The organism is Corynebacterium sp. HMSC077G07 (genome assembly GCF_001809225.1).
GTDB classification, from domain to species: domain Bacteria; phylum Actinomycetota; class Actinomycetes; order Mycobacteriales; family Mycobacteriaceae; genus Corynebacterium; species Corynebacterium jeikeium_D.
In genome coordinates, this window is the sequence record NZ_KV796517.1 from 1 (window position 1) to 41,873 (window position 41,873).

At 59.7% G+C, this 41,873-nt stretch carries 35 protein-coding genes; 9 read left to right on the forward strand and 26 right to left on the reverse strand.

Features of this window, described 5'->3' with window-relative positions:
* The coding region (locus HMPREF2562_RS10995; RefSeq protein ID WP_210384445.1) for a hypothetical protein at positions 1-456 on the forward strand (456 nt) is incomplete at its 5' end.
* A 289-nt stretch (positions 457-745) separates the two neighbouring features.
* Here the strand turns inward: HMPREF2562_RS10995 and tyrS are convergent.
* The 21 genes from tyrS to infC form a co-directional block, all read right to left on the reverse strand.
* Positions 746-2,050: a tyrosine--tRNA ligase gene (gene tyrS / locus HMPREF2562_RS00340; protein ID WP_070549327.1), complete on the reverse strand. Its 1,305-nt coding sequence runs from the start codon at positions 2,048-2,050 to the stop codon at positions 746-748.
* Positions 2,051-2,062: 12 nt separating this feature from the next.
* Positions 2,063-2,713: a DNA-3-methyladenine glycosylase gene (locus tag HMPREF2562_RS00345; protein WP_049193935.1), complete on the reverse strand. Its 651-nt coding sequence runs from the start codon at positions 2,711-2,713 to the stop codon at positions 2,063-2,065.
* Complete coding sequence (locus HMPREF2562_RS00350; protein ID WP_005511714.1) at positions 2,714-2,887, reverse strand: Trm112 family protein; 174 nt, start codon at positions 2,885-2,887, stop codon at positions 2,714-2,716.
* A complete protein-coding gene (locus HMPREF2562_RS00355) occupies positions 2,877-3,524 on the reverse strand; it encodes a hypothetical protein (RefSeq protein ID WP_049193936.1) in 648 nt (215 codons plus the stop codon). The genes HMPREF2562_RS00350 and HMPREF2562_RS00355 overlap by 11 nt, the downstream gene beginning before the upstream one ends.
* Positions 3,511-5,142 carry a VWA domain-containing protein gene (locus HMPREF2562_RS00360; RefSeq protein WP_083295676.1) on the reverse strand — a complete coding sequence of 544 codons (1,632 nt, stop codon included), beginning with the start codon at positions 5,140-5,142 and terminating at the stop codon, positions 3,511-3,513. The genes HMPREF2562_RS00355 and HMPREF2562_RS00360 overlap by 14 nt, the downstream gene beginning before the upstream one ends.
* 6 nt (positions 5,143-5,148) lie before the next feature.
* Positions 5,149-6,300, reverse strand: coding sequence for a hypothetical protein (locus tag HMPREF2562_RS00365; protein ID WP_070549329.1), 1,152 nt, complete (start codon positions 6,298-6,300; stop codon positions 5,149-5,151).
* Positions 6,301-6,824: 524 nt separating this feature from the next.
* Positions 6,825-8,264 carry an argininosuccinate lyase gene (gene argH / locus HMPREF2562_RS00370; protein ID WP_049170381.1) on the reverse strand — a complete coding sequence of 480 codons (1,440 nt, stop codon included), beginning with the start codon at positions 8,262-8,264 and terminating at the stop codon, positions 6,825-6,827.
* A 45-nt stretch (positions 8,265-8,309) separates the two neighbouring features.
* On the reverse strand, positions 8,310-9,509 hold the full coding sequence (locus HMPREF2562_RS00375) for an argininosuccinate synthase (RefSeq protein WP_016422894.1): 1,200 nt from the start codon (positions 9,507-9,509) through the stop codon (positions 8,310-8,312).
* Positions 9,510-9,558: 49 nt separating this feature from the next.
* Positions 9,559-10,041, reverse strand: coding sequence for an arginine repressor (locus tag HMPREF2562_RS00380; protein ID WP_005511719.1), 483 nt, complete (start codon positions 10,039-10,041; stop codon positions 9,559-9,561).
* Positions 10,042-10,045: 4 nt separating this feature from the next.
* Positions 10,046-10,987, reverse strand: a complete 942-nt coding sequence (argF, locus tag HMPREF2562_RS10850) for an ornithine carbamoyltransferase (RefSeq protein WP_049189988.1) — start codon at positions 10,985-10,987, stop codon at positions 10,046-10,048.
* A gap of 6 nt (positions 10,988-10,993) precedes the next feature.
* Complete coding sequence (locus tag HMPREF2562_RS10855; RefSeq protein WP_049170375.1) at positions 10,994-12,199, reverse strand: acetylornithine transaminase; 1,206 nt, start codon at positions 12,197-12,199, stop codon at positions 10,994-10,996.
* Between the two features lie 58 nt (positions 12,200-12,257).
* Positions 12,258-13,151, reverse strand: coding sequence for an acetylglutamate kinase (gene argB / locus HMPREF2562_RS00395; protein ID WP_016422897.1), 894 nt, complete (start codon positions 13,149-13,151; stop codon positions 12,258-12,260).
* Positions 13,152-13,172: 21 nt separating this feature from the next.
* Positions 13,173-14,381, reverse strand: a complete 1,209-nt coding sequence (argJ, locus tag HMPREF2562_RS00400) for a bifunctional glutamate N-acetyltransferase/amino-acid acetyltransferase ArgJ (RefSeq protein ID WP_016422898.1) — start codon at positions 14,379-14,381, stop codon at positions 13,173-13,175.
* Positions 14,378-15,418, reverse strand: a complete 1,041-nt coding sequence (argC, locus tag HMPREF2562_RS00405) for an N-acetyl-gamma-glutamyl-phosphate reductase (RefSeq protein WP_172620236.1) — start codon at positions 15,416-15,418, stop codon at positions 14,378-14,380. Before argC ends, argJ begins: the two co-directional genes overlap by 4 nt.
* A 180-nt stretch (positions 15,419-15,598) precedes the next feature.
* Positions 15,599-16,435 carry a trypsin-like serine protease gene (locus HMPREF2562_RS00410; RefSeq protein WP_070549331.1) on the reverse strand — a complete coding sequence of 279 codons (837 nt, stop codon included), beginning with the start codon at positions 16,433-16,435 and terminating at the stop codon, positions 15,599-15,601.
* A 27-nt stretch (positions 16,436-16,462) separates the two neighbouring features.
* Positions 16,463-18,955 carry a phenylalanine--tRNA ligase subunit beta gene (pheT, locus tag HMPREF2562_RS00415; protein WP_070549333.1) on the reverse strand — a complete coding sequence of 831 codons (2,493 nt, stop codon included), beginning with the start codon at positions 18,953-18,955 and terminating at the stop codon, positions 16,463-16,465.
* A gap of 32 nt (positions 18,956-18,987) precedes the next feature.
* A complete protein-coding gene (gene pheS / locus HMPREF2562_RS00420) occupies positions 18,988-20,037 on the reverse strand; it encodes a phenylalanine--tRNA ligase subunit alpha (protein ID WP_070429629.1) in 1,050 nt (349 codons plus the stop codon).
* Positions 20,038-20,135: 98 nt separating this feature from the next.
* Positions 20,136-20,966, reverse strand: a complete 831-nt coding sequence (locus HMPREF2562_RS00425) for a TrmH family RNA methyltransferase (RefSeq protein WP_070549335.1) — start codon at positions 20,964-20,966, stop codon at positions 20,136-20,138.
* Positions 20,967-21,141: 175 nt separating this feature from the next.
* Positions 21,142-21,525, reverse strand: coding sequence for a 50S ribosomal protein L20 (gene rplT, locus HMPREF2562_RS00430; protein WP_016422904.1), 384 nt, complete (start codon positions 21,523-21,525; stop codon positions 21,142-21,144).
* Between the two features lie 77 nt (positions 21,526-21,602).
* Entirely contained in the window at positions 21,603-21,797 is a 195-nt protein-coding gene (gene rpmI, locus HMPREF2562_RS00435; RefSeq protein ID WP_005511726.1) for a 50S ribosomal protein L35, read from the reverse strand.
* Between the two features lie 76 nt (positions 21,798-21,873).
* A complete protein-coding gene (infC, locus tag HMPREF2562_RS00440) occupies positions 21,874-22,425 on the reverse strand; it encodes a translation initiation factor IF-3 (protein ID WP_005511730.1) in 552 nt (183 codons plus the stop codon).
* 411 nt (positions 22,426-22,836) lie between these two features.
* Between infC and HMPREF2562_RS00445 the strand changes: the two genes are divergently transcribed.
* On the forward strand, positions 22,837-25,260 hold the full coding sequence (locus tag HMPREF2562_RS00445; RefSeq protein WP_070549337.1) for a DUF2339 domain-containing protein: 2,424 nt from the start codon (positions 22,837-22,839) through the stop codon (positions 25,258-25,260).
* A 1-nt stretch (position 25,261) separates the two neighbouring features.
* Here HMPREF2562_RS00445 and uvrA read toward each other — a convergent pair whose 3' ends face one another.
* Positions 25,262-28,114 carry an excinuclease ABC subunit UvrA gene (gene uvrA / locus HMPREF2562_RS00450; protein ID WP_049170364.1) on the reverse strand — a complete coding sequence of 951 codons (2,853 nt, stop codon included), beginning with the start codon at positions 28,112-28,114 and terminating at the stop codon, positions 25,262-25,264.
* A gap of 139 nt (positions 28,115-28,253) precedes the next feature.
* On the opposite strand from uvrA, the gene HMPREF2562_RS00455 reads away from it, so the two are divergent.
* From HMPREF2562_RS00455 to HMPREF2562_RS00470, 4 genes are all read left to right on the forward strand, one after another.
* Positions 28,254-28,961 carry an MBL fold metallo-hydrolase gene (locus tag HMPREF2562_RS00455; protein ID WP_083295677.1) on the forward strand — a complete coding sequence of 236 codons (708 nt, stop codon included), beginning with the start codon at positions 28,254-28,256 and terminating at the stop codon, positions 28,959-28,961.
* 189 nt (positions 28,962-29,150) lie between these two features.
* Complete coding sequence (locus HMPREF2562_RS00460; RefSeq protein WP_070549339.1) at positions 29,151-30,020, forward strand: DoxX family protein; 870 nt, start codon at positions 29,151-29,153, stop codon at positions 30,018-30,020.
* Between the two features lie 133 nt (positions 30,021-30,153).
* Entirely contained in the window at positions 30,154-32,655 is a 2,502-nt protein-coding gene (locus HMPREF2562_RS00465; protein ID WP_053087280.1) for a HelD family protein, read from the forward strand.
* Between the two features lie 34 nt (positions 32,656-32,689).
* Complete coding sequence (locus HMPREF2562_RS00470; RefSeq protein WP_069359779.1) at positions 32,690-33,784, forward strand: DNA glycosylase AlkZ-like family protein; 1,095 nt, start codon at positions 32,690-32,692, stop codon at positions 33,782-33,784.
* A gap of 68 nt (positions 33,785-33,852) precedes the next feature.
* Here HMPREF2562_RS00470 and HMPREF2562_RS00475 read toward each other — a convergent pair whose 3' ends face one another.
* Both HMPREF2562_RS00475 and uvrB read right to left on the reverse strand, forming a co-directional pair.
* Positions 33,853-34,293 carry a universal stress protein gene (locus HMPREF2562_RS00475; RefSeq protein ID WP_005511992.1) on the reverse strand — a complete coding sequence of 147 codons (441 nt, stop codon included), beginning with the start codon at positions 34,291-34,293 and terminating at the stop codon, positions 33,853-33,855.
* Between the two features lie 132 nt (positions 34,294-34,425).
* Positions 34,426-36,558, reverse strand: coding sequence for an excinuclease ABC subunit UvrB (gene uvrB / locus HMPREF2562_RS00480; RefSeq protein ID WP_016422912.1), 2,133 nt, complete (start codon positions 36,556-36,558; stop codon positions 34,426-34,428).
* A gap of 398 nt (positions 36,559-36,956) precedes the next feature.
* On the opposite strand from uvrB, the gene HMPREF2562_RS00485 reads away from it, so the two are divergent.
* The 3 genes from HMPREF2562_RS00485 to HMPREF2562_RS00495 all read left to right on the forward strand — a co-directional run bounded on the left by HMPREF2562_RS00485 (position 36,957) and on the right by HMPREF2562_RS00495 (position 39,944).
* Positions 36,957-37,841, forward strand: a complete 885-nt coding sequence (locus HMPREF2562_RS00485; RefSeq protein WP_049193954.1) for a DUF559 domain-containing protein — start codon at positions 36,957-36,959, stop codon at positions 37,839-37,841.
* 94 nt (positions 37,842-37,935) lie between these two features.
* Positions 37,936-38,625, forward strand: coding sequence for a hypothetical protein (locus tag HMPREF2562_RS00490; protein WP_241482415.1), 690 nt, complete (start codon positions 37,936-37,938; stop codon positions 38,623-38,625).
* Between the two features lie 104 nt (positions 38,626-38,729).
* Positions 38,730-39,944, forward strand: a complete 1,215-nt coding sequence (locus tag HMPREF2562_RS00495; protein ID WP_049190002.1) for an aminotransferase class I/II-fold pyridoxal phosphate-dependent enzyme — start codon at positions 38,730-38,732, stop codon at positions 39,942-39,944.
* Here HMPREF2562_RS00495 and coaE read toward each other — a convergent pair.
* A complete protein-coding gene (gene coaE / locus HMPREF2562_RS00500) occupies positions 39,877-40,518 on the reverse strand; it encodes a dephospho-CoA kinase (protein WP_049190004.1) in 642 nt (213 codons plus the stop codon). The two genes, HMPREF2562_RS00495 and coaE, sit on opposite strands and share 68 nt — an antisense overlap.
* 33 nt (positions 40,519-40,551) lie before the next feature.
* A complete protein-coding gene (locus HMPREF2562_RS00505) occupies positions 40,552-41,661 on the reverse strand; it encodes a glutathione S-transferase family protein (RefSeq protein ID WP_371259423.1) in 1,110 nt (369 codons plus the stop codon).
* Positions 41,662-41,873: the final 212 nt, after the last annotated feature.

Here is a 41,873-nt window from a genome sequence, read left to right on the forward strand (position 1 = left end):
CACACCCCACCCAAAGACACAAAACCCCAGGTCGACAGACGTGAATCAACGTCCCATCTGTTCAAAAGAGTTGTTAACCAGAAGCTGCCAGTCCTCTCCTTTGATGAAACCCAAGAAGAGCTACAGCTACTGTCCACGAAGTCTTCGGTGATAATCCTCGAAGGCTTCTCTGGAAGAATGTATTCGCTCCTTTCGCTGACTGTCCGTGGTTTTCCTGACAATGACTTCACGGTCGTAAAAATTCCGCTGGAATTCATCCTCCAGTCCGACCATGTCGGAAAGGCCACCGATGAAGGCATCATATTCACGGATAACGATTTCATTTTGCCTATCTTCAACGGTGTAGAACACATTTGGGTTTTCAACCGTCAATCGGCCTGGCGTGCTCTGCGGGCTCACCCGCCGAGAAGCAACCTCACCCTGAAAATCGTGGGCTTGTTCGGAGCCCGTTTCTGACGCACGCTGAGACTTCTTCGAGAAACGCGCGATAATCCGACCCATCAACGAGCCTCCCCGTCCAGCACGGTTTTCATGTCTTGGACTCATCGCTACCACCTTTGCTTCGGCTTCTACGCTCCCTTTAAAACAACTAAGGCTCCAAGCTGACCAGGAGCAGATGATTCTGAAATCATCGAACCCTTCGCCTGCCCGGAGCCTTAGCCCAGCTACCTAAAAAGAATCAAGCTGCATAAACACCAATTGATTGAGAGATCAGCAGCGCGCCTACACAAAGACCAACCAGCACCTACACGAACTTCACACCAGCGAAGTTCTTCTTACCGCGGCGCAGCACGATCCACTTGCCGTGCAGCAGGTCCTCGGCAGCTGGCTCCCACGCTTCGTCCTCGATGCGCTGGTTATTAGCGTACGCGCCACCTTCCTTAATGGTGCGGCGTGCCTCGCCCTTCGACTTGGCAAGACCCGCAGCGACGAGAAGGTCGACAACAGTACGCGGCTCGCCCTCAGCGATCTCCGCAACCTCAGTCTCAGAGACGGCACCTGCCAGGGTGGCCTCGTCCAGCTCGGTCAGCTCAGCACGCCCAAACAGGGCCTGCGCTGCCAGCTCAACTGCCTTGGTGGCCTCTTCGCCGTGGACCAGGTTGGTCATCTCCTGCGCCAGACGACGCTGCGCCTCACGCTTGAATGGACGCTCCGCAACAGCGACCTCGTACTCCGCAATCTCCTCCTGAGACAGGAAGGTGAACCAACGCAGGTAGTCAATAACAACCGAATCACCGGCATTGAGGAAGTACTGGTACCAGGAGTACGGCGAGGTCTTCTCAGCGTCCAGCCACAACTTGCCGCCACCGGTGGACTTACCGAACTTTTGACCCTGCGCATCGGTCACCAGCGGCACCGTCAGGCCGTGCACCTTGGCACCGTCGATACGCCTGTTCAAATCGACGCCAGAGACGATGTTGCCCCACTGATCGCCGCCGCCAATCTGCAGCACGCAATCGTAGTTGCGGCGCAGCTGCACGTAGTCGTTGGACTGCAGCAGCATGTAGGAAAACTCGGTGTAGGAGATACCGTCAGACTCGAGGCGACGCTTCACGGTGTCGCGGTCGAGCATGGTGTTGAGGGAGAAGTTCTTGCCGACATCGCGAAGGAAGTCAATGACGGACATGTTCATAGTCCAGTCCGCATTATTGACCATTGTCGCCGGGGCATCGCCCTCAAAGTCAATAAAACGACGCAGCTGGCCCTTGATGGCCTCCAGGTTGTGCTCAATGGCGTCCTGGCTGAGCATCGAACGCTCACCGACATCACGCGGATCGCCGATGAAGCCCGTAGCACCGCCTGCCAGTGCAATTGGGTGGTGACCGGCCAGCTGGAAACGACGCAACATAATCATCGGAACCAGGTGGCCCGCGTGCAGCGAATCGCCCGTTGGGTCAAAACCGCAATACAGAGTAATGGGGCTTTCGCACGCCTCGCGCAGCGCGTCAACATCGGTGGACTGATTAATCAGGCCACGCCACTGTAGTTCGTCGATAATGTTCTGTTCAGTCACGTCCCCTATCGTAACGTCTCGCTTGCCGACGTTCACCGCGAGGGTGACCTAGAACTCCTCAACGGCCTTCTTGTGGCGACGATAGGCTGAGACGGAATCGTCCGGAAGCCACAGCCGCCACGGCCGATTCGCCGCTCGCCGAACGCCCACACGCGGGCCTGCGTGGACATCTTTATCCGGGTTGATGCTCTCTGGCTGCGCCACGAACACGCGTGACGACGGATCCAGCGCATCTGCCCCATAGTCATTTAAGTCAAGGCCAAGCGCCTGACCAACATTGCCCGGACCACGTCCGAGACCCGCAACTGCTGGCTTTTCACCGCGGCGACGGCGCACCGCATCCAGGCCCTGCTCAATGCGTACGGAACGGACCAATACTCCCCCGCCCGTGCCGTCCGTAGCGCTGGTGATATTGGCACAAAAGTGGATGCCGTAGGAGCGGTAGATATACCAATGTCCCGCCGGGCCAAACATGGCGCGATTGCGTGCGGTTGGCCCCATGAAGCAGTGCGCGGCCGGGTCGGGATAGCGCTGGTCAACTGGGCCACCATAGGCCTCGACCTCCGTGATGGTGGCGATAACATGCTCAGCGGGGATGACAATTACGCGGCCGAGCAGTGTCTTCGCAGCCTCAATGGGAGCTCCCGACAGCACAGTGCGGTCGAGGGCGCTGTAGCCGTCGGGAAGCGGGAAAGGCAATTACTTGTCCCAGGCGATAGCTTCGTCGGAAAGCATGACCGGAATGCCTTCGTCGATGCGGTAGGCGATCTTCAGGCGAGGATTGACCAGCACCTGCTCATCTTCGAGGTATTCAAGCGGCCCCTTGTCACGCGGGCAAGCGAGGATATCAAGGAGTTTCGGATCAAGGCTCATAGTCCACTACCTTACCGAACTGAATTGCCAGGGTGTCACGCTGACCTTCCAAAGCAATCAGGTTGTCCTGACCGATTGCATCCTGGATCTTCTGAACCGCGGAATGCAGCAGGTCGATGGATTCCCGAGCCGGATTCTCGGCTTTGTGACGCAGACGCTCCGGGACCGCGAGGTAGGAGTTGACTGTCTGCGGCAAGTACTCCTGGATAATGCCGCCGATGACCACCTTCTGCTCGGGATAATCTTTGAGATACTTCCACTCGCTCAGGACGGATTCCAGCGTCGCACCCAGGTCATTTGCGGCGTTGCCAAGAGCTTCGCCAGGCTGGGCATCGAAAAGCCTGCCCAATGTCCGGTGAAGATTCCTACGCAGCTCAGATGGATTGAGCGGGCGACGCTGTGGGATCTCAGGCTTCGGCGCCGAACTAACGGACTTCTGAGCCCCTTTGCTCTGCCTCGGCAACAAAGCAACCGACGCGCCCCAGGCGGCAATCGCAACAACCGGCCACAGGAAACCAAGCCCCACGGTCAGGTGCAGCAGCACGACGGCGATGGCAAGGATGAGCCCGACAATGTTGGCGGGACTGTTGAGGAAGCCACCGCCAGAGGAAGTGCCGGAGGATTTACTGGTAGCCACGAATCTCCTTGAACACATCAGCAAGCTCGGTCTCACGGGATTCAAAAACCTTACCACCGGTCAGATTCGCAAGTTCCTGCATTTCTCCCGGATCTGCCTCGCCATAACGGATGACGAATACCGGCGGCAGATTCCCGCCCTTGGACTGGTAGAAATCACGGAATTCCGCAAAGCTCTTGCCCGACGTCACCTGACCATCGGTCAACACCACGATAGACGGGATGGAGTTCTTATCCGAGCTGCCGAGAAGGTCGAAGGCTTGAATCAGTGCGTCGTAAAGCGCCGTCTCGCCCTCTGCGTACAGACCATCGACGGCGGCGGTGAGCTGCGCGCGCGATTCCGGGCCGTCAATTGTCGTGGTCGTGGGCTCGCCGACGCTCGTACTGAACGGCAGGATCGTCGCGATCTCACGGTTTCGCAATCCCACGCTTCCCGTTTCGGTGCGTGCACTGCCGTCGACGATTGCGCGCATTGTCGCCTGTAGATCAGCGATGCGCTCACCGAACATTGAACCGGAGGTGTCGAGAACAAAGACCGACTCTCCGGGCACGCGCAGGTCATTGTCGTAAGCCTCAATGAGGCGGTCCGTGACGGCGCGATCGCCCGGGAACGGCAGCTCGATAATGACGCTGTTGGTCATGCTTTCCGGCAGGTTGGCGTCATCGGAGACCGGGCGCAGGAAGTGATCGGCGAGAACCTGTGAGTTCGCTTCCAGCCACTGCCCGAGAGCCTCCGTCTGCCGCGCGGCGAGATCATTAGCGGGCTGTGCTAGCGGCGTCAGCGGGTAGTCCGCACTGATGACGCCGTCGCTCGGAACAACAACTTCCAGGTCAGCGCCCTCTTTATTCATCTGCTGCAACACAGCTTCATAGTTGATGAGCGCATCGACGGAGTCCGACTCATCCAGGAACTTGTCACGCAGCCACCCCGACGAACCCGAGGTCATCTTCTGCCCCTCGAAGAACTTCTGCAGTTCAGGCGTGGTGCGGTTGATATCTCCCGTAGTCAGCGCCGATCCGGTGTCGGCGAACGCGGTCGCAACCGACACCACACCGGAAAAGCCCGAGTTCGATTCCGCGGGGTTGGTCATGCCGTAGGTCAATTTGCCTGACGACGCAGCCTCCGCGATCTCAGCCCACGTCGGCTGCTTGGTATCCCAACCGAGCTCCCGAGCCTTCGCCGAATGGATACCAAAGGCTACCGGTGAGGTGGCGACTTTCTTGGCTTCGCCCAGCTTGTCAGCCCCACCGAGCAGATCAACGTACCGGTTGGTAGCAAACCAAGTGGCGTCAAATTGGTTGTCGAATTCGTCTGCGACAAGGGCGTGGCTGTTCTTCACGGTGCCGTCGACAAGCTCGAGGTTAATCGTAAAACCGAGGTCGTCGGAGGCCTTTTGCATCAGTGGCTGGAGCTCTGCAAGCTCCGTGGCCCCGGCGATACGCATGGTCGAGCCCTTGAGGTCAGAATCGACGTTAATCTTATTCGTCTTGTCATCGTCGGAGCCTAGCGGCAGATTCAGGCCACCGTCGGAACAGGCCACGACAGCGAAGATGCCGAGCACGCCGACGAGGGCAAGAAGCATTTTGCGGAGGGCAGTTAGTGCCTTATCCATGTTCATTCGGCTTTACCCCTCTTCCGTTTCCGGCCTCGGAGGGCTCTGGTATCCACGGGAAACACCCTCAATAAGCTGCTCGAGGATGTCGAAACTCGGCGGATCAATGGAGTCCACAAAATCGGTGGAGACCTCCTGACCCGTCTTCAACTGCGTCTGGAATTCCTCCATCGCCTCAGGATGGCTGGATCGGTAACCGTGCTTGGCCGCCAGCTTCTGAAGCTCAGGGTCTTCGGCGAGGAGCCGTGCGGCCGCAGCTCCATTGTCGTTAAAGCCCAGCGCCACGTGAGTACTCAGAATCGTCGGCGATGGATACGCCAGGCGCATTTCCGGCTTCAATCGGCTGTTCGGGGCGCTGTTCTCCCCCAGGAACTGCGACTCGTAAACCATCACCATAGGCTTCGAACCGACACCCTGCGAGAGGTAGTCCGAAAATGGACCAGCCGACGAGGATTCCGTGTACCCCTGGCCGGTGAACAGAGGGGTGAGCTCCGGCAAGACCGCATTGACCTGCCCACTGTCAGACACAATCCGGCCTTCATTGGTAATCCAAGACATGAGCGACAAGTACATTGCGGCCGAGTTCGACGAACGAATGTCCGTCGTGGACATCTGCACCGTGCGCGGCGACGGATAATCGTTCTCCGCGAAGTCACGCCAGCGGACATTGTCGTGCTGCATCGTGGCCAGCGCTGCCATATCTACCTGCCACGTAGTGCCCTGTTGGCGAGCAACATTTTCCCGCGCCAATGCCTGCAAGATGTTGTCGAAAGTAGCGATCGCCATCGGTGTGTAGAAGACGTCGTACCGCTCAGCGCCGCTCATTTTCTCGGCAATTTTCTCCGCTGCCGGTGCTGACGACGGAAACGCCAAGTCGAAGGAATCCAGATCCACATCCGTGGCCATCCGACGCGAACCCGCCGTCTTTACTTCCACCACATAGCCGTGAGAGGCAAGAGCTTTCTGGACCTCTTTGTCTTCGAAGAAGGGCTTCTTCTCAGAGCCAACAATCGCCTTGACGACGGTCTTTTCACCACCGAAGAAATCACGGTTTCCTCCGGAGCTGCCACCAGAAAAACCTGGAATACTACCGCCACGACCGACATAGACTGCAACAGCCGCGATGACAATCAAAATGACTGCAAGAATTGCCCCCGGGCCCATGCACCCTTTCTTGCTACCACTCTGATTTTTATTTTTATCTCGTGAGCTGCGATTTCCACCGCTCGACCGCGTACTTTCCACCATGAAATTATGGTAAGAGACCCGGACAAACCTGGCAACAGATATAGAAATAATCAGTAATCTGCGTCACTTCAGGGGCACCCTGGCATTACTGGGTTACTGACGGCGGCGGGTCGATCCGAGTTACTGACTACGTTTATGACTGGCGGCGGCGGGTCAATCCGAGTTACTGACTACGTTTATGACAAAAATGGCCCGAAAAATGGCTTGAAAGTGTCATAAACTTACACAGTTTCACATTTGCAGCCCGTATTCGCACGTGGAGCCCGTAATTTTTCGGGTTGCCAGTTACCGAGGTTGCCAGTTGTCGGGTCATCAGTTGTCGGGTTGCTGGTTTTTCTACTTTCTCCCCGGGCTGTAAAAAATCGGCGTGCGGTCGATTGACCGCACACCGATTAATTAGCCGCGTTAGCTGAGCTAGCAGGTTGCCAGCTTTGCCAGTTTTAGCCGCGAACCGGCTTTTCAGCCCACTGCTTCAGCTCGGTATTCTTCTCGTCAACGCGAGCGAGCTGCTCTGCAACACGGACACCCGCGGTGCCGCCGCGAGTATCGCGGGAAGCGACAGCACCGTCAATAGTCAGCACTTCACGGACCTTCGGAGTCAGTGCCGGGTGGATACCGGCGAGGTCCTCGTCGGAAAGCTCGTCCAGACCGATACCGCCCTTGGACTCTGCGATGCGGACACACTGGCCGGATGCCTCGTGAGCGTCGCGGAACGGTACGCCCTCGCGGACCAGCCACTCAGCCAAGTCCGTGGCCAGGGTGTAGCCCGCCGGAGCGAGCTCGCGCAGACGGTCTTCGTGGAAGGTCAGCGTTGCCACCAGGCCGGTCAGGGCCGGCAGCAGCAAGGTTAGCTGCTCAACCGAGTCCACCAAAGGCTCCTTGTCCTCCTGGAGGTCACGGTTGTAGGCCAGCGGCTGCGCTTTCAGCGTGGCCATAAGACCAGCGAGGTTACCGATCAGGCGACCGGTCTTACCGCGGGTCAGCTCTGCCACGTCCGGGTTCTTCTTCTGCGGCATGATGGAGGATCCAGTCGACCAGGCATCAGCCAGAGTGACGTAGCCGTACTCCGGGGTGGCCCAGTAGATAATTTCCTCTGCCAGGCGAGACATGTCCACAGCAATCTGGGCGAAGACAAAAGCCGCCTCAGAGGCGAAGTCACGCGAAGAAGTGCCGTCAATGGAGTTGTCCGTGGCAGAGTCGAAGCCGAGCTCCTCCGCGATGGCCTCCGGATCCAGGTGCAGCGAAGATCCCGCGAGCGCACCGGAACCGTACGGGGACACAGCCAGTCGACGGTCGAGATCGCGGATGCGGTCCAGATCGCGCAGCAGCGGATGCGCGTGAGCCAGCAACTGGTGGGCCAGCAATACCGGCTGCGCTGCCTGGGAGTGGGTCTTGCCCGGCATGATGGCATCCGGATGTGCCTTGGACTGAGCCACCAGGGCGGCAACCAGGTCAGTGACATCCAGTGCAACGCCGCGCACGGCATCGCGCAGCCACATGCGGAACAGAGTTGCCACCTGGTCATTACGGGAACGACCAGCGCGCAGGCGACCGCCGACCTCCGGGCCGACGCGATCAATCAGACCGCGCTCCATAGCACCGTGGACGTCCTCATCTGTCGGCTCTGGACCAAATTCGCCGGAGGCAACGTCGCGACCGAGCTGATCAAGGCCTTCGATCATGGTGTCAAAGTCGGCATCGCTGAGCAGCCCACGGGCATGCAGCACTCGGGCGTGGGCCTTGGACGCAAGAACGTCGTAAGGCGCGAGCACCCAGTCAAAATGGGTGGACTTGCTCAATGCGGCCATCGCCTCGGACGGGCCACCGGCAAAGCGGCCGCCCCACAGGGAGCCTTCGTTGGTACCGTGCTTTTCGACCATTGTCTTTTCCAATAGGCCTTTCGCTCTAGTCGCTCTGGAGAATCTTTACAGTTTGAAGTCGCGCTTTGCGGCCATCTTCGAGGACAGGCCGTGCAGCTCGACAAAACCGCGAGCCAGGGTCTGGTCGAAGGTGTCGCCCTCGTCGTAGGTAGCCAGGTTGAAGTCGTACAGCGAGGTGTTCGAACGACGACCGTTGACGTTGCAGTGACCTGCGTGCATGACCATGCGGATGTCACCGGAAACGCCCTTCTGGGACTCCTCGATGAAGGCATCCAGCGCGCGCTTCAGCGGCGAGAACCACAGGCCGTCGTAGACCAGGTTGGCCCACTCGCCCTCGACCTGGCGCTTGTAACGAGCCAGCTCACGCTCAACGGTGACGTCCTCGAGCGCTGCGTGTGCGGTCATGATGGCAATTGCGCCCGGAGCCTCGTAGATCTCGCGGGACTTAATGCCGACCAGGCGGTCTTCAACCATGTCCAGACGACCGATGCCCTGAGCACCAGCGCGGCGGTTCATCTCTTCGATGGCCTCAAGCACGGAAACCTTCTTGCCGTCGATGGCAGTCGGCTTACCGTCCTCGAAGGAGATGATGACCTCGTCCGGGGAGCTGAAGTTCAGGGTCGGATCCTCGGTGTACGCGTAGACATCCTTGGTCGGTGCGTTCCACAGGTCCTCCAGGTAGCCGGTCTCAATGGCGCGACCGAAGAGGTTCTGGTCAATGGAGAACGGAGAGGACTTGGACTGCTCAATTGGCAGACCCTTCTCCTCAGCGAAGGCAATAGCCTTGTCGCGGGTCCAAGCGAAGTCACGAGCCGGTGCAATAATCTTCAGATCCGGGGCGGTGTTAGCGAAACCAACCTCGAAACGGACCTGGTCATTGCCCTTACCGGTGCAGCCGTGTGCGACGTGAGTGCCACCAAACTCCTCTGCGGCCTTCGCCATGTGCTTAACAATCAGCGGGCGAGACAGTGCAGAAACCAGCGGGTACTGCTTCATGTAGAGACCATTGGCCTTGATGGTCGGCAGGCAGTACTCCTCGGCGAACTCGTCCTTAGCGTCGACAACGACAGCTTCGACAGCGCCGGCGTCCAGAGCGCGCTGACGCACGGACTCCATGTCCTCGCCGCCCTGTCCGACATCGATGGAAACTGCGACGACCTCGCCGTCGGTCATTTCCTTGAGGTACGGAATAGCAACGGTGGTGTCGAGGCCACCAGAGTAAGCAAGAATAACCCGGTTGGTCATAGGGTAAGCGCTCCTTTAATCGGTGCTTTAAAGCATTTCGTGGAATAGTTTACTGGTTCGTTCCGGCGGCTAGACGCTGGGCTAGGTCAGCGCCGGAAAGTGGTTCTCTAGCCAGGCACATTACGGTGTCATCTCCCGCAATTGTGCCAACGATTTCTTTGAGTCCCGCACGGTCAATCACACTGGCTAGATACTGTGCGGCTCCCGGTGGTGTACGCACAACCGCGATGGTGCCCGAATGATCAATGGAGACCAGCAGCTCGTCTAAAACGCGCCGCATCCTGGCCACTGCCCCGCTGGAGACAGCGAGTGCATCTTCGACGATGGAATACCGCGAACCGTTGGCTCCATCGCGAATCTTTCGGGCTCCCAGCTCATCGAGGTCTCTGGACAACGTCGCCTGCGCAATCTCAATGCCTTCGTCGGCAAGCAGCTCGACGAGCTGAACCTGACTGGACACGTGATGCTGCGCCAGCAGGTCAGCGATGCGCGTCTGCCTAGCTGTGCGAGAACCTGGTTGTGCTGCGGTCATGACCTTACTGCCTCTCCACCAGCCAGGTCAGCAACGCCTTCTGAGCGTGCATGCGGTTTTCCGCCTCGTCGAAGACTACCGACTGCGGGCCATCGATGACCTCGGCGGTAACTTCGTTGCCGCGGTATGCCGGCAGGCAGTGCAGGAAGATGGCATCCTCATTTGCCTTGGCCATCAGCTCAGCGTTGACCTGGTACGGCAGGAACGGAGTACGACGATCCAGGCCGTCGTTCTCCTGCCCCATGCTGACCCAGGTATCGGTGATGACAACGTCGGCACCGGCAATGGCCTCATCGACGTCCGCGGTCACGGACACGGCCGCACCGGTCTGTTCCGCGACCTTCTTGGCACGGTCGACGTAGACCTGCTCCGGCTGGAAGTCCTCCGGTGCACAGATGGTGACGTCCAGACCTGCGGTGGCGAAGCCCACGAGGTAGGAGTTGGCCATGTTGTTGGCACCATCGCCGAAGTACACAGCCTTCTTGCCACGCAGTCCCGTCTGGCCTTCCTCCGGGCACTTGTGCTCGATGATGGTCTGCAGGTCAGCGAGAATCTGGCACGGGTGGAACTCGTCGGAAAGCGCATTGACAATCGGCACCGTCGCGGTCTCAGACATGGCCTCCAGCCCTGACTGCGCGTAGGTGCGCCAGACAATTGCCGAGACAAAGCGGCTGAGCACAGCAGCGGTGTCCTGGTAGGTTTCGCCCTTGCCCATCTGGGAGTTTCCGGTTTCGACCACAATCGCGTTGCCGCCCAGAGCTGCGATACCAGCGTCGAAGGAGAAACGGGTACGAGTCGACGTCTTGTCGAACAGCACCGCAACCGACTGTGGCCCCTCAAACGGACGTCGGGAGTACGGCGCTACCTTCAGCTCTGCAGCCAACTGCAGCACCTCAGCCTGCTCCTGTGGAGTCAGGTCATCATCGGCGAGAAAATGACGGAGCATCAGTTTCTAATTCCTTCCTTTGTTGGCGACAGCCTCAACGGCGTCGTTCAGGCAGGCATCAATCAACTCGACGGCGCGGTTGACTTCCTCATCGCTGAGGTTCAACGGCGGCACAATACGCAGCACATTCGCCTGCGGAGCGTTCAGAATGACACCACGTTCATAACCGGCGTTAACCGCTTCCTTCGCCAGGTTCTCGCGCAGCACCAGTCCAAGCATGAAGCCGCGACCACGCACGTGATCGACATGGCTTAACGACGCGAGCTTGCGAGCCAGGACCTTGCCCTTCTCGGTGACTCGATTGAGCAGCTTTTCTTCTTCCAGCGTCTCGATGACGGCCAGGCCGGCAGCGGCACAGACCGGATTGCCACCAAAGGTGGTGCCGTGCGCACCAGGAGTAAACAGTTCCGCTGCGCGGCCGTTGGCGATGACAGCACCCAGCGGCAGGCCGCCGCCGAGCCCCTTCGCCAGGGTCATAACATCCGGCACGATGCCATCGTGCTGGTGGGCAAACCACTGGCCGGTACGGCCGATGCCGGTCTGTACTTCGTCGACAATCATGAGAACGTCGAAGCGCTTGGTCAGTTCGCGGACGGCAGCGAGGTATCCCTCTGGCGGTGCGACCACACCGGTCTCACCCTGAATTGGTTCCAGAATCACCGCAGCGACACCCAACGGATCGGATTCGATGGTCTTGGTGAGGAAGTCAATGTCACCGTACGGCACGAACTCGACTCCACCCGGCATCGGTTCGAACGGGGTGCGCTTGTCGGGCTGACCGGTCATGGCAAGTGCGCCCATGGTACGGCCGTGGAACCCGTGGTGGGTAGCGATAATGCGATTGCGCCCCGTCAACCGCGCCAGCTTGAACGCGGCTTCATTGGCCTCAGTGCCGGAGTTGCAGAACATAACTCGGGTGTCATCAGTGTCCCAGCCAGTGAGCTCAATGAGCTTCTCGCCCAGTGCCAACGGTGGCTCAGAGGCGAAGATGTTGGACACGTGCCCCATCGTGGAAATCTGCTTGGACACAGCTTCCACGATGGCCGGATGTGCGTGACCCAACGCGTTGACTGCAATACCGGCGAGCAGGTCCAGGTATTCCTTGCCCTCGGAATCCGTGACAATAGCGCCCTTACCCTGCACAAGCTCAATGCGCGGCGTGCCGTAATTGTTCATCATCGTGTGTTGCCACTGCTGCTTGAAGTCGCTCATGTCGTCTTTCGACCTGCCTAACATGTATGTCGGTAAATTCTTGTCCGTCTTTTCTGCCTTATCCGGGCTCTACCATTGTGCCGATACCGCCGGAAGTCATCAGCTCCAGCAGCACCGAGTGTGGCTGGCGGCCGTCGATAACGTGGGCCGCAGGCACTCCCTGATCCACTGCGTTCAGGCAGGACTCCATCTTCGGAATCATTCCGGAATCCAGCGTCGGGAGGATTTCTCGCAGATGCGAAGTGGAAATCCTTGACACCAGCGAATCGCGGTTCGGCCAATCCGTGTAGAGACCCTCGACATTAGTCAGAATCACCAAACGGTTCGCGTTAATTGCCGATGCCAGTGCACCTGCTGCCGTGTCGGCGTTGATGTTGTAGACCTCTTTGCCATCAGCGGACGGCGCAATCGTAGAGACCACCGGAATACGTCCGGCATCAATCAGGTCCAATAGCGTTTCCGAGTGCACCTCGGTGATATTGCCGACCAGCCCGATATCTGTTTCCTTGCCGCCGACGTTTACCGTTCGTCGAGTACCAGTGAACAGGCCACCGTCCTCACCAGAGGTACCCACTGCATAGGGGCCGTAGGCGTTGATGAGGTTCACCAGTTCGCGGCCGACCTGCCCGAAGAGCACCATGCGGACAATTTCCATGACCTCCGGAGTCGTGACACGGAAACCGCCTCGGAACTCTCCCTCCAGCCCCAGGCGCTTGAGCATCGACGAAATCTGAGGGCCGCCACCGTGGACAACCACCGGCTTCACCCCCACGGTGCGCAGAAAAACCATGTCCTGCGCGAAGGCCTTCTTCAGTTTCAGGTCGGTCATCGCGTTACCGCCGTACTTGACCACCACAATCTTGTCGCGGTGGTGCTGCAGCCACGGCAGTGCTTCCGCCAGCACATGTGCCCGCTGTTCGAAGGACAGCCCTTCGGTCAACTGGTGAACCATTGCAGAGTCTCCTCAAAACCTTTACGACGAATATGCCGAGTTGATGTGAACGTAGTCGTGGGAAAGGTCAGTCGTACGAATCGTGGCCTCTTCCGGATTACCAGTACCGAGGTCAACCTCCACGGCAATGTCCTTGCCGGAGAGATCCACTTCACGAGCATCAGGCGTGCCACCGGTATCGCGACAGACTACATGACCGTTGAAGGAAACAGTGATGTGCTCCGGATCCATATCCACCGGTGCAGTGCCGACAGCCGCCAGCACACGACCCCAGTTCGGGTCCGAACCGAACATCGCACACTTGAAGAGGTTGTCGCGGCCGATGATTCGAGCAGCTACCAGAGCATCTTCAGCACCACCGGTGCCACGCACGGTCACGGACACACGCTTGGTCACGCCTTCGGCGTCCGACTGCATCTGGCGCGCGATGGAATCACACACACTGAGCACTGCCTGGTCGAGCTCCTCCTGCGAGGGCTTCACACCAGAGGCACCGTTGGCCAAAATGATGACGGTGTCATTGGTGGATGTGGAGCCATCAATATCTAGGCGGTTAAACGTAACCTCGCTCGCCTTGGCAATAGCCTCGTGCGCCATTTCTGCGCTTACCGACGCATCCGTCGTAATCACACCGAGCATCGTGGCCATCGACGGGCTAATCATGCCAACACCCTTGCCCATAGCGCCGACAGTGAATCCGTCACCATGCGCAACGGCCTGCTTTGCCACCAAGTCAGTGGTCAAGATGGCTTCTGCTGCAGCCGTACCTGCGGCGGCATCGCTGCCCAGATTCTCACAAAGCTTCGGCACACCTGCCAGAACAATGTCCATCGGCAGCCGGTCACCAATCAAGCCGGTGGAGCAGGTACCAATCTCGGTAACATCGACGCCGAGCTCATCTGCGACCTTCTGACAGACTTCGAGGGCGTCGGAAATACCCGGCTGACCATTGCAGGCGTTGGCATTGCCCGAGTTCAGCACCACAGCGGACAGCTTGCCGTCAGCGATGTGCTTCTTGGATACCGTCACCGGCGCAGCCTGGACACGGTTGGTAGTAAAGACAGCCGCAGCAGTCTTCTCCGGCCCCTGGTTTACGATGAGCGCCATGTCCGGGTTTCCGCTGACCTTGATGCCTGCAATGACACCACTGGCCACGAACCCCTGAGGTGCACATACGCCGCCTTCGTCACCAGCGACGTTGACGAGACCTTCTTTTTCTTCCTTCATCATGGGGCAACTCCTACCAATGGAAGTCCTGCAGTTTCATTCTGTCCAGTAACCAAATTCATGCACTGAACTGCGGCACCACCGGTGCCCTTTGTCAGATTGTCAATCGCCGAGGTCAGCACCAGACGCTTGGCGCGTTCATCTACCTCAACCTGAATCTGAACCAAGTTAGAGCCAATTACCGACTGCGTCTGCGGCTGCAGCCCTTCGGCCAACACCTGCACAAACGGCTCACCCTTGTAGAACTCGAGGTAGGCCTCCCGTGCGGTTGCCTCCGTCACCCCGTCGACAAGCGGAGCGGTGATGGTGGTGAGAATGCCGCGCGACGTCGGAGCGAGCACCGGCGTGAAGCTGACGGTGAGAGCCTCTGCGTACGGCTTGAGGTTTTGTAGGAACTCTGCGGTGTGGCGGTGCTTGCCCGCAGTGTTGTAGGCGCGGAGATTGCCCATAACCTCGGACCCGAGCAGGGGCACAGCTGCCTTCTTGCCCGCACCGGAGGTACCGGTGACGGAAACAACGGACAGATCCGGCTTGACCAGACCCTTTGCAACTGCCGGCAGTGCCGTAATGGTACCGCCAGTGGGGAAACAACCCGGCACAGCAATACGCTTGGAAGCAGCCACTACTTCCCTGTTGCCCGGCAGCTCCGGAATACCGTAAGTCCAGGTACCGGCGTGCTCCGAGCCGTAGTAGTGCTCCCACTCATCGGCATCCTGCAGGCGGAAATCCGCGCCGCAGTCAATAATCACCGTGTCATCGCCCAACTGCTCTGCAATCGCAGCCGAATGACCGTGGGGCAGGCCGAGGAACACCACGTCATGCCCGGCAAGTGTGTCACCATTAGTCGGCTCAATACGACGATCAGCCAAAGGTGCCACATGAGGCATAATGTCGCCCACACGGGCACCCGCGTTGGATGCTCCCGTTAGTGCGCCGATGGTCAGTTCGCCGGAAAGATACGCCGGGTGCGACAACAGGAGGCGGAGGATCTCTCCTCCTGCGTAACCGGTCGCACCAGCAATGGCAACGGAAATACTCATGCCAAACATTCAACACTTTTATTCACTGCGTTGCAAGATATTCATAGAATTCGTTGCCAAAGTGCTGGAATTCTATCGATGTGACGTGAGTGAATTATGAATATAACGCCGTCGTCGGTACATACATCTGGTTCGCCGAGCCGGCCATTCAATCAGCGCGCCGGATTACTCAACGCCGGACTATTCAACTACGACGCTTGACTCCTGGCTCATCACGCCATCTGCCCACTGCGCCACCGATGACGTCGTGGTGTAAAGATAGTAACCCGACTCCTCCGGTGCGACGCTGCCATCAAAAGCCACCGCGCCCGAGAACACCGCCGCTAGCTGGCCGTCGATAAAAAGCGGTCCGCCCGAATCGCCCACCTGCAACGCCGCGGGGCGCTCCATGCGCGCCAACACCGAGTCTTCCCGCACGCATTGTTGATACTTCACTGGACACATCGAAGCGGTGACGGTCGCCGACGGCAGCGTGCCATCCGCAACATCGCCGAGCAGCGATCGCCCATAGACCGTGCCTGCCGTTTCTTGCTCCGAAAACGCTTGACGACGTTCCATTGCGGGATACCCCGGAAGAGCTGCGTCGCCCGCAAGGTGAACAAGCGCTACGTCACCGGTGGGTGCAATCTCCCAGCGATCAATCGGTACACGCCGGGCATCCGAGCCGAATCCGACCTCGACTTCCCCAACCTGCTGCGGGACATCACGCACGCAGTGGGCTGCGGTCATTACCCACTGCGGGGCGATTGCAGTTCCCGTGCAAAAGTTTCCGGTATGGGGACTGGTCTGGACCATGATTGACACCACGGAGTCCGCCGCCACACTCGGCGCAGCAGCCTCCCCGCCAACCAGCGCAGCCGCACTCGGCACGCCGGTGAGCAACAGACCTGCCGTGACAGCAGCTGCCGCCACAGTCGTCGCAGGCTTCGCGCTGCTCACCGCGCACGCCCCAACGCGCTGCTCTCGCGCCTCTGCGCTATCCAGCCTGTTGTCGCGGTGCCGCAAGTTGCCAATCATGGGTATCTCTCCCCGGGGTCTCCCCTTTTAGCCGCGCAGCTGAGCGCCGTGACGGGTAGTGGCCAGCTCAATGGCCGCCTCGCGAGCTGCGGAAGCTTCCTCTTCCTTCAGCGTACGGTCCGGCGCGCGGAAACGCAGGGAGTACGCCAGTGAGCGAACGCCTTCGCCCATCTGCTCGGAACGGTAAACATCGAAGATACGAATGGATTCGAGGAGCTCACCAGCACCCTCCACCAGAGTCTTCTCCACCTCTGCGGCGGAGACCTCATCGCTGACAACAAGCGCGACGTCCTGGTGGACAGCCGGGAACGGGCTGAGTACCGGCGCCGGCAGATGCTCAGTAACTGGCAACGCATCGAGATTAATCTCCATCGCGCAGGTGCGCTCCGGCAGACCAGCATCCTTGCATACCTTCGGGTGCAGCTCACCGGCGTGGCCGACGACCTCGCCGTCGACAAGCAGCTCAGCGCAGCGGCCCGGGTGCCACGGCAGCACCTCAGCATTGCGGATCTCCAGCTCGACATTGGCAGCGCGGGCAACAATGCGCGCGGCTTCGATGGCGTCCGCGACGGTGTACGCGGCCTCGTCACCCCACGGGCTATCCAGGCGGATACGACCGCAGGCGACAGTGGCGACGTGCAGCGGCTGCTCCGGCAGCGACTCCAGCAGCTCGGCGCGCTCGGCCTCGCTCGGCAGACCCGCGGTAGACGGCATCGGCGAGACACCGTTACCGCGCTCGATGGAAACCTGCTCCACACCGTAGAGCGACAGGTCGACCTGGCCGCGAGCAACATTGCGCTTCAGCGATTCAAGCATGGACGGCAGCAGAGTCGTGCCCAGCTGAGCGTGGTCGGACTCCAACGGGTTGATGACCTTGACGGTGTTACGACGCGGGTCATCAGCGTCCAGGCCCCAGACGTCGAAGACATCGTTGGCAATGAACGGTGTCGGCAGAATCTCCAGGTAGCCATTGTGAGCCAGCGCGTGACCGACGAAGCGGCGACGCAGCTGACGCTCAGTCAGACCGCGACCGGCCGGGGCGATTGGGAGGATAACCGGAATGTCTTCCAGACCTTCCAGACGCAGGATTTCCTCAACCAGGTCAGCGGACATGGTCAGGTCCGAGCGCCAGGTCGGCGGAGTGACAGCCAGGCGGTCACCGTTGTCGACGACCTCGCAACCGACCTCGCGCAGGCGTCCAATGACGGTCTCACGCGGGTAATCAACGCCCGCAACTTCGCTGGCGCGGTTGACGGCAAAGTCAATAGTCGGCATGGCGGCAACCTCACCGAGCAGGGTGCGACCAGTGTCGATAGTGCCGCCGGCGATGTCAGCGAGCAGCTGGCAGGCCAGATCCAAAGCCGGCTCGACCAGAGCGGTGTCCACGCCGCGCTCGAAACGTCGTGAAGCCTCAGAGCTCAGCTTGTGGCGGCGACCACTGCGGAAGACGTGCAGCGGCGACCAGTTGGCGGCCTCGAAGACAACATCGGTGGTGTCGTCGGCGATCTCGGAGGTGAGACCACCCATGATGCCGGCCAGCGACTGAATACCGTTGTCGTCGCAGATGACAACGTCCGCCGGGTCGAGCTTGCGGTCCACGTGGTCGAGAGTGGTCAGAGTCTCGCCGGCCTTAGCGTTGCGGATGTGCAGGCCACCAGCGATCTTGGAACCGTCGAAAGCGTGCATCGGCTGACCGAGCAGTAGCATCACATAGTTGGTGACGTCCGTGGCCACGTTGACCGGACGCTGACCAGCCAGCAGCAGGCGGCGACGCATCCACCACGGGGTCTCGGCGTTCGGGTCGATGCCGGTGACTCGGCGCAGACCAAAGCGGCGGGTGTCGGTGTCCTCGTCGATAGTGACGTTCAGGACCTCACCTTCGACCGGCAGCTCGTTGACCTTGGCTGGATCGGCGAAGTCGAGGTTGAAGGCGGAGCAGATCTCGCGGCCCAGACCGCGGGCCGACAGCGCGTAACCGCGGTCCGGGGTGATGTTGACCTCGAACTTCTCGTCATCGAGACCGATGAATTCCTTAGCGCACGAACCCAGCTCAGCTGGGGCCGACGGCAGCGTCAGAATACCGGCGGAGGAATCGGTCATACCCAGCTCAGCTTCGGAGCAGAGCATGCCGTTGGAAACCTTGCCGTAAGTCTTCCGTGCGGAAATCTCGAACCCACCCGGCAGCACGCAGCCCGGCAGCGCGACGATAACAATGGAGCCCTCTTCGAAGTTGCGGGCACCACAGATGATCTCCTGCAGCTCGCCGGTGCCATTGGCATCACCGACATTGACCTGACAGAAGCGAATTGGCTTCTTAAAGCCCTCGAGCTCCTCAATGTGGTCGACGCGACCGAAAACCAGCGGCCCCTCGACCTTCTCCAGCGGCTCGTGCCCCTCGGTTTCAAAACCAACGCGGACAAAGCCCTCATCCAACTCGTCCGGGGTAACGGACCAGTCCGGGTTGATGGTGTTCTCTGGGCCGCGAACGATTTCAGTGACCCACGACTGTGGAATGAACATGTAAGTAAAACTCCTATCTGTAGGTCAGTGAATTAGCCGCGGATACCGAACGGCTGCGTGAAGCGGACGTCGCCTTCGACCATGTCGCGCATGTCAGTCAGGCCATTGCGGAACTGCAGGGTGCGCTCCAGGCCCATGCCGAACGCGAAGCCCGAGTACACCTCCGGGTCAATGCCAGAGGCCCGCAGCACGTTCGGGTTGACCATGCCGCAGCCACCCCACTCGATCCAGCCTGCGCCGCCCTTCTTATTCGGGAACCAGACGTCAACCTCAGCGGACGGTTCAGTGAACGGGAAGTAGTTGGTGCGCATGCGGGTCTTGGTCTCCGGACCGAACAGCGCCTTTGCCATGTGATCCAGCGTGCCGCGCAGGTGCCCCATGGTCAGCCCCTTGTCCACAGCGAGTCCCTCCACCTGGTGGAAGACCGGGGTGTGGGTGGCGTCGAGCTCATCGGTGCGGAAGGTACGGCCCGGGCAGATAACGTAAATCGGCAGGTCACGCGACTGCAGAGTACGAACCTGAACCGGCGAGGTGTGCGTACGCAGCACCTGCTTGGATCCTTCCGGCGCAATGTGAAAAGTATCCTGCAGAGTACGAGCCGGGTGATCCGGCAGGAAGTTCAGTGCGTCAAAGTTGAAGTACTCGGCTTCGACCTCTGGGCCCTCGGCGACTTCCCAGCCCATGCCCACAAAGATGTCACCGATCTGCTCGGACAGAATGGTAATTGGGTGCATGCCGCCGCGCTGGCCCCGCGTGGTGTCCACCGACACGTCGATACGCTCCGCGACCAGACGACGCGCGTTTTCCTCTTCCTCCAGCACCGCAAGTCGCTCAGCATAGTGCTTTTCGACGGCTCCGCGAACAACATTTACGCGACGACCAGCATCCTTGCGCTCAGCCTTCGGAATGGAGCCCAGCGCGCGGCGAGCCTGTGGAATGTACCCTTCATCCCCCAAGTGCTCACGGCGGGCGGCAGAAAGCTCATCCAGATTGCCGGCAGCATCAAAGGCATCCGTGGCCTTCTGCGCAGCCGCCTGGAGGGCGTCCTCGGAAAGATCGATAGGATTTGGCGAATCGCTCACGTGTCAACCACTTCTATATAGGACTATCAGTTCTTGTGATGGAACAATCATAGTCGAGGATAACTGCACACGTGCACGCACCTCACCATCGAGGTTTCCTACTTACCCCGGACCGTCTCCCACAGGCACATGGCCGCTGCGGTGGCGAGGTTCAACGACTCCGCCTCGCCCTTAATAGGGATGGACACACTTGCCCCCGCCGAGGCCGTAATCTCCTCCGACAGGCCATGTGCTTCGTTGCCGAAAAGCCAGGCGACGGGACCGTCGGGAAGCGCATCAACGCCGAGAGTGAGAGCGCCATCCATCGCCGTGGCGAGGGTGGTAAAGCCCGCTTCCCTGACTTTCTCCATAACGACATCAATATCGCGCTCGCGTGCGACAGGGGTATGAAAAACAGAACCTGCCGAGGAACGCACAGCCTTAGAGTTCAAAGGATCGACCGAATCGCCAGCAAGGATAACCGCGCCAGCGCCGAGGGCGTCAGTCATACGCACAATCGTGCCGACATTACCCGGGTCATTGCACTCCACCGGAATCACCAGACAGCCGGACCGCTTTCCAACCTCAATAGCCTCTTCCAACGAAGTGGACACCGCATTAGTGTCACAGACGGCGAAGAGTCCGGTGGTGGTGACAGTTTCACTCAAAGAGCGGGCGGCGGAGTCGTCGATAAGCGAAACAGACTTACGCTGCGTCCCAGATTCGAGATACCCCGTGAGCAGCTCACGGAACTGCTCGGCGGCGGCTGCCGTGACGAAAACTTCCACGACAGCCTCTGCGCGGATAGCTGCATCGACGGAATTGAAGCCCTCGATGAGGAAGCGCCCGGCCTTCTTCCGCTTGGCCGCACGGTGGAGCTGAATAGCCGCCGAGACTCGCGGAGTGCGAGGAGTAAACGGCTCGTCATTGAAGTACAGCGCAGAGTTCATAGTGATTAATCCTAGTGATGCGGCTCGGGATTCATAACCGCCAGTGCGGATACGAAAAACCACCGTCGAGGTTATTCGTTAACCCAATCGACGGTGGTTTTTCAAAGATGTTGGCAGGCGCACTGCCGGTCGCAGGCGCTTGCCGACGCTACGTACGAGTTACCTCGTAGCTGCTTTACTTAGCAGCAGGAGCGTTGACGTCCTCCGGCAGAGCATCCTTAGCGACCTTGACCAGAGCAGCGAATGCCTGTGGGTCGTTGACAGCCATCTCAGCCAGGTTCTTACGGTCAACCTCAACGCCAGCCAGGTTCAGGCCCTGGACGAAGCGGTTGTAGGTGATGTCGTTAGCGCGGGCAGCAGCGTTGATACGCTGAATCCACAGACGACGGAACTGACCCTTACGGTGGCGGCGATCGCGGAACTCGTAGGTCTTGGAGTGGAGCATCTGCTCCTTGGCCTTGCGGTACAGGCGGGAGCGCTGACCACGGTAGCCCTTTGCGGAATCGAGAACTTCGCGACGCTTCTTCTTAGCGTTAACAGACCGCTTCACACGTGCCACGGTGATACTTCCTTTTCGTTGTCTTTAAGAACTAGTGAAATTAAGAGGGCGATTGCCCTGGGACGAGGCTTGAAAAACTAAGCCTTGCCCAGCAGACGCTTGACGCGCTTGACGTCCGACTTAGCAACGTCCGTGGTGCCCTTCAGGCGACGGGTACGAGTGGACGGCTTGCCCTCCAGGAGGTGGCGGCGATTAGCCTGCTCGCGGCGCAGCTTGCCGGAACCGGTAACCTTGATGCGCTTTGCGGTGCCCTTGTGGGTCTTCTGCTTCATGTTAAAACTCTCCCCTACCGATCTTTGACGCTCGTGGCGCAAAAATCTCGTTTACAACCATTTCTGGTCAGGTCGGTTACTTCTTACCCTTATTCCGAACCGGCCCCAGGACCATAGTCATGTTGCGACCGTCCTGCTTCGGGCGAGACTCGACGGTGCCGTACTCTTCGACATCGGCGGCCAGACGCTCCAACAGGCGGAATCCCAGTTCTGGACGAGACTGTTCACGGCCACGGAACATAATCGTGACCTTGACCTTCGAACCCTTCTCCAAGAAACGAACAACGTTGTTCTTCTTGGTTTCGTAGTCGTGGTCATCAATCTTCGGACGGAACTTCTGCTCCTTGACCACAGTCTGCTGCTGGTTCTTTCGAGCCTCGCGTGCCTTCTGGGCTTGTTCGTACTTGAACTTGCCGTAGTCCATAATCTTGGCGACCGGCGGCTTTGCTCGCGGAGCAACCTCAACCAGGTCAAGGTCTGCTTCGTAAGCGAGCTTGAGTGCGTCACCGGTGCGGACAACGCCCACCTGCTCACCATTCGGTCCTACAAGGCGGACTTCCGGTACTCGAATATCCTCGTTAATACGAGCTTCAGCGCTGATGTGGCCTCCTAGGTTGAACCTGAACAATCTTCGTTTCAAACCGCGATAGCAAGCGGGAAAGGAAGAAAAGCCACGCGTCTACAGCGGATTACTACACACTGTATAAGGACGCCTTCCAATCGTGCGATGTGACATCACCGATTAGGGTGGACCCCGGCGCTACCGTAATTCTTTGGCGCACCTAGGGTGGGACTTAAATCCTCTTCGCTGCCGAATGCAACTAAATGCTCCCCGAAGGCAGCAAGCATCGCATTCTGGCGGTCGTAGACGAGATGTTAACACAGCTGTTCTCGCATACCAAAACCGGCTCTCACTCCGGGTTATTCACCATCGGCACCCGACGCGATACCAAGCGTCAAAAAAGTGCAATCCGAATTGTAATCAGATTGGTAGATTCTCTCCATAGTTTTTAGGCCAAACACGATTAAAGTCGTCACCATGAATACTGGCTCCAACGGCTTTGGCCCTAAAGCCGAGAACACCGATCCTAATCAGCATTCCGCCCGATACGACAAGCCACCGACCGGCGATTTTGTCCTGACCGGCGACTCCGTCTCAGAGCTTTCCCATGCTCTGGCAGATTTGGAGGCCAGCTCGCTTCGGCTGGCTCAGCTCACCCGTACTTGGCAGGTGCGCCTTTCTCAGGCAAGCGGGCAAGCGCCGACTGGACCGCACGCGCCTCACACTACGGGAGCGGAATCTGCGCCGGTACCTCAAGCGCCGCCCCATGCTGCACCTCAAGGGGCACATCAACACAATCCGCAACCGCCGCCAGCGCCCAGTCCGCCACTAGAGCAGGCACCTCCTCCCCGTTGGGAACCGCAGGCTGAGCAGACGCTCGCCACACCGCAGTATCCCCAGCAGTCTCAGCAGATACAGGTGCCACCACCGCCAACACAAGCGGACTGGCGGAATCAACCAGCTCCCCTGCCACAGAGCGACGCAGCTGCGCAGCCGATGTTTGGCTTCCCCTCTGCCCACCAATGGCGGCGGGATTCAAAGTCGCCACAGTCTTCTCCCACAGACTCCACCCCGCCACCGAAGCTGCCAGAGGCACCGCGTGAACCTCGCGAGCCCTGGTGGCGCAACGAGAAGGCAATCATCAGAATCATCGCCATCTTCGGTGGTCTCATCACCGCTGCCGGTATCGCATTTTTCGTCGCGGTCGCAATCCAATCCGGCCTGATCGGACCGGCCGGTCGTGTGGTCCTGGCTTACTTGTTGGCCGCCGTGCTCGCGGTCGCAGCTGTGCGAGCGCACCGTCGTCAAGCACCGCCTGCTGGCGTGACGGCGTTGATTGCGACATCACTAGCCGCTGCGCACCTGACAACGATGTCGATGTCCTACCTCCTCGACTGGATTCCGGTGGCCGCGACGCTGGTCATCATGCTGCCTTTCGCCGCAGTCGGTCTATACGGCGCGCGGTGGACGAAGTCGAGTGCAACCGCGGCGTGGACAATCACAATCAACACCGGATTAATGCTGTGGGCGACGATCGGCCTCAACTTCCACGCCCGCCCGCTGAGCTCTTCGCTCGCGCAAATCACCCTTCAACTGATGGTCATCGCCGCTATCGTCTGCCTCCTGAACGTCCCCTTCCGGAAGTACGTAGTCGCATTCCTGCTCGGCGCAAACGTTCTCATCGGCGTAATCACGACCAACAATGCACTGGTGATGCCCGCAATCGCCGCACTCACCATTGCCCTTTTCGTGTTTGCCCAGTTCGGTCCGCTGGCGTTGACTCGCCAACTCACTCCCGAGCTTGACGACGAGCCTTCGGAAACCAGCACTTGGGAAGACGATCTGGTCACCATCACGTCAGTAGTTGCCTTCTCGACTCCGGTTGTAGCTGCAGTCCCAATGGTCAACGCCGCACAGTCCGCCTCCAGCCTCTGGCTGCTGTTCTACGGCGGATTCGTGCTGTTCATCGCAATTGCTGCAGTATTCCTTTGGAACCGTGCCATCTTCCGCTATCTCGCCCCAATGGCCTTGGCCACGGCAATCCTGCCCTGGCTAGCGCTCGCGGTGGCAGGCCCGGAAAGGAGCTCAGGAACCGATACTGGAACCCACACTTGGGGTCTCATCCCAATCTCCATCGGTGCCGCGCTCTTTGTCTGGGCGCTGGCCACAGCACCGAAGCACGGCGCGATTGGCGCACGACTACAGGCTCCTGAACCAACCCGGGATGCCGTGGCACCATATACAAAGATTGCGGCACTGACCTGGCTGCTCGGCGCAACGGTAGTACACCTCTACATCCTGCCCGCAGCATTGAATGCCGGTGCTGCAGCTGATTACTCGGCAACGTGGGCAGAAATGCTTTCGCTGTTGTTCCTGCTGTGCGCCGACGTCGGCCTGGCCGTGACGGCAGCGAGGTCGCAGCTACCGCCAGCTTTTGCACTGATTGGCCTGGCTGCACTGGGTATGCCATTTATCGTGCTGCTCACGACTATTGGCGTGAGCTTCAACGCTGCACACATGTTGCTGAGTATTTTCTGGGCCACGATTGCCGGCATGCTGGTGCTATCGAAGAGGTTCCACCACATTCCGGCGCGACTGGCAGCGGGTTTGACGATTGCGGCGCTGTCTATCGTCAAGCTGATCTTCTACGACATGGCAACGCTCGATGGCGTTATCCGCGCCTTGGCGTTCCTCGGCTGTGGTTTGATTCTGCTGGCCATGGCGGTCTCCGGGGCAAAGCAGAAGAGTGCCGAGGAGCCGGCGGCACCGGAGCGTGACGGCACCGCCAGCGATACTGACGCTGCCGACGCTGCCGATGCCGACCCCGCTGCTGACAGACTGGAAGGCTTCACCCGCACCGGCGGTCCTGGAATTTCCGACGGAAACGAGCCGACTACCTAAGCTACTTAAGCAGCGGCTTCAGGTACTGCCCGGTGTGGGAGCCGGAACAGTTCGCGACATCCTCCGGCGTGCCCTCTACAACCACGGTGCCACCGCCGGAGCCGCCCTCCGGCCCCATGTCGATAATCCAGTCCGCAGACTTGATGACATCCAAATTGTGCTCAATGACAATGACGGTGTTGCCCTTGTCCACCAGGCCTTGCAATACGAGCATCAGCTTGCGAATGTCCTCGAAGTGCAGACCCGTTGTCGGCTCGTCCAAGATGTAAACGGTTCGACCATTGGAGCGCTTCTGCAGCTCACTGGCCAACTTCACACGCTGAGCCTCACCACCCGAGAGCGTGGTCGCCGCCTGCCCGAGGCGGACATAGCCCAGGCCGACGTCGACAAGCGTATTGAGATAACGCGCAATCGACTGAATCGGCTCGAAGAACTCCGCTGCCTCGGAGATGGGCATGTCCAGCACCTCAGCGATGGTCTTGCCCTTGTAGCGAACCTCCAGCGTTTCGCGGTTGTAGCGCGCGCCATGGCAAACCTCGCAAGGCACGTAGACATCCGGCAGGAAGTTCATCTCAATTTTGATGGTGCCGTCGCCCTTACACGCCTCACAGCGACCGCCCTTGACGTTAAAGCTGAACCGGCCCGGCTTATAACCGCGAACCTTGGCCTCTTGCGTCTCTGCGAAGAGGTTGCGGATTTTGTCGAACACGCCGGTGTACGTCGCTGGGTTGGAACGCGGGGTGCGACCAATCGGCGACTGGTCAACCTGCACCAGCTTGTCCAGCTGATCCAGCCCCTCCACGCGGCTGTGACGTCCCGGCACCTGACGAGCACCGTTGAGCTCATTGCTCATCACCTTGGCCAGAATTTCGTTGACCAAGGTGGACTTGCCTGAACCGGAAACACCCGTCACACAGGTCAACACGCCGAGGGGGAACTTCACGTCGATCTTCTTCAGGTTGTTTTCGCGAGCGCCCTTGACCGTCACCATGCGCGATTTATCAATCGCACGCCGGTTCTCCGGCACCGCCAACACCCGACGACCCGAGAGGTACGCACCTGTCAGCGACTCTTCGCAGTCAACAATGCCCGACGGTTCGCCCTGGTAGACGATCTGTCCACCGTATTCACCGGCCTTGGGCCCAATGTCGACCAGCCAATCGGCCTCGCGAATCGTCTCCTCATCATGCTCGACCACAATCAGCGTATTGCCCAGGTCGCGCAGGTTCTTCAGAGTCTTGATTAGACGACTGTTATCGCGCTGGTGAAGACCAATCGACGGCTCATCCAAGACATAGAGCACGCCGGCGAGCCCCGAGCCAATCTGGGTGGCCAGACGAATTCGCTGCGCTTCGCCACCGGACAGCGTGCCCGCCGAACGCGACAGGGACAGATAGTCCAGCCCCACATCCAGCAGGAACTTCAGACGAGCCTGCACCTCACGCAGAACGCGACCGGCAATCATTTCCTCGCGCTTGCCCAAAGTCAGCGAATTCAGGAATGCCGAGCCATCGTGGACCGACAGCTCTGTGAGCTCGGCGATATTCTTCTGCCCGAACTCCGCCGAATCCAGCGTCACCGAAAGAATTTCTGGCCGCAGACGCGTGCCATTACACGCAGGACACGGCACTTCACGCATGTACCCCTGGAAGCGATCCTTCTGAGAGTCACTCTCTGCCTGCGACAGCTTGCGGTGCAGGTACGGCATCACGCCTTCGAAAGGTGCGGTGTACTGGCGAGTACGGCCGTAGCGATTGCGGTAACGCACCGTGACCTTGTGGCTGGAACCATGCAGCAGGGCCTTGCGCTGCGGCGCTGTGAGGTCTTCGAAAGGCGTGGTCGGGTCGAAGCTCATCTCGGTGGCGAGGCCTTCAACCAGCTTTTCAAAGTACTTCTTGTTCAGCGTCTGCCGCCACGGCGCAATCGCCTCAATCGTCGGCAGCGACGGATCTGGAATCACCAGGTCCGTGTCCACCTCCAGCTTGGTACCGATACCGTCACACTCCGGGCACGCACCATACGGCGAGTTAAAGGAAAACGACCGTGGCTCCAACTCATCGATAGCAATACGGTGCCCATTCGGGCAGGCCATCTTCTCCGAGAACCGCTGGGTTCGACGCGGGTCGTCCGCCTCTAGCCCGACGGCGTCGATGACCACGACGCCGTCGGCAAGCAGAAGCGCCGTTTCGACGGAATCGGTGAGCCTGCGCTGCTGCGACTCCTTCACCTGGAGACGGTCAATGACCACGTCAATGTCATGCTTGACCTGCTTCTTCAGCTTCGGCGGATCCGTTAGACGGTGCATTTCACCATCGACGATGACACGCGCGTATCCCTCGGATGCGAGGCGTTCAAACAGGTCGACGAATTCACCCTTGCGCGTGCGCACGACGGGTGCGAGGACCTGGAATTTGGTGCCCTCCGGCATTTCCATGACCTGATCGACGATCTGCTGTGGAGTCTGTGAGGAGATTACTTCCCCACAGGTCGGACAGTGCGGAGTACCGGTGCGCGCGTAGAGAAGACGCAGGTAGTCATACACTTCAGTGATGGTTCCGACGGTCGAGCGCGGGTTGCGGTTCGTCGACTTCTGGTCGATCGACACCGCCGGCGAGAGCCCCTCAATCATCTCTACATCGGGCTTTTCCATCTGCCCCAGGAACATGCGCGCATAGGAGCTCAGCGACTCCACGTAACGGCGCTGGCCCTCGGCGAAAATTGTGTCAAATGCCAGTGACGATTTACCCGACCCCGACAGACCGGTGAAAACCACCATCTTGTCTCTGGGCAAATCGATGTCAACACCCTGCAGGTTATGCTCGCGGGCGCCTCTGACCACTAGACGTTCAGCCACAGTGGGAAACCTCAATTCGTCGACGATTCACTGCCGACTAGTCTACAGCCCATAACCAATTTTTCGCACATGTGTTCAGAGACTCGTGGTTACGTTGCGCTCCTAGCGCGCCGACAGACACCTCATTACCCTGGGGCGCATGAACGACGACATTACAATCAGCCCCTACTCCAACTCGCCGAGCACGCGCGGCGTTGAGCGCATTGACTACGGCAATGTCACTATTTATAAGACCTCCGTCGGACCGATGGACAACAACGTCTACCTTTTGGTCGACTCCCGCGAGCCCGACAGTTCTCTACTTATCGACGCCGCCACCGACGCCGAGCACCTAATCCGCCTGGTTGAGCACGTCGGCGCGCAGGTGCGCACGATTGTCACCACGCACTCCCACGGCGATCACGTCCAGGCGCTCGGCGAACTTCTACAGGCATTCCCGGCCCGCCACATCACGTCCAGCCTCGACGCTGCCGACATTCCCGAGCCCGCCGACCAGCAGCTCGACGGCGGCGAGACCATCACGTTCGGCCAGGGCATCACGCTGCCCACGTTCATCCTGCGCGGACACACCAAGGGCGGTCTCTGCCTCGACCTGTCCGCCAAGGAGGCCGGCGCGCTTTCCGACGACACCCCGTCACACCACCTCTTCGTCGGTGACAGCATCTTCCCAGGCGGTGTCGGCAAAACGTACTCGCCCGAGGATTTCACGCAGCTTATCGACGATGTCGAGAGCCGCCTCTTTCACGTCTACCCCGCCGACTCGGTGATTCACCCCGGCCACGGCAAAGACACCACAGTTGGTGTCGAGAGCCCCGAGGTCGAGAACTGGCGCCAGCGTGGTTGGTAGCGCTGGATGAGCGTGGTCGGTAGTGCTGGATGAGTGTGGTTGGCAGCGCTGGATGCAGCCGGAGCTTCTGAAAAACTCGTCAATCCCGCGACATAAATAGGCCGGGCTGCGTAGGATTAATAGTGAATTACAGCGACCAGATGGCCAAAAACACGGTTTCACCTGGACGACAAAGGAGATGGAATTTAGATGATTCGCAAGTTTGCCCGACCAATGCTGGCCTCGGTTTTCGTTGCCGACGGTGTCGACACGCTGATGAACCAGAAGGATCATGAAGAGGGCGCACGCGACCTGATTGCCCGCGTCCGCTCCGTAACCCCGAACCAGTACAACAAGTACGTGCCAAATAGCGAGAAGCTGGTTGTCCAGGTCGTCGCTGGCACCAAGGTTGCTGCGGGTTCCCTCTACGCTCTGGGTAAGGCCCCACGCCTGTCCGCCACCGCTCTGGTCGCTGCACAAGTTCCGACGATGCTGGCTCGCCACGCATTCTGGGAGACCCAGGATTCGAAGGAGAAGGCAGCTCGCCGCACTGGTTTCCTGACCGACATCGGTTTGCTGGGCGGCCTCTTCCTTGCTACCGCTGACACCGACGGCAAGCCGGGTGTCGCTTGGCGCGCTGAGAAGGCTGACAAGCAGCTGAACAAGAAGGTTCAGGCTGCCCTGCCGACCAAGTCTGAAACCGAGCAGCGCACTGAGGAAATCAGCGCAGCCTTCGCTTCCGCCGGCGAGAACGTCCGCGAAAAGGCCGGGCTGCTCCGCGACCGCGCATCTGAGGCCACCGATGGGGCTCGTGAATACGTCGAGGACAACAAGGACGGCTGGCGCGAGCAACTCACCGACGCCTTCGACACCGCTAAGAGCTACGTCGAGGACAACAAGGACGACTGGATTGCCAAGGCTACCGAGCTCGCTGAGGACGCGCGCGACTATGCCGAGGACCTGGGCAAGGATCTCAAGAAGGACACTCGCAAGCAGCGCAAGGAACTGCGCAAGCGCGCAGCCAAGGCTTCCAAGGAGGCCAAGAAGTCCGCAAAGAAGGCGCAGAAGCGCCTGCAGTAAGTTTGCTGCCGCAGTTAAAGCAGTATACTTAAACGCTCCCCACGCCACTACGCGTGCGGGAGCGTTTTCATATTTTTATATTCATTCAGCACATCAGTTAGCACTAATTTTGCGATTCGTTGAGGAGACCAGGTTGGCGTCGCGCGCATCCGAGCCCGGGCAGGACCAGACAGGCCGCATTGGCCACACTGGCCAGGCAGGTCTGCCGGACCAGGCAAGTTCAGCACCACAGCGAGAAGAAGAAAGCATCCTCGCTGCCGAACAGGCCTACGTCGACCGTGCGTTCAGCTTCCTCGACCGGGCACGCGAGCGCGACCAAGAGTACCTGCGCCAGGTCATGCTCATCGACGACCCAGACCCGCAAGCCCGCGTTGAACGCGAGGTGGAATACCACCGACTACAGGCTAATCTGGACCGCTACCGCTCAGCCGAGATTGGCCTGGTCTTTGGTCGAATCGATATCGATGACACAGACCCCGACAATCCTTTGGCAGAGGAAGGGCCGGGGGCGACCGTCGATAAGCGATACATCGGGCGAATCGGCCTGTCCGATGAAGACGACGACTACCGCACGGTCATCATGGATTGGCGTGCCGACGGCGCGCGCCCGTTTTACCTGGCCACGACCGCGCATCCCGAGGGAGTCAGTCTGCGTCGACACCTGCGCACTCACGGCCGGAAGGTCCGCAGCATTGACGACGAATGGCTCTCCGGCGAGGAAGCCGACAGCGCACACGAGACCGAAGTTGAAGCGGGCGTCGGTGGCGAATCGGTGCTGCGGGAGGTCATGAATCAAGCGCGCACCGGCCATATGCGCGGCATTGTGGAGACCATCCAGCGCGAGCAGGACCTCATCATCCGCGACTCCACCCGCGGAACCTTGGTTGTCCAGGGCGGTCCCGGCACAGGCAAGACGGCAGTGGCGCTGCATCGCGTCGCATGGCTTCTCTACACCTACCGCGATCAACTGGCGAAAACCGGTGTCCTCATCATCGGCCCGAACACAACCTTCCTCGACTACATCTCGCGCGTGCTGCCGAGCCTCGGCGAAACGGGCGTGGTACTGACCACCATTGCCGATCTCTACCCCGGCGTGCGCGGTTCCAACGCGCTTATCGACGGACACAACCCCGAACCCCTGGTTGCGCAGGAAGTTAAGGGCTCGATTGAGATGCTCACTATCCTGCGCGAAGCCGTGCGGGCCTACCAGGAGCTCCCCGCGGAACCTCTTGAAGTCCGGAACGACAACATCACCCTGACGATCACACCTGACATGGTGAAAGCTGCACGCACGCGTGCGCGGCGGACTCGGAAACCCCACAATCTGGCCCGGCCGATTTTCCGCGATCACGTGGTGGAGCTCCTGGCCGCGCAGATGGCCGAGGTCATCGGCGCCGACCCGCTGGGCGGCGAGAACCTGCTGTCCGTGACCGACGTTGCCGACTTACGCGACGAAATCGACGAATCCGGAGCAGTTGCCGACATCCTCGACGAGCTGTGGCCTGCGCTTACGCCCGAGCGGGTGCTGTCGGAACTGCTGAGCTCTCGCGAGGCCATCGACTACGCCGCCACCGATTACGACGAGCTGACGCGCGAGGCTCTCTACCGGCCGGAAGGCACCGACTGGATGCCTTCCGACGCCCCGCTTCTCGACGAGCTGGCGGAACTCCTCGGCCCAGTTGGTGACGCGGAGGCCGATGAAGAGGATTGGCAGGCCCGCGTCGAGGAGGCGCAGGGCGCGTTGGATACCCTGTCCAGTTCTGCGTCCCAGGATCTTGACGACGGCTTCGAGGCCGAGATCTTGTCAGCGTATGACGTCATCGATGCCGAGGCACTGGCCGAACGCCACCGTGAGCGCGACCTGCGATCCACCGCCGAGCGGGCGGCGGCGGATCGCCTGTGGGCCTACGGCCATGTCATCGTCGACGAGGCTCAGGAACTCTCCGCGATGGCCTGGCGAATGCTGCGCCGCCGCAGCCCCAACGGCTGGATGACCCTCGTCGGCGACGTGGCCCAGACGGGCTCCCCCGCAGGCGCCGCGACCTGGGACGATGTGCTGGAACCCATCATCGGATCGAGGTGGCATCTCCACGAGCTAACCGTCAACTACCGCACCCCAGCTGAGGTGATGGAGGTTGCCGCCAGCGTCCTGGCTGAGATTGACCCGGAGCTGGAGGCGCCGCAGTCGATCCGCGCGACCGGCCGCAAGCCTGTTCAGGCCCACACCGTCGCGGAGGCTCTGACGCATGTGGAGCAGGTTGCGCAGCCGGACCGCCTGGTCGCTGTAATCGCGCCCGCCGAGTTGCTCGAAGCCACGCGCGCGGAGGTGCGGGATTTTCTCGGTGGTGGAGCTGATGGAGATGGTGACCCTGATGGTGCTGGCGGGGCTAGTGCCGCCGATGACGCACCTGCTACTCGCCCCAGCAAACTCACCAACTGCGCGGTCTACGACATCACGACCTCAAAAGGCCTGGAATTCGACGAGGTCATCGTCGTTGCGCCCGACCAGATTGTGGCGCAATCCCCACAGGGGCTACAGGACCTGTACGTTGCACTGACTCGTGCGACCCAGGGGCTAATTGTTGTGGCGCCTCAGCAGTCAGGCGTTTTGCCGGAGCTGCAGTGGTTAGAATGACGAGGATAGTGCCGTACAGAATGAGTGAGACATAATGTCCCAAAACTATCTACCTCAGCTAGCTGAACTTCGCGCACGCCGTCTCATTGCCCAGGGGTTAGCTGCAAGTCAAGCACGCAGCGATTGGAATACAAACCTCAAGTCGCCTGCATTATCAGCAACGCATGGCATGGTTGCTCTGCAAGGACAGAATTATTCGAACGGTGTTGATGCCATCGCCTTGCGCAGTGGCAGCACCACCGACGATGTTTTAGCAGCCATTTCTTCTTACGACATCGTTCGCTGTTGGTCGCAACGAGGCACCCTGCACTTTGTTTCAGCGCAAGACGCGCGAGCAATTATGAGGTTGACGAATCCGCGCATCGAAAAGGCAGCAGCAAGACGTCGTACGACACTCGGGCTTTCTCAAGATGATGTGCAGACCGCAAGGGCAGCATTTCATTCCGAATTGCGCTCACGTGGCCTGTCCGACCCGCTGACTCGGACTGAAGCCTATGAGGTTTTCGCAGATCATGGAATAGACCCCACGGAACAAAGAGGTCCTCACCTACTGCGCACATTCGGCGGCGAAGGCGCTGTCGTCCAAGGGCCACGAAAAGGATCCGAAGATACCTTCGTCCTGCTTGCCGACGTAACTTTCAAAGGCGGCCTCTCAGCAAATACCACAGAGGGCTCCAGCACAGAACACTCAGCTGATTCCACGCTGGCCGACATTGCCTGGCGCTATGTTAATTCCCGCGGACCTATCTGTGTAGCTGACTTCGCGTGGTGGCTGGGGATGACGAAAACTCAAGCGAAAAAGGCCCTTAAGCTTATCGACCACTTAATAGTTCCTTTCTCCCTCGATTCCTCTGCCTCTCCGGACGCGCCAACTGGCACAGAATTCATCGGCGAAAATCTCGCGCAAAATGAGTACTTCATGCCGACATGGCAGCAGAACGTAACTGAAGCCGAGCTTGAAGCCGCGCTTTCACTGACGCTTCGACTGCCCGCTTTTGACGAGTACCTCATGGGCTACGGCAGCCGCACCGAAATTCTTCCTGAATCCCTTCGCAACCAGGTCTTAACCAGAAACGGAATTAGCTGGCCTTTTGTAGTTGAAGAAGGGATTATCACCGGCCGGCAATAGAAAAACCGGCACCTCAACTAAGAGATGCCGGTTTAAAGCGAAAGCTAAACTACTAGCTCACCGTTTTGTTAGCTCACAGTGTGAACAATCATGACGTCACAGTCCGACTGACGAGCAACATCAGCCGGCACGGAGCCCAGCAGACGACCAGTCAGCGAGTTAATACCGCGGTTGCCAACCACCAGCAGGTCAGCGCGACGGTCAGTGACCAGAGACATCAGAGCCTCAACCGGGGAGCCGGAACGAACCTCGGTCTCAACCTTGGTAGCGCCGACGGCTTCTGCGGCCTCCTTAGCAGCAGCCAGGTTCTTCTGAGCCGGGTCATCACCGAGGACCTGAACCGAATCCTGGCGCAGGGTCTTGGACGCATCCTCTGCAGTCTCGTAGTAAGCGCAGCCGATAACCAGGGTGGCATCGAAAGCCGCGGCAATCGAGGCAGCGCGCTCTACTGCGAGCAGCGACGACTTAGAACCATCCGTGCCGACAACAATGGTCTTGTAATCACTCATGAAAACTATCCCTCACTGTGGAAGTTGCATTAAAACAGTTCATCGTGCGTAACGCCGTCGTTGCCCCGAACCCACTGGCCAGAGCCACTTTCGCGAATACACTGTTTTACTTCCCACAACAGTAGCAAAAAACTACTCGACACCGGCCTCAATCATCCCCTTAAGTTCCTTCTTGAGGTCGAAAATCTCATCGCGCAAGCGCCCCGCGAGCTCGAACTTCAACTCTCGCGCAGCCGCGGCCATCTGCTCCGACAGGTCCGCGATAAGCGCCTCAAGCTCCGCCCTCGGCATCTGCTTACCGCTAGCACCATCGGCCGCGCCCGAGCCGTCGGCACGCGAGAGCAGCGCATCAGCGGCCGCACCGGTCTTGCCTTCGTAATCGGTGTCAGCGTTGTCGTAGACCTGATCCAGAATGTCCGCGATCTTCTTGCGCAGCGGCTGCGGATCGATGCCATGCTCAGTGTTGTAAGCAATCTGCTTTTCGCGGCGGCGCTCCGTCTCGTCGATGGCGAACCGCATGGAATCGGTGATCTTGTCGGCGTACATGTGCACCTCGCCGGAGACGTTTCGCGCGGCACGACCAATCGTCTGAATCAACGAGCGCTCCGAACGCAGGAACCCCTCCTTGTCGGCGTCGAGGATTGCCACCAGCGAAACCTCGGGCAAGTCCAGCCCCTCGCGCAGCAGGTTAATACCGACCAGCACGTCGTACTCGCCGAGACGCAACTGCCGCAGCAGCTCAACGCGTTTGAGCGTATCCACATCCGAATGCATGTACCGCACCTGCACGCCATTTTCGAGCAGGTAGTCGGTCAGGTCCTCCGCCATCTTCTTCGTCAGGGTTGTGACGAGAACGCGCTCGTCACGCTCGGTGCGCTTTCGGATCTCGCCGATCAGATCATCAATCTGCCCCTCAGTAGGCTTAACGACGATCTTGGGGTCCACCAGCCCAGTCGGACGAATGACCTGCTCCACATACTCTCCACCGGTCTTTTCGAGCTCATAGTCACCCGGCGTTGCGGACATGAACACGACCTGGCCCACGCGGGCATCGAATTCGTCGAACGTCAGCGGGCGGTTATCCAGCGCCGATGGGAGGCGGAAACCGAAGTCGACGAGGTTGCGCTTACGGGAGGCATCGCCCTCGAACATGCCGCCAATCTGCGGCACGGTGACGTGCGACTCATCGATGATGGTGAGGAAGTCCTCCGGGAAATAGTCAATGAGCGTCGCGGGGGCCGAGCCCGGCGCGCGACCATCGATGTGGCGCGAGTAGTTCTCAATGCCGGAGCAGAAGCCGACCTGTTCAATCATTTCGAGGTCGTACTCCGTGCGCATGCGCAGACGCTGTGCTTCCAGCAACTTGCCCCGGTTTTCCAGATCCGCCAGGCGTTCGGCGAGTTCGGCCTTGATGTCCGCGACGGCCCGTTCCATCCGCTCCGGGCCTGCGACGTAGTGCGTAGCTGGGAAGATGCGCAGCTCAGGGACTTGGTCGATGACGTCGCCTGTGACTGGATTGAGGTAGTACAGCGAATCAATCTCGTCGCCGAAGAACTCCACCCGCACGGCCTTTTCTTCGTAGGCCGGGATGATATCGACCACGTCACCTTTTACTCGGAAGGTGCCGCGGGTAAAGGCAATGTCATTGCGGGCGTACTGAATGTCCACCAAAAGGCGCAGGAACTGGTCGCGGTCGACTTCCTCGCCCTCCTTCAGCCACACCGAACGGTCGAGGTATGACTGCGGGGTACCCAGGCCATAGATGCAAGAAACAGAGCTGACGACGACTACGTCGCGACGCGACAGCAGCGCTGAAGTAGCCGAGTGGCGCAGGCGCTCCACGTCCTCGTTGATGGAGGAATCCTTTTCAATATAGGTATCGGTCTGCGCGATGTAGGCCTCGGGTTGGTAGTAGTCGTAGTACGAAACGAAGTACTCGACCGCGTTGTTTGGCAGCAGGCTGCGGAGCTCATTGGCCAGCTGGGCCGCAAGCGTCTTGTTCGGTGCCATGACGAGGGTTGGCCGCTGCACCTTTTCGATCAACCACGCTGCGGTGGCTGACTTACCGGTGCCCGTGGCACCCATCAGGACTACCTCGCGCTCGCCTCTATCTAGGCGCTCCGACAGTTCCGCGATTGCCTGCGGCTGGTCGCCCGAGGGCTCGAACTCGCTGATGACCTCGAAGTTTCCCTCAGCGCGCTCGACTTCACCGACGGGACGGAACTCCGAGTGCGCGAGGACGGGTTGCTCTGCTGCAAATGCCATAGTTCCCAGCGTAGCGAAGGCTGTCTTGAAAGCGGCTGGTTACGTTACTTCCTGGGGCTTTGGGCTGTCCAGGGCTGGGGCCCAGGGGCTTAGGAGCGGCTGTCGAGTTCCGGACCAACATTAAAATCGGCACAGATTTGGACAAGGCTGGCATAAAGTCGCTGCCAGGCCAGCAAAGGCGGGTTCCGCTTCACCAGCTGGCCCTTAGTGCGCATGGACTGACTCCTGGTGAAGCGCAAGCCGTCTTATCGATGGTCCGCGGCTGCGGCTGCGAGGCTGCAAGGCTGCAAGGCTGCGGGAGGCCTGGGTTATCCACACCCTGAAAGTTGTCCACAGATTGGACGTGGAGCCTCTCTCACAGAAAATCCCCTGGGCCGAAAAAGCTTAGAGTCCCGACCATGGGAAGTTTCACCACGGCCGAGTTGCGTGCACTCGGCATCGGAGAGAAAAAGACCAGAGCCCTCCTACAACAAGGCAGGCTAATTAAATTGGTACGTGGCCTCTACATTGACGACCACTCTCCCGCCTCAGTCGCCCGAGCAATCACGGGGCATTACAAAAGCATTGCGCTAACCGGTAAAAGCGCAGCTCAAATCCACTTGAGACTTCCCCTGACACTTCCTATCCAGGCAGAAGGCGCGGGATCAGTTCAGGCCGAGACCTTCTCCATTAGGCACAGCCGCCTACCGTCCTACACCAGCATCAATGGCCTCCCAGTTGTCGAAGCACTCTGGGCAGCACGAGCTTCAAAAGACTATGCACGCAGAATCCTGGAAACACACTACGCCGGCCGGGACGGCGAGAAGCGACTCAACCACGACCTCAGCCGGATGCGGAAAGTTCCCGCCTGGCTGCGTGAAACCATCGCCACCACGCCAATCGGCTCATGCAGCGAACTCGAGCGCAAGCTGGCCCGTCCACTAATCAAGCGCGGGTACCGCATCCGAATGAACCAGTACATCGGCCCCTACTGCTTCGACATCCTGCTTGACCAGTGGAAAATAGCTATCGAAGTCGACTCAGAGACGTACCACGCTAACGAGGACTCGTTCATCGCAGATCGCTGGAAGGCCAACTCCGGCACGCTGCACGGCTGGATAGTCCTGCGGTTCACAGACTCATGCATCAATTGGAATCTCGACAGCGTCCTCGACGAGATCGAGCAGGCAATCCGATGGGTACAAAAGCGCCGTCCCCGCGTGGACTATAAACCAGGATGGCCTGCCTGTCAGAAAGTTTGGGAATGGAATCCAACGGTTGGCTACGCCAATAAGCAGCGATAAACAGCCGATATCGCGAGATAAACAGCCATCCACTTGCCCAATTGTTATTTATTTTGTAATGAAAACTGACCGAACAGCAACTAGCCTGGCGCCTATGAACACCTCGCGCCGCACACCAGTCCACACGCACGCTACGACTCGCCCAGGTTCCACCACTCGAAAAGCAACCTCACACCGAGCCCTTGTGGCCGGTATCCTCGCCACCACCGCATTGGCTTTCACCGCCTGCTCAACACAGGAAACCGAAGCAGCGCCCGAATCTGCTACTCCGGTTGAAACCACTACCGTTACTCAGACCGAGGATGGCGTGTCTGACAAGAGTTCGGGCAACACGCCAAACCCAACCGGTTCTGCACCGGACCAGGGAGGCGATACATCGACGGCGGAGACTGGTGGCACGTCGACGTCGTCAAGCGAAAGCGGCGACAACGGCGACGGGAGCCGGCTTCGTCAGGACATGACCGCTGAAATCTACAACAACCCCTCGCCGGGATCCACCTTCATGGCGGCCGGCGAACAGGCAACCACCTGCATCTACGGCGATGGGTACGGCCTCAACCTCATCGCGGCGGGGCCAAACACGAGCTGCGACTTTGCGAAGGCCGTTTTCAACCAGCAGACCGAGGGGCTTAACGCCTCGGAGGACAATATCCGCGACCACCTGCAGCCAAACATCAAGGCCAAGAGCCCCGCGACCGGGAAGACCTACGACCTCAGCTGCAGCACACAAGACGACGTTGTCGTGTGCACCGGCGGCAACAACGCGAAGATTTACATGTACTAGCGCACCAGGTGGCGGTCGGCAGTCGGTGCAACTGCTGGCCGCCAGCCGCGATTCGCCGATGGGGAATCGCAACAAGCCCGCAAACTCCCGCCTACAGTGAAACCATGACAGTTTCCCGCTTGCGCCCCTTCGGCGAGACCATCTTCGCCACCATGTCCCGCCTCGCTACCGAGCACGAGGCGATCAATCTTGGACAGGGCTTCCCCGATTGGGATGGGCCGGCGGAGGTGCTCGCGGAGGCGCGACATCAGATAGCTGGAGGAAACAACCAGTACGGCCCCGGCCGCGGCATGAAGGTGCTCCGCGAGGCTATCGTCGCCGATCGCGCCCGCCGCACGGGGCAGGTCTACGACGCCGACGCCGAATGCCTCGTCACGGTCGGCGCCACGGAGGCGATTGCCGCCACCGCCTTGGGGCATCTCGAACCCGGCAGCCACGTCATCGTCATCGAGCCATACTACGACTCGTACAAAGCCGCCATCGCACTGGCTAACTGCACATATACCGCGGTGCCGCTCATCCCCGCAGCTTCCGGCACGGCACGCTCCTGGTCGCTCGACCGCAGCGCGCTTGCCGATGCCGTCACCGCCAAAACGGCCATGATCATCATCAATTCGCCGCACAACCCCACCGGCACCGTCCTCGCGGACGAGGACTTGCAGGCCATCGCCGATGTCGCCATCGCAAACCATCTACTCGTGCTTGCCGACGAAGTCTACGAACGCCTGTACTTCAACGGATTGTCACACTCTTCCATCAGCGCTCTGCCCGGCATGCGCGAGCGAACCATTGTCGTGTCCAGCGCCGCAAAAACCTTCAACGTCACCGGATGGAAGATCGGCTGGGCGCTGGCCCCGACCGAACTACTCGATGGCGTCGTCAAGGCCAAGCAGTTCTTGAGCTATGTCGGCGCCACTCCCCTTCAGCCCGCAGTCGCCCGTGGCCTGCAGGAATGTGCCCCATGGGTGGACGAGCTGGCGGGTCAGCTCGAGGGCAACATGCGGCTCCTCGCCGATGGGTTGGAGGGCCTTGGCGCCGACGTCTTCACGCCGCAGGCAGGGTATTTTGTCGTCGCCGATGTCTCGAGCTGGGGGCTTGGCGACGCCCTGGAGACCTGCACCCGCCTGGTCAAGGAATGCCGCGTCGCAGCCATCCCCGTCACCGCTTTTGTGGATGACCCAGAGTCAGAAAAGTACCGCTACCTGGTGCGGTTCGCTTTCTGCAAGCGCGCCGAGGTGATTGAGGAGGCTATCATCCGGCTGCGGGATTATCTTGCTGCCCGGCCTGCAGCTGACGAATCTGATTCAGCGGCTGAATAATCCGCTCCCAAATCCGGTCGACCTGGCGCACGAGGTCCTCCTCGGTGCCTGAGTTTTCCAGAACTACGTCGGCGAACTGCAGGCGCTTATCATCGCTGATTTGCTTAGCGATGCGCTGCTTCGCATCCTCTCGGTCTACACCGCGGCTTTCCACCAGACGGTCGAGACGGACCTCCACCGGGGTATGCACAACTACGACGAGGTCCTGTGCTTCCGACTGCCCCATTTCAATCAACAGCGGAGAGTCAAAAACAATGATGGCGTCACCTGCCGCGTTGAACTGCTCTTCGGTGCGCTGCTCAATACGCGGATGGGTGATGGAGTTCAGCAGCTCCGTCTTCTCCGCGGATACGAAGGCGCGCTTCGCAAGCTCGCCGCGGTTGAGGGAGCCGTCGTCAAGCAAAATGCCCTCGCCGAAAGCTTCGGCGAGTTCGGCAAGCGTCGGTTCCCCGGGTTCGACGACGTCGCGAGCGATCTGATCAGCGTCGATGATGACGGCACCGAGCTCGGCAAACCTACGGGCGACCGTAGATTTCCCACTGCCCATGCCGCCGGTTAGTCCTACTTTGAGCATGTCTCTAAGGGTACGTGGACACGCCCCCGCACGTTAGTGCTTTACGACGAGATCCTCGATGCGGTGACCCTCTTCAACGGGATCTGGGTTGACTGGGGCCGGGGCGGTGCCGTTACCGAATGGGCTGCCACCAAGGGCCTCACGGCCGTGCGGCTGGAGCAGGTCAGAGAGCTCCGGCCCCTTCGGGACAATCCCTAAAGGATTGAGGTCGCGGTGGACCTCGTAGTAATGGCGCTTGATATCGACGAGGTCAGTGGTGTCGCCGAAGCCCGGAGTCTGGAAGAGATCACGCAGGTAGTTGTATAGAACCGGCATCTCGGAAATCTTGCTCCGGTTGCACTTGAAGTGGCCGTGGTAGACGGCATCGAAGCGGATCAGGGTCGTGTAAAGGCGAATGTCGGCCTCAGTGATGTGGTCGCCCATGAGGTAACGGCGGGTCTCTAAGCGCTCAGAAACCTTGTCTAGGGCATCGAACAGCCGGTCGTAAGCCTTGTCGTAGGAGTCCTGCGAGCCTGCGAAACCACAGCGGTAGACGCCGTTGTTGATCTCGGTGTAGATGAACTGCATAAGCTCATCCATTTCCTCGCGCATCTCCACCGGGTAAAGATCCGGGGCGCCTTCGCGGTGGAACTCGGTCCACTCGGTAATGAAGTCCAAGGTGATCCAGGGAAAGTCATTGGTCACGACCTCGCCCGACTCGATCTCGACGATGGCCGGAACAGTAATGCCACGCTGGTAGTCCGGGAAACGCTTGAGGAATGCCTCCTGCAGGCGCTCGTAGCCGAGTACTTCATCGCGGCCACCTGGGCCTTTGTCGAATGTCCAGGAGCGGGCATCGTGCACTGGCCCTGGAATTCCGACTGAAATTGCATCTTCCAAGCCGAGCAACCTGCGAACAATAAGCGTGCGGTGTGCCCATGGGCACGCGCGAGCCGCGATGAGGCGGTAGTGACCGGCTTCAACGGGCCACGTCTTAATTCCGTCGCCTACCTCGCGACCGTTCTTAACAATGCGGTCGTTGATATAGCGGGTGTCGCGGTTAAAGTCCTTACCCTCCTGCGAGTACACACCACCGGTGGAGCGGGAGGAATCCTCTACCTGGTTAGCGTTATCTACCTGCTTGGCTTCGTCCTTTGTTGTCATGTCACCAATCATATGGGCAGAAAGATAGGCTGTCAACGGCAGTAAAGACCGCCAGAGCCACCAAAATCGACAGGGCCACCAGGGCATTAGAGTCATTAGGGCCATTAGGACGGCTTGCGCTTCGCCAGCAGCCGGTTACTGTGCAGCAAACTACTTCTGGTGAAGCGTAAGCCCGCCCTAGAGGGTTAAGTAAAGAAAAGTGTGTCCGCATG

Excerpts from the sequence above, each read along its gene's own strand:
- HMPREF2562_RS00350 (WP_005511714.1), bottom strand. The coding sequence starts at position 2,887 with ATGAGCCTTGATCCGAAACTCCTTGATATCCTCGCTTGCCCGCGTGAC.
- HMPREF2562_RS00360 (WP_083295676.1), bottom strand. The coding sequence starts at position 5,142 with ATGAACATGGATAAGGCACTAACTGCCCTCCGCAAAATGCTTCTTGCC.
- HMPREF2562_RS00365 (WP_070549329.1), bottom strand. The coding sequence starts at position 6,300 with ATGGGCCCGGGGGCAATTCTTGCAGTCATTTTGATTGTCATCGCGGCT.
- argH (WP_049170381.1), bottom strand. The coding sequence starts at position 8,264 with ATGGTCGAAAAGCACGGTACCAACGAAGGCTCCCTGTGGGGCGGCCGC.
- HMPREF2562_RS00375 (WP_016422894.1), bottom strand. The coding sequence starts at position 9,509 with ATGACCAACCGGGTTATTCTTGCTTACTCTGGTGGCCTCGACACCACC.
- HMPREF2562_RS00380 (WP_005511719.1), bottom strand. The coding sequence starts at position 10,041 with ATGACCGCAGCACAACCAGGTTCTCGCACAGCTAGGCAGACGCGCATC.
- argF (WP_049189988.1), bottom strand. The coding sequence starts at position 10,987 with ATGCTCCGTCATTTTCTCGCCGATGATGACCTGACTCCACAGGAGCAG.
- HMPREF2562_RS10855 (WP_049170375.1), bottom strand. The coding sequence starts at position 12,199 with ATGAGCGACTTCAAGCAGCAGTGGCAACACACGATGATGAACAATTAC.
- argB (WP_016422897.1), bottom strand. The coding sequence starts at position 13,151 with ATGGTTCACCAGTTGACCGAAGGGCTGTCCTTCGAACAGCGGGCACAT.
- argJ (WP_016422898.1), bottom strand. The coding sequence starts at position 14,381 with ATGATGAAGGAAGAAAAAGAAGGTCTCGTCAACGTCGCTGGTGACGAA.
- argC (WP_172620236.1), bottom strand. The coding sequence starts at position 15,418 with ATGAGTATTTCCGTTGCCATTGCTGGTGCGACCGGTTACGCAGGAGGA.
- HMPREF2562_RS00410 (WP_070549331.1), bottom strand. The coding sequence starts at position 16,435 with ATGATTGGCAACTTGCGGCACCGCGACAACAGGCTGGATAGCGCAGAG.
- pheT (WP_070549333.1), bottom strand. The coding sequence starts at position 18,955 with ATGTTCATTCCACAGTCGTGGGTCACTGAAATCGTTCGCGGCCCAGAG.
- HMPREF2562_RS00425 (WP_070549335.1), bottom strand. The coding sequence starts at position 20,966 with ATGAACTCTGCGCTGTACTTCAATGACGAGCCGTTTACTCCTCGCACT.
- rpmI (WP_005511726.1), bottom strand. The coding sequence starts at position 21,797 with ATGAAGCAGAAGACCCACAAGGGCACCGCAAAGCGCATCAAGGTTACC.
- HMPREF2562_RS00445 (WP_070549337.1), top strand. The coding sequence starts at position 22,837 with ATGAATACTGGCTCCAACGGCTTTGGCCCTAAAGCCGAGAACACCGAT.
- HMPREF2562_RS00455 (WP_083295677.1), top strand. The coding sequence starts at position 28,254 with ATGAACGACGACATTACAATCAGCCCCTACTCCAACTCGCCGAGCACG.
- HMPREF2562_RS00460 (WP_070549339.1), top strand. The coding sequence starts at position 29,151 with ATGATTCGCAAGTTTGCCCGACCAATGCTGGCCTCGGTTTTCGTTGCC.
- HMPREF2562_RS00470 (WP_069359779.1), top strand. The coding sequence starts at position 32,690 with ATGTCCCAAAACTATCTACCTCAGCTAGCTGAACTTCGCGCACGCCGT.
- HMPREF2562_RS00475 (WP_005511992.1), bottom strand. The coding sequence starts at position 34,293 with ATGAGTGATTACAAGACCATTGTTGTCGGCACGGATGGTTCTAAGTCG.
- uvrB (WP_016422912.1), bottom strand. The coding sequence starts at position 36,558 with ATGGCATTTGCAGCAGAGCAACCCGTCCTCGCGCACTCGGAGTTCCGT.
- HMPREF2562_RS00485 (WP_049193954.1), top strand. The coding sequence starts at position 36,957 with ATGGGAAGTTTCACCACGGCCGAGTTGCGTGCACTCGGCATCGGAGAG.
- HMPREF2562_RS00490 (WP_241482415.1), top strand. The coding sequence starts at position 37,936 with ATGAACACCTCGCGCCGCACACCAGTCCACACGCACGCTACGACTCGC.
- HMPREF2562_RS00495 (WP_049190002.1), top strand. The coding sequence starts at position 38,730 with ATGACAGTTTCCCGCTTGCGCCCCTTCGGCGAGACCATCTTCGCCACC.
- coaE (WP_049190004.1), bottom strand. The coding sequence starts at position 40,518 with ATGCTCAAAGTAGGACTAACCGGCGGCATGGGCAGTGGGAAATCTACG.
- HMPREF2562_RS00505 (WP_371259423.1), bottom strand. The coding sequence starts at position 41,661 with ATGACAACAAAGGACGAAGCCAAGCAGGTAGATAACGCTAACCAGGTA.